The 57671-nt window shown below is 39.6% G+C and carries 54 protein-coding genes, 1 tRNA gene and 2 pseudogenes (1 of these 57 running past the window's edge); 38 read left to right on the plus strand and 19 right to left on the minus strand.

Annotated features, from left to right (window positions below; genetic code table 11):
• Nucleotides 1–14: 14 nt before the first annotated feature.
• The 7 genes from A9957_RS10265 (at nt 15) to A9957_RS10295 (ending at nt 6911) form a co-directional block, all read left to right on the plus strand.
• Nucleotides 15–533, plus strand: coding sequence for a 50S ribosomal protein L16 (locus A9957_RS10265; protein ID WP_292344133.1), 519 nt, complete (start codon nt 15–17; stop codon nt 531–533).
• A 26-nt stretch (nt 534–559) separates the two neighbouring features.
• Nucleotides 560–1171 carry a translation initiation factor IF-2 subunit beta gene (locus A9957_RS10270; protein WP_292344134.1) on the plus strand — a complete coding sequence of 204 codons (612 nt, stop codon included), beginning with the start codon at nt 560–562 and terminating at the stop codon, nt 1169–1171.
• Nucleotides 1172–1184: 13 nt separating this feature from the next.
• On the plus strand, nt 1185–2372 hold the full coding sequence (locus A9957_RS10275) for a radical SAM/SPASM domain-containing protein (protein WP_292344136.1): 1188 nt from the start codon (nt 1185–1187) through the stop codon (nt 2370–2372).
• Nucleotides 2373–2420: 48 nt separating this feature from the next.
• Nucleotides 2421–3719 carry a tryptophan--tRNA ligase gene (locus A9957_RS10280; protein WP_292344138.1) on the plus strand — a complete coding sequence of 433 codons (1299 nt, stop codon included), beginning with the start codon at nt 2421–2423 and terminating at the stop codon, nt 3717–3719.
• An 18-nt stretch (nt 3720–3737) separates the two neighbouring features.
• The gene (locus tag A9957_RS10285; protein WP_292344140.1) at nt 3738–5213 is read left to right on the plus strand and encodes a phenylalanine--tRNA ligase subunit alpha; all 1476 of its coding nucleotides are present in this window, start codon (nt 3738–3740) and stop codon (nt 5211–5213) included.
• 118 nt (nt 5214–5331) lie between these two features.
• A complete protein-coding gene (locus tag A9957_RS10290) occupies nt 5332–5727 on the plus strand; it encodes a hypothetical protein (RefSeq protein ID WP_253247324.1) in 396 nt (131 codons plus the stop codon).
• A 455-nt stretch (nt 5728–6182) separates the two neighbouring features.
• Nucleotides 6183–6911 carry a hypothetical protein gene (locus A9957_RS10295; protein WP_292344142.1) on the plus strand — a complete coding sequence of 243 codons (729 nt, stop codon included), beginning with the start codon at nt 6183–6185 and terminating at the stop codon, nt 6909–6911.
• Nucleotides 6912–7009: 98 nt separating this feature from the next.
• Here A9957_RS10295 and A9957_RS10300 read toward each other — a convergent pair whose 3' ends face one another.
• The 3 genes from A9957_RS10300 to A9957_RS10310 are packed head-to-tail and all read right to left on the minus strand — an operon-like array spanning nt 7010 to nt 8854.
• On the minus strand, nt 7010–7843 hold the full coding sequence (locus A9957_RS10300) for a DUF362 domain-containing protein (RefSeq protein WP_292344144.1): 834 nt from the start codon (nt 7841–7843) through the stop codon (nt 7010–7012).
• An 11-nt stretch (nt 7844–7854) separates the two neighbouring features.
• Nucleotides 7855–8424 carry a DUF531 domain-containing protein gene (locus tag A9957_RS10305; protein ID WP_292344146.1) on the minus strand — a complete coding sequence of 190 codons (570 nt, stop codon included), beginning with the start codon at nt 8422–8424 and terminating at the stop codon, nt 7855–7857.
• A 1-nt stretch (nt 8425) separates the two neighbouring features.
• Complete coding sequence (locus tag A9957_RS10310) at nt 8426–8854, minus strand: GNAT family N-acetyltransferase (protein ID WP_292344147.1); 429 nt, start codon at nt 8852–8854, stop codon at nt 8426–8428.
• Between the two features lie 149 nt (nt 8855–9003).
• Between A9957_RS10310 and hpt the strand changes: the two genes are divergently transcribed.
• Nucleotides 9004–9576: a hypoxanthine/guanine phosphoribosyltransferase gene (gene hpt, locus A9957_RS10315; RefSeq protein WP_292344148.1), complete on the plus strand. Its 573-nt coding sequence runs from the start codon at nt 9004–9006 to the stop codon at nt 9574–9576.
• Nucleotides 9563–10546 (plus strand): diphthamide biosynthesis enzyme Dph2, encoded by a 984-nt coding sequence (gene dph2, locus A9957_RS10320; RefSeq protein ID WP_172425451.1) that lies wholly within the window; start codon nt 9563–9565, stop codon nt 10544–10546. The genes hpt and dph2 overlap by 14 nt, the downstream gene beginning before the upstream one ends.
• A gap of 43 nt (nt 10547–10589) precedes the next feature.
• Here dph2 and A9957_RS10325 read toward each other — a convergent pair whose 3' ends face one another.
• Nucleotides 10590–11711 carry an RNA-guided endonuclease TnpB family protein gene (locus A9957_RS10325; RefSeq protein ID WP_096711982.1) on the minus strand — a complete coding sequence of 374 codons (1122 nt, stop codon included), beginning with the start codon at nt 11709–11711 and terminating at the stop codon, nt 10590–10592.
• Nucleotides 11712–11816: 105 nt separating this feature from the next.
• Here A9957_RS10325 and A9957_RS10330 point away from each other — a divergent pair, with 105 nt between their 5' ends.
• From A9957_RS10330 to A9957_RS10360, 7 genes are all read left to right on the plus strand, one after another.
• Entirely contained in the window at nt 11817–12422 is a 606-nt protein-coding gene (locus A9957_RS10330; protein WP_292344170.1) for an METTL5 family protein, read from the plus strand.
• Nucleotides 12419–13195, plus strand: a complete 777-nt coding sequence (locus A9957_RS10335; RefSeq protein ID WP_096711984.1) for an exosome complex RNA-binding protein Csl4 — start codon at nt 12419–12421, stop codon at nt 13193–13195. Before A9957_RS10330 ends, A9957_RS10335 begins: the two co-directional genes overlap by 4 nt.
• Before the next feature lie 24 nt (nt 13196–13219).
• The gene (locus A9957_RS10340) at nt 13220–13495 is read left to right on the plus strand and encodes a DNA-directed RNA polymerase subunit L (protein ID WP_096711985.1); all 276 of its coding nucleotides are present in this window, start codon (nt 13220–13222) and stop codon (nt 13493–13495) included.
• Between the two features lie 23 nt (nt 13496–13518).
• Nucleotides 13519–14676, plus strand: coding sequence for an O-phospho-L-seryl-tRNA:Cys-tRNA synthase (gene pscS / locus A9957_RS10345; protein WP_292344149.1), 1158 nt, complete (start codon nt 13519–13521; stop codon nt 14674–14676).
• Between the two features lie 68 nt (nt 14677–14744).
• Nucleotides 14745–14816: transfer RNA gene (locus tag A9957_RS10350), tRNA-Gly, on the plus strand.
• 284 nt (nt 14817–15100) lie between these two features.
• Nucleotides 15101–16087, plus strand: coding sequence for a TrkA family potassium uptake protein (locus A9957_RS10355; protein WP_128754138.1), 987 nt, complete (start codon nt 15101–15103; stop codon nt 16085–16087).
• 96 nt (nt 16088–16183) lie between these two features.
• On the plus strand, nt 16184–16828 hold the full coding sequence (locus A9957_RS10360; RefSeq protein WP_105460311.1) for a diacylglycerol/polyprenol kinase family protein: 645 nt from the start codon (nt 16184–16186) through the stop codon (nt 16826–16828).
• Between the two features lie 2 nt (nt 16829–16830).
• On the opposite strand, the gene A9957_RS10365 is transcribed toward A9957_RS10360, so the two are convergent.
• Nucleotides 16831–17787, minus strand: a complete 957-nt coding sequence (locus tag A9957_RS10365) for a calcium/sodium antiporter (protein WP_096711989.1) — start codon at nt 17785–17787, stop codon at nt 16831–16833.
• Between the two features lie 323 nt (nt 17788–18110).
• Here A9957_RS10365 and A9957_RS10370 point away from each other — a divergent pair, with 323 nt between their 5' ends.
• A complete protein-coding gene (locus tag A9957_RS10370) occupies nt 18111–18725 on the plus strand; it encodes a peptidylprolyl isomerase (RefSeq protein WP_096711990.1) in 615 nt (204 codons plus the stop codon).
• A gap of 125 nt (nt 18726–18850) precedes the next feature.
• Here the strand turns inward: A9957_RS10370 and A9957_RS10375 are convergent, their stop codons facing one another.
• The gene (locus A9957_RS10375; RefSeq protein ID WP_096711991.1) at nt 18851–20014 is read right to left on the minus strand and encodes a S1C family serine protease; all 1164 of its coding nucleotides are present in this window, start codon (nt 20012–20014) and stop codon (nt 18851–18853) included.
• 156 nt (nt 20015–20170) lie between these two features.
• Nucleotides 20171–20269, minus strand: a pseudogene (locus A9957_RS10615) (heavy metal-binding domain-containing protein); the annotation flags it as partial.
• Nucleotides 20270–21068: 799 nt separating this feature from the next.
• On the opposite strand from A9957_RS10615, the gene A9957_RS10380 reads away from it, so the two are divergent.
• The 10 genes from A9957_RS10380 (at nt 21069) to comE (ending at nt 28314) form a co-directional block, all read left to right on the plus strand.
• Nucleotides 21069–22331, plus strand: coding sequence for a rhodanese-like domain-containing protein (locus A9957_RS10380; RefSeq protein WP_292344150.1), 1263 nt, complete (start codon nt 21069–21071; stop codon nt 22329–22331).
• The gene (gene egtD / locus A9957_RS10385) at nt 22328–23290 is read left to right on the plus strand and encodes an L-histidine N(alpha)-methyltransferase (protein WP_292344152.1); all 963 of its coding nucleotides are present in this window, start codon (nt 22328–22330) and stop codon (nt 23288–23290) included. The genes A9957_RS10380 and egtD overlap by 4 nt, the downstream gene beginning before the upstream one ends.
• On the plus strand, nt 23287–24468 hold the full coding sequence (locus tag A9957_RS10390) for a cysteine desulfurase (RefSeq protein ID WP_105460308.1): 1182 nt from the start codon (nt 23287–23289) through the stop codon (nt 24466–24468). The genes egtD and A9957_RS10390 overlap by 4 nt, the downstream gene beginning before the upstream one ends.
• Nucleotides 24465–24887: a SufE family protein gene (locus A9957_RS10395; protein WP_292344154.1), complete on the plus strand. Its 423-nt coding sequence runs from the start codon at nt 24465–24467 to the stop codon at nt 24885–24887. The genes A9957_RS10390 and A9957_RS10395 overlap by 4 nt, the downstream gene beginning before the upstream one ends.
• Nucleotides 24888–25003: 116 nt before the next feature.
• Nucleotides 25004–25330: a winged helix-turn-helix domain-containing protein gene (locus tag A9957_RS10400; RefSeq protein WP_105460306.1), complete on the plus strand. Its 327-nt coding sequence runs from the start codon at nt 25004–25006 to the stop codon at nt 25328–25330.
• 81 nt (nt 25331–25411) lie between these two features.
• A complete protein-coding gene (locus A9957_RS10405) occupies nt 25412–25618 on the plus strand; it encodes a hypothetical protein (RefSeq protein ID WP_072360651.1) in 207 nt (68 codons plus the stop codon).
• Between the two features lie 27 nt (nt 25619–25645).
• Nucleotides 25646–25885 (plus strand): cytochrome b5 domain-containing protein, encoded by a 240-nt coding sequence (locus A9957_RS10410; protein WP_292344155.1) that lies wholly within the window; start codon nt 25646–25648, stop codon nt 25883–25885.
• 109 nt (nt 25886–25994) lie between these two features.
• Nucleotides 25995–27236 (plus strand): cysteate synthase, encoded by a 1242-nt coding sequence (locus A9957_RS10415; protein ID WP_105460304.1) that lies wholly within the window; start codon nt 25995–25997, stop codon nt 27234–27236.
• 14 nt (nt 27237–27250) lie between these two features.
• The gene (comD, locus tag A9957_RS10420; protein ID WP_096711999.1) at nt 27251–27748 is read left to right on the plus strand and encodes a sulfopyruvate decarboxylase subunit alpha; all 498 of its coding nucleotides are present in this window, start codon (nt 27251–27253) and stop codon (nt 27746–27748) included.
• Nucleotides 27745–28314 (plus strand): sulfopyruvate decarboxylase subunit beta, encoded by a 570-nt coding sequence (gene comE, locus A9957_RS10425; protein ID WP_096712000.1) that lies wholly within the window; start codon nt 27745–27747, stop codon nt 28312–28314. Before comD ends, comE begins: the two co-directional genes overlap by 4 nt.
• Here comE and A9957_RS10430 read toward each other — a convergent pair.
• The 3 genes from A9957_RS10430 to A9957_RS10440 all read right to left on the minus strand — a co-directional run bounded on the left by A9957_RS10430 (nt 28277) and on the right by A9957_RS10440 (nt 34565).
• Nucleotides 28277–29557 carry a methanogenesis marker 16 metalloprotein gene (locus tag A9957_RS10430; protein ID WP_292344157.1) on the minus strand — a complete coding sequence of 427 codons (1281 nt, stop codon included), beginning with the start codon at nt 29555–29557 and terminating at the stop codon, nt 28277–28279. The genes comE and A9957_RS10430 overlap by 38 nt on opposite strands.
• A 1-nt stretch (nt 29558) precedes the next feature.
• Complete coding sequence (locus A9957_RS10435) at nt 29559–31583, minus strand: cation:proton antiporter (RefSeq protein ID WP_105460301.1); 2025 nt, start codon at nt 31581–31583, stop codon at nt 29559–29561.
• Between the two features lie 621 nt (nt 31584–32204).
• Complete coding sequence (locus tag A9957_RS10440; RefSeq protein WP_096712003.1) at nt 32205–34565, minus strand: oligosaccharyl transferase, archaeosortase A system-associated; 2361 nt, start codon at nt 34563–34565, stop codon at nt 32205–32207.
• A 469-nt stretch (nt 34566–35034) separates the two neighbouring features.
• On the opposite strand from A9957_RS10440, the pseudogene A9957_RS10445 reads away from it, so the two are divergent.
• The 8 genes and pseudogenes from A9957_RS10445 to A9957_RS10480 form a co-directional block, all read left to right on the plus strand.
• Nucleotides 35035–36159: pseudogene (locus A9957_RS10445) on the plus strand (GDP-mannose 4,6-dehydratase); the annotation flags it as partial.
• Complete coding sequence (locus A9957_RS10450) at nt 36156–37238, plus strand: glycosyltransferase (protein WP_292344159.1); 1083 nt, start codon at nt 36156–36158, stop codon at nt 37236–37238. The pseudogene A9957_RS10445 and the gene A9957_RS10450, both read left to right, overlap by 4 nt.
• Nucleotides 37216–37995, plus strand: coding sequence for an ABC transporter permease (locus tag A9957_RS10455; protein WP_181079208.1), 780 nt, complete (start codon nt 37216–37218; stop codon nt 37993–37995). Before A9957_RS10450 ends, A9957_RS10455 begins: the two co-directional genes overlap by 23 nt.
• Nucleotides 37995–39209, plus strand: a complete 1215-nt coding sequence (locus tag A9957_RS10460; protein WP_096712006.1) for an ABC transporter ATP-binding protein — start codon at nt 37995–37997, stop codon at nt 39207–39209. Before A9957_RS10455 ends, A9957_RS10460 begins: the two co-directional genes overlap by 1 nt.
• Before the next feature lie 13 nt (nt 39210–39222).
• Entirely contained in the window at nt 39223–40647 is a 1425-nt protein-coding gene (locus tag A9957_RS10465) for a bifunctional 2-polyprenyl-6-hydroxyphenol methylase/3-demethylubiquinol 3-O-methyltransferase UbiG (protein ID WP_292344160.1), read from the plus strand.
• Between the two features lie 126 nt (nt 40648–40773).
• The gene (locus tag A9957_RS10470) at nt 40774–41634 is read left to right on the plus strand and encodes a class I SAM-dependent methyltransferase (protein ID WP_292344161.1); all 861 of its coding nucleotides are present in this window, start codon (nt 40774–40776) and stop codon (nt 41632–41634) included.
• A complete protein-coding gene (locus A9957_RS10475) occupies nt 41631–44000 on the plus strand; it encodes a glycosyltransferase family 4 protein (protein WP_292344162.1) in 2370 nt (789 codons plus the stop codon). The genes A9957_RS10470 and A9957_RS10475 overlap by 4 nt, the downstream gene beginning before the upstream one ends.
• A 3-nt stretch (nt 44001–44003) precedes the next feature.
• Nucleotides 44004–45170 (plus strand): glycosyltransferase family 4 protein, encoded by a 1167-nt coding sequence (locus A9957_RS10480; RefSeq protein WP_292344163.1) that lies wholly within the window; start codon nt 44004–44006, stop codon nt 45168–45170.
• Between the two features lie 50 nt (nt 45171–45220).
• Here the strand turns inward: A9957_RS10480 and A9957_RS10485 are convergent, their stop codons facing one another.
• From A9957_RS10485 to A9957_RS10520, 8 genes are all read right to left on the minus strand, one after another.
• On the minus strand, nt 45221–47437 hold the full coding sequence (locus tag A9957_RS10485) for a hypothetical protein (protein WP_292344165.1): 2217 nt from the start codon (nt 47435–47437) through the stop codon (nt 45221–45223).
• Nucleotides 47434–48042, minus strand: a complete 609-nt coding sequence (locus A9957_RS10490) for a bifunctional 2-polyprenyl-6-hydroxyphenol methylase/3-demethylubiquinol 3-O-methyltransferase UbiG (protein WP_105460294.1) — start codon at nt 48040–48042, stop codon at nt 47434–47436. The genes A9957_RS10485 and A9957_RS10490 overlap by 4 nt, the downstream gene beginning before the upstream one ends.
• 3 nt (nt 48043–48045) lie before the next feature.
• The gene (locus tag A9957_RS10495; protein ID WP_105460293.1) at nt 48046–48963 is read right to left on the minus strand and encodes a lysylphosphatidylglycerol synthase transmembrane domain-containing protein; all 918 of its coding nucleotides are present in this window, start codon (nt 48961–48963) and stop codon (nt 48046–48048) included.
• Complete coding sequence (locus A9957_RS10500) at nt 48960–49892, minus strand: glycosyltransferase family 2 protein (RefSeq protein ID WP_292344166.1); 933 nt, start codon at nt 49890–49892, stop codon at nt 48960–48962. Before A9957_RS10500 ends, A9957_RS10495 begins: the two co-directional genes overlap by 4 nt.
• 183 nt (nt 49893–50075) lie before the next feature.
• Complete coding sequence (locus tag A9957_RS10505; protein ID WP_105460292.1) at nt 50076–51212, minus strand: glycosyltransferase family 4 protein; 1137 nt, start codon at nt 51210–51212, stop codon at nt 50076–50078.
• Nucleotides 51213–51216: 4 nt separating this feature from the next.
• Nucleotides 51217–52347 (minus strand): glycosyltransferase family 2 protein, encoded by a 1131-nt coding sequence (locus A9957_RS10510; RefSeq protein WP_105460291.1) that lies wholly within the window; start codon nt 52345–52347, stop codon nt 51217–51219.
• Nucleotides 52348–52725: 378 nt separating this feature from the next.
• Entirely contained in the window at nt 52726–53067 is a 342-nt protein-coding gene (locus A9957_RS10515; protein WP_128754127.1) for a transposase, read from the minus strand.
• A 39-nt stretch (nt 53068–53106) separates the two neighbouring features.
• Nucleotides 53107–53283: a hypothetical protein gene (locus A9957_RS10520; protein ID WP_164909004.1), complete on the minus strand. Its 177-nt coding sequence runs from the start codon at nt 53281–53283 to the stop codon at nt 53107–53109.
• A 286-nt stretch (nt 53284–53569) separates the two neighbouring features.
• Between A9957_RS10520 and A9957_RS10525 the strand changes: the two genes are divergently transcribed.
• Complete coding sequence (locus A9957_RS10525; RefSeq protein WP_096712014.1) at nt 53570–54517, plus strand: NAD-dependent epimerase/dehydratase family protein; 948 nt, start codon at nt 53570–53572, stop codon at nt 54515–54517.
• 77 nt (nt 54518–54594) lie between these two features.
• Nucleotides 54595–55962: a mannose-1-phosphate guanylyltransferase/mannose-6-phosphate isomerase gene (locus A9957_RS10530; protein ID WP_096712015.1), complete on the plus strand. Its 1368-nt coding sequence runs from the start codon at nt 54595–54597 to the stop codon at nt 55960–55962.
• A 1000-nt stretch (nt 55963–56962) separates the two neighbouring features.
• On the opposite strand, the gene A9957_RS10535 is transcribed toward A9957_RS10530, so the two are convergent.
• Nucleotides 56963–57160, minus strand: coding sequence for a hypothetical protein (locus tag A9957_RS10535; protein ID WP_292344167.1), 198 nt, complete (start codon nt 57158–57160; stop codon nt 56963–56965).
• Between A9957_RS10535 and A9957_RS10540 the strand changes: the two genes are divergently transcribed.
• A protein-coding gene (locus tag A9957_RS10540; RefSeq protein ID WP_292344168.1) for a molybdenum cofactor synthesis domain-containing protein crosses the window boundary here: on the plus strand, nt 57146–57671 show its 5' portion. 296 nt of this gene lie beyond the right edge of the window; 526 of the gene's 822 nt are visible here — the first part of the coding sequence; the start codon lies at nt 57146–57148; its stop codon lies off the right edge, out of view. The genes A9957_RS10535 and A9957_RS10540 overlap by 15 nt on opposite strands.

Raw genomic sequence — 57671 nt, forward strand, 5'->3', positions numbered from 1 at the left:
GAGGCTTTTAGTCCATGACAAGAAAACCAGCAAGTATGTACAGGAACATTAAACAGCGCTCATATACACGCAGAAAGTACATGGGTGGTGTTCCGGGAAGCCAGGTAATACACTACGACATGGGAAATAAGACTGCAGATTTCCAGATCAAGATGTCACTTATATCTGAAGAGAAATGTCAGATGAGACACACAGCTCTCGAAGCAGCAAGGATATCAGCTAACAGGCATATGATCTCCAAAGTAGGCCGTATCAGTTACCATTTCAAATTAAGAGTTTATCCTCACGAGGTCCTGAGAGAAAACAAACAGGCAACCGGTGCAGGTGCAGACCGTGTATCCAGTGGTATGAGAAAAGCATTCGGAAAAGCTGTAGGTACCGCAGCAAGAGTCTCTGCCGGGCAGAAGATATTCACTGTTTCTGTCAATAAGAAGAATTTCAAGCATGCTAAAGCTGCACTTAAAAGAGCAGGACAGAAGCTTCCAACACCAATAAGAATTGTTGTTGACGAAGGCGCAGAGCTGGTACAATAAAACCAGCTTTTGAGGAGGGAACACTTATGGAAGACTATGAATCCTTGCTTGACCGGGCAATGGAAAACCTGCCGGAAACCGAGACAACAGATGAGCGTTTTGTAATTCCGGAACCCAAGATCTATTTTGAGGGAAAAACAACGGTACTGGACAATTTCGCACAGATCAGAAGTGTCCTTAACCGTGATGCAGACCATCTGATGAAGTACCTCACAAGGGAACTGGGTACCGCCGGTAAGGTCGAAGGTGGCAAGGCCATATTTCAGGGGAAGTTCCCTGTCCAGGCTATCAAGTCCAACATAACTGCATATGCTGATGAATATGTCATATGTTCGGAATGCAACAGGCCAGATACGAAACTTGTGAAGGTTGACAGAGTCCTAATGATGAGATGTGCCGCATGTGGTGCGCACAGGCCTGTCAAGAAAAGGAAAGCCACTGCACCTACCCCTGAATCAGCCCTTGAAGAGGGGAAAGAATATGAAGTCAAGATTGATGCTGTTGGTTCCAAGGGAGACGGAATCGCCAAGATGGCAAAATTCACGATTTTCGTTCCTGGTACTGCCAAGGGCGATGTCTTAAAGATCAGGATCAAAAAAATCAGTGGAAACCTGGCTTTTGCAGAGAAGGCTAATTAAGGAGCAATACCCAATGGCAGTCGATGAAAAGGGCCAGGGAATCAATATTTTTTCGATCCCCGGCCTAAACATTGACCTCGAAGATTCAAACGGCTCTTTACAGTTAAATTCCCGGGGCCAGCTTAGATATGCCTGCTCACCTATCCTGAAAAAAATTAATGAAAGGTTAGGAGAAGAAAAACCCGTACGTATGGGCAAGGACAGGGTGATTGCTTCTACCTGGCTGCCCCCAATCCCGAGCGGTCCTTTCAAAAGACTCCTGAACGCTGAAGTACAGCATGCTTTGGGAAAACGGGTTCCTGAAACCGTTTCTTTTGAGATCACACGGCAATGCAAATGTAATTGTGATCATTGCATCATAAGTGGGGGAGAGGAAGATATTGACACAGAAACTGTCAAGAAAACCATAGATGATGCTCTTGACATGGGTGCATTCATAATTATTTTTACAGAAGGAGATCCTCTTCTCAGGGAAGATATTTTTGAATTAATAGATTATGTCGACAAGGAACGTGCAATTGTCAATATGTACACACCTGGAACAGACATGAATCCGCAGACGGCAAGAAAACTAAAACAAGCCGGCCTGCATAATCTTCTGGTCAGCATATATTCAACTGATCCCGAAAAGCATAATGCGGTAAGAAGACTTGAGGGTGCATTTGATATGGCTACAGCTGCCATTAAATATGGACTTGATGCCGATTTATTAGTCACTATGTGCACCCATGCCTCCCCGAAAAATATGGATGAACTCCCACAACTCTATGCTCTTGCAACAGAGATGGGAGTGAGCGAATTTTCAATCTGGGAAAGCGCTCCGAAAAAAAAGGGTGATGCTATTATCTCATCTGAGGACAGGGAAAAAGTCCTTGAAATGCACCATAAGGCCAATTCCACAGAAACGGGCCCCAGAATATTTACCAATAGTTATTTTGAAGGTGAGATGCTGGGTTGCATGGCGGCTCAGCGCTGGATGCATATCTGCGTGGACGGATCGGTCAAGCCCTGCCCATATATCCCATTCAGTTTTGGCAACATACAGGACCAACAGTTAAGAGACATCTGGAAGAACATGAAAAAAGCCCCCCGATTTGAATCCGGGGATGTATTCTGCCAGATGCAGATGCCACAATATCTTGAACTTGTGGAAAAGATTCCAGATGGAACTGTCCCTCCCTATCCATTTGACAAAATCTAATAAATCATACCAATGACAAAATAAACCAGATTAATCTTGAGGATATGCATGAATGTGAAACTAGATCCCTGGGGCTCGTCAAATATCGACGACTATTCAAAATTGTTCGATGAATTTGGAATACAGCGTTTTGATGAACTTCTGTTCGGGATTGAGCAACCCAGCTCTTACATGAGAAGGAAGATTATCTTTGGCCACAGGGATTATGACATGATAACCCGGGCCATGAACGACAATGACCCGTTTGCGGTAATGAGCGGGTTCATGCCTTCCGGAAAAGTCCATCTTGGTGGAAAAATGGTCATGGACCAGATCGTCTGGCACCAGCAGATGGGCGGTGAGGCTTTTGTGGGTATTGCCGACAGGGAAGCATATTCAGTTAGGGGATATTCCTGGGAAAAATGTAAAAAAATTGGAATTGAAGAATATATCCTTAGCCTGATTGCCCTGGGATTTGAACCAGAGGGACATATTTATTTCCAGTCCCAATCCAGAAATGTAAAGGATCTGGCCTTTGAAATGGGTGTCAAGGCAAATTTCTCGGAACTCAGCGCCATATATGGTTTCAATGGACAGACCAATATAGCACATATGGTCAGTGCCCTCTCACAGAGTGCGGATATCCTCCAGCCCGAACTTGAAGAATTCGGCGGACCCAAGCCGACAGTTGTTCCTGCGGGGGCCGATCAGGACCCGCACATGAGACTCACCCGGGGACTTGCCAACAAAATGAACATGTTCCTTATCGAAAAAAGGACGGATAAGAATAACGTGCCCTTTGTCAGTGTCCGAAGCAAGACCGCACCTGTTGATGCACTTGAAGAGGTTTCAGAGGCATTGCCCTGGGATACGAAACTGTTCGAGGGGCATGTAGATATCTTTGGCGTGGACGACCTGACCAAACTTAAGGAAATCACAATGGAAGTCGAAATGAATAACGGAGGATATGGATTCCTTCCACCGGCTTCGACCTATCATCGCTTTATGTCCGGTTTGCAGGGGGGTAAGATGTCAAGCAGTGTACCTGACAGCCTGATTGCCCTTACCGATGATCCGGATGATGCCGCCCGCAAGGTTAAGAAGGCAAAGACGGGCGGGCGTATGACCCTGAAGGAACAAAAGGAACTCGGGGGACAGCCCGACGAATGTTCGGTCTATGAGTTACTCGTATTCCATCTTAGTGACGACGACGGGGAACTGGCACAAATTCATTCCGAATGTTTGGATGGCAGTCGCATGTGCGGAAGTTGCAAGGGACTGGCAGCAGAACGTATGGCAGAATTCCTCAAAGACCATCAGGAAAAAAGGGAACTGGCACGCGAGAGACTTGAAGAATACGGACTCTGATACTTAAAGGGAGATACTATGGAAAACCTCAATCTTACACTGAATGAAAAGGAAGTACTTCTCTTCCTCGAACAAAAAGGTACTGCAAGTCCCGCAGATATAGCCGATGGAACATCCCTGAAAATAGAGAATGCTACACAGGCCTCTTTTTTGCTTGAAGAAAAGGGTCTTGCAGAAGTTAAGGATGAAGTATCGGAAAAATATCGCCTCAGTGCAGAGGGTGTGCAATATGCCGAAAAAGGTCTTCCTGAAAGACAGGTGCTCAATAGGATCGACGGGCCTACTTCTATAAAGAATTTACAGGAAATGCTATCTCCCGGGATTATGGGAATTGCAACCGGATGGCTTAAGAGAAAAGGCTGGGCATCCATTGAAAAAGGAAATATCATACCCGCAGCAGATGTATCCGAAACCGCAGACGAGATTGCCCTGGCAAAACTCGGTGAGACGGCGGCTTCCCTTGAAGAAACCGGAATTGACCAGAAGGTTATGAAGGACCTGCTCAAACGCAAACTGGTAGAAAAAGAAGAAACCAAAAGCCGTACTATCACAATTACAGCTGAGGGGCAAAAAATCGCTGCATCCGGCCTCGAACTTACCGAAGATATCACCCAGCTGACCTCCCGGATGCTCAAAAGCGGAGAATGGAAGAACAAGACGTTCCGTTCATACAATATTGACAAACCGCCAAAGAAAGTGTATGCAGCAAAAATCCACCCCTACCAGCGCCTGATAGACCAGATGCGCCAGATATTCCTGGAAATGGGGTTCACTGAAATCAAGGGAGATATTATACAGAGCTCTTTCTGGAACTTTGATGCCCTTTTCCAGCCACAGGACCACCCTGCCCGGGAAATGCAGGATACATTCCATCTGGAATCCCATTCACAGTTGCCGGGCGAATACGTGGAAACTGTCTGTTCCATGCATGAAAAGGGCGGTGACATTGAATCCAGGGGATGGGGTGGTAAATGGGATCGTGACGTAGCAAAACGCAATGTATTGCGCACACATACCACCTCGGTCAGTATCAAACACCTGGCTGATAATCCAAAACCACCGGTCAAAGCTTTTTGTATAGACAGGGCATATCGCCGGGAAACAATTGATCCCACACATACCCCTGAATTCGAGCAGCTGGAAGGTGTGGTAATGGACAGGAACATGTCCTTTGCCAACCTGCTGGGATGCCTGAAGGAATTCTATCACAGGATGGGATTCGAGAACGTCAGGTTCAGGCCCGGGTACTTCCCCTATACCGAGCCCAGTGTCGAACCCGAGGTTTATATTGAGGAACTGGGATGGGTTGAGCTCGGCGGTGCCGGTATATTCAGAAAAGAAGTAACTGAACCTCTCGGCATCAAAGAACCGGTTTTGGCATGGGGCCTTGGTGTCAGCCGCCTGGCAATGCTGAGATTGGGTTTGAAGGACCTGCGTGAATTATACCAGTCCGACATTGAGTGGTTGCGCAAAAGCCCTGTCTGCAAACTCTGATTCAAAGCAGTCGGGCCAGCAGTGACTTCCTGTGAAGAGAGATAAAGCAAAAGTCAATTATCTCAGATATTTCATTGATCTTATTTAAAAAATAGATTTTAAAAATAAGTTTCTTTGCTTGGACAGAGAGTTCTATTTAGTAGATGTCTTTGAGTTTTTGCAAGATAAAGAAAATCCTCATATTACTCCAGTCGTAAGAAGAGGAAACAATATCAAGCAGATGTTTATCGGGAGAAAAGCAAGGTCTGCTGAATATGTAATGAAGAATGCTCAAAGACAAGAAGTTCAGCTGGATATTGTAATTGATGTGAAGTATCTGAAAGGTAAAAGAGGAAAATATGAATGTGAAAACCTTGGGTTTGTTGTTTATGGAGTTAAGTGGTCTCCAAGGAAGGTTAGTAACGTCTACAAAAGACGGTTTGCTATCGAATCATCTTACAGGATGAGAAATATTGTTAAACCAAGGACATCAACAAAAGATGTAACTTTCAGATATTTCTTTACAATAATATGATTCCTGCTCAGAAATGTATGGCTATATCTCCAGAAAAAGCATTTTACCAGAGTGAAACAAGGTCCTCCTACTATCAATGAGGATATGTTCAGGTTCGATAAATTCTTTCTCTTGATAGAGGATTGGCTTAGGAGAAAGTTGAGGATTCGAGTAGTAGTGGAGTGTTTGAGGTGATATAATCGATTAAATACAAAAAAAGGAAAAATTAGTGAACTACTGAATTTTTATGGCCATTTCATTTGTCTGTCCTTTGCAAGATTCATGGCATTGGCAGAAAGTATTTATTATGTGACATAGTTAGAACATAATGCAACATCATAACGATGTTAGTGGGGTTCAGCCAGTCTTGACGGAATAACTGAACCCCATGCCCGGAGGCATGATTATGTTGGCTTTGAGGATACTTAAAGTTTGGCTTATCTTGCCTCTGGAGAATGAAATTGAGGTAAGAAGAAATGAAGAATGGTAAAGGTATAAGAATAGGCTCACTTTTCATGGCGATGCTTATTTTGAGTATGGCTTTTGTTCCTGGTGTGATGGCACAAGCTGAAATGTCAGAAAAAGATGAATATGTTAATACAATAGACATTACAGATGAAGTATCATTGTCTAAAGAAGAAATTGTACAAAAATCAAAAAATATTAAAGTACTAAAAGAAACTGAATACGAAAAAATTGTATCAATCAATGCAGATGATGGGTCAGTTGCATATGCGATTTCTTGGGCAGATGACAAGAATCCTAAAAGAACTAATTTTGCATTTGTAAACAAGAGCGAGCTGAAATCTGTTAAAAAATTATCCTCGGAGCAATTCAACGATGATTTATTAGTTGCCTCCACAATCTCAGCAGCAAGATCTGAATTTTGGAATGGAAGTTATGTGGAATCATATGGAGATGAATTGACAGGCGGTGTTCATATATATTTCTCCCCTCGTGATGCATCATATGTTGCGAATGTGGGTTCCGTTTGTGCAGGAGCTTTGGCATCTTCACTAGATGGAGTACTTCCATTTGCTGATATAATAGCTGCAGTGCTGGTTATTGCAATACAGACGGTATATTGGTCAGAACAAAATTCAGATGAGAGCCTGGATGTTAAAATACCTTATGCAGACGCACTTAGTTATCCCACATTAGGATTCGGTTATGTTAAAATAGGTTCTAATTGGTATAAGATTTAAATAAAGTAACTTGGCTGATTTTCAAATCAGCCTATTTAATTTTGGTGATACATATGAAGAACACTAAATTATGGGGTATTCTACTTCAATCTTTTGTATTAATTGCAATGATTTTTTTCAGTATTTTTTTGCCACGATATGAAAATGTAACTTTTCTTGCTGTTTGGATCGGTTTTTTTTGTGGAAGTCTCTTTAGATATGCTAGTTACTATCGAAAAACAGGCAAATATTATTAACCTTTTGACTTTAAAATTTTTATAATTGGTAATAAGTTTGCCTCTGGAGGGACCATCCCCCTCCATTCCCACAACCGCATCAATAAGTGATAGTTGTGGAGTTGCCACATTGTAAATATCCAGGAGAATTTCACTAAATATCAGAGGGTCAGCCATCATATGTGCTTCCTTCCTGATGCGCAGCGGAACAGCACCGAACATATTTTTCACTGCACCTGTCATCGTTGTGAGTTCATGGGTCTTGAGTTTGGGCAGGTTAATGATATAATCAGCATCCAATACGCTGTCACTCACATAGATCTCATCCAAACGCAGGGGGTTTTCAGGTTTTACTTTACTAAAACCTGCAGTCTGGAAATTTACAACTTCACCTCCACCATCCAGAGCAGCTTGCTTCATACCGGATTCCTCGAGTGCTTCTGCGGTGGCTCCTGCAGATGTAATACCGGCACAATCCCCTACAACGGGATGAGCACCCGCCTCGCTTACAATTTCACATACTGCACGGACAAGAGAGGGATGGGTCGTAGCTGCATCTTCAGGTTTCCGGGCAGCAAGCACATTGGGCTTAATCAAGATGCGCATACCTGCTTTGATTTCATCAAAACAACCAAGCAAGTCGATTGCCTCCTTTACTGCCTGCTTGGAGGTGGAATAATCCGCACAGTGAACTAATGCTACCCGGTTATGACTCATAATAGGAATAATCAGGAAAAGTGCTTAAAAGATTTATTGGACGTATGGTTATTACTTTTTATTCCCTCGACTATGCCCATGATATAGGCAGGGATTGCCCCCATAGCCGTGCACGTCTCACAGGAAGTACCGCCACTACTTATATCAAGGTGGGCAGGAGCCTGCTTTATAATTGATTTTGGCAATCCTTTCCTGCCAAGTCCAACGAGGAACAGATAAGAATCGTGATGCAATATTCCCTGTGCAGCATCCATAGCTGTCATTCTTTTAGATCCATCTGTTTTGGAAGTGGTTGCAACAGGTTTGCCAAAATGTGCCGGAAAACCTTTTTTTGGAAGATCCTGTACAAAAAAATGATGGTCCTCATTGAGCTGTTGCAGATAAGCTCCTGATTCCCCTATTGTTGTTTTTTCCACAACGTACCTCACAAGTTCATCTTTTTCCATATCAAAAGGAAAATCAAAAAGGGCAAGGCTAAAACCAAATATCTTGCAAATCGGGGCTGCCCGGGCAATGGCCCTATAATGGGCATCAAGGACCTTTATACGATCATAAGTATTGACAATTCCAAGGGTCTGCATATTATTCTCTCCTCCATACCATCACGTGTTGGCTGCAATTTTCCAGGTATTCACAGCATGCACAATCATCCCACAATTTTTTTCTGGAGGGAATGATTACTTCAATAAAGCCTGATTTCCTGAAAAAGGATGAGGCTGTGGTTCTTGCATATACTGCACTTCCCGATGAGAAATTCAGGGCACTGGAGACCAGCAAAGAGCCGATCCCTTTATTCCTGAATGAGGGGTGAACTGCAACACTATGTACCTCCTCAATGTAATCCCTTACAAATGCTACTGTGCCCACTACTTTGCCATCAACTCTTGCCAGCAGAAAATTCCCTGTATCCAGATCTTGCCCATCAAGAAAATAGGTAGAGAGTAACGAGTCTATAGCTGTCCTATCATCCGCAGCTGCCTGACATATTGTAATGTCCTCTGTAAGATGCATGATCTCTGAATCCTGTCCCTGAGGAGAGAGGTTTTATATAAATAGATGTTGCAGATACCAGCCGCCAGTTATAAATATAAATCCATTTATTCCTGCCTTCAATCTTTCTTCGACCAGGAAGACGATTCTTCTCATTATCGGGGTGAAATATGTTAGAAATACTCAAGAAATCCCTGAAAAAAGCCCCTATCGTAAAACGAGGTACATATCCCTATTTCATACATCCGGTTACAGATGGTGTACCTGCAATAGATCCCAAACTGCTTGATGAGATCAGTGACTACATCATAGAGTACTGCGATATAAACGTTGACCGGATCCTGTCTATTGAAGCGATGGGAATCCCCCTTGCAACAGCAATATCCCTGAAAACAGGCATCCCATTTTCTATCGTGCGCAAAAGGCAATACCAATTGCCCGGTGAAATAAGGATATCCCAGAGCACAGGATATTCTAAAGGTGAACTTTATATAAACGGCGTTGAAAAAGGTGAACGTATACTGCTTGTTGATGACGTAATCAGCACAGGAGGTACCCTGCGCTTTCTGGTAAAGGCCCTGGAAGAAAAAGGAGTTACTATAAGCGATATAGTAGTTATTATAGGTAGGGGAGATGGTGTACAGCAACTTGCAGGACAAGGAATAAGGGTCAAAACACTTGTAGATATAGCTGTGAATGAGGACGGGGTTTCAATACTGGAGGACACCGGTGAAACTAATTGAGAATTTTGACATTGACCTGGAATCCATTGTTAATATGATTGTTCAGGAAAAAGCCACAAAGGTCGGCCTCCAGCTGCCTGAAGGCTTCAAACGCCAGGCAATGAAGATCGCGGGATATATAGAGGATAATACCGATGCAGAAACTCTCATTTCAGGCAACCCCTGTTATGGGGCATGTGATCTTGATATACAACTTGTCAAAGATACCGATCTTGTATTCCACTTCGGCCATTCCAGGCTTGAACCTTTTGAAAATGTAGTTTATATTGAAGCACCCTCACACCTCGATATAAGTAATGTGGTTTTTCAGGCTGCAGACAAACTTAAAGGAAAAAGGATAGGCCTCCTTACGACTGTACAGCACGTGCATAAACTGGAAGAAGTCAGGAAAATCCTTGAAAAAAAAGGATTCGAAACCATTATCGGAAAAGGAGATGGAAGGATCGTGCATCCGGGACAGGTACTTGGCTGCAATTTTTCAGCTGCATATGACATAACCTGTGAAGAATACCTGTATATTGGCGGCGGGAAGTTTCATCCGCTGGGTATAGCCCTTTCAACAGGCAAACCCATACTCTGTGCGAATCCGTTTACTTCATCCGTAGAGTACATCGACCTCAAGCAAATCATGAAACAGAGATATGCAGCAATTGCAAAAACCATGGAAGGAAAGAGGTTCTGTATACTGGTGTCCACTAAACCCGGTCAGGAAAGAATGGAACTTGCCAGGAATATAAGGGACATTGCCAGGGAAAAAGGAAAAGAGGCATCAATTGTAACAATGGATCTCATAACACCCGACCAGCTCCTGCAATTCCAGGCGGATGCATATGTCAATACTGCATGTCCCAGGATTGCAATCGACGAGGCAGGGAGATTCCCGGCCCCCATGTTAACTCCCCCTGAATTTGAGATCGTACTGGGGATACGTGAATGGGAAGAACTGGTTTTTGATGAGATAAGGGAATGATAGGTCAACTACCCCTCCCTGCCGGAAGGGGCTTGTAAGTAAATCATTGTGCTGTATCCTGTACAGTACTCATCCCTACATTCGGCTGGTTGACAGACAGCCTACTCAGGCAAGTTATACCTGCATGAGCAATGTTTCGTGCAGCGTTGAGGTCAGCATGTATTTGAAATCCACAATTGCGACAACGGTAAGAACTACCATCCCTGTTTCCCCTATAAGTATGTCCACATTTGGAACACTTCTGACTGGAATACCGGGGGTCAACAGAAATAACCCGTTTTCCAAGGGCTTCTGCCTTATAGCGAATAAACTGTTCCAGTTGATAAAAACTCCAATTGCTGAGTTTCCTGTTAAAATTCTTACCCTTTCGATTCTGGACACGAATACTTGTCAAATCTTCAAGAGCAATCACATCATAAGGCATATTGACAATTTCTTTGGCAATACAATGATTAACATCAGTCACAAACCGTCTTTCCTTTCTGCGAATCTTCTTCAAGAGACGTTTAGCAGATTTGGTGCCTTTGGACTGAAGTTCCTGCCTGAGATGTGCATATTTGGCCCTTGTGTTTTTGACCTCTTTACTGTTAAAAAAGACATTATTAGAACATACAGCAACATTAACAATCCCTCTGTCTACACCCATAACAGTATTACCAGTTGGTTCAGGAGATTCTTTTCGAAGAGTTACATGCAGATAGAACACATCGTTTGCTGTGTCATACCTAAGTGTAGAACTCCTGATTTCCCAATTGATATATTGTTTGTAGTATTCAGGGAGTGTAAAGTGGACCTTCACTCTGCCATCAGCAGATGCAATAGAAGCAAATCCATGTTCAAAAATAATACGGATAACACGTTTATTGTATCTGATTGCAGAGAAAGGTTTACTCACAGGAAGGCGCATTTTCTTAACAGCCTTGAGTGCTTCACAGGCAACATCCCTTGCACCCTGAACAAGTGCAGAAGGAAGTTGTGGATACTGTTCTCTAATGTCTTTGTAAGTAGCGTGATGGATAGAGACTTTGGAATGAGTATGATTGGCAAACCCATACTCAGCAACTATGTTGAACACATTGTTAAAACAAACAACAGTGTTTTTGAGACTTGTTTTGTCTTCCTCAGACATATCAAGTTTCAATTTAATAGTCCTATCCATACTCATATATTAACCACAATAACATAAATAGTTCACGTGATAAGTATGCAAAACAAAAGTAAGAAACATTCCTCTCCTACCTTACGGAAGGAGTCTCCTGTTTCAAAAGAGATGAAACAGCGAAAACTCGAGATGTTATTGCAAAAGGTCAGGGGGTTTGAGGATCCCGATCCTACACTGGAACAATATGCCACACCCGCACCTCTTGCTGCTGAATTATTACATTTCGCATACATGAAGGGAGATATTGAAGGTACGGTTTTTGATATGGGATGTGGCACCGGGATACTTGCAATCGGTGCCGCATTGCTGGGAGCCACAAAGGTTGTCGGATATGATAGTGACCCGCAAGCAATAAATGTTGCAAGAGAAAATGCCGTGTTGATGGATGTTGAAGTCGAATTTGTTAATTGCCCTATAGAAAAGGTAAATGGAAAAGCGAACACTGTTGTAATGAATCCCCCGTTTGGCGCCCAATGTAAGGGAAATGACAGACCTTTCCTCTCAGCTGCCCTAAATGCAGGGAATACTATCTATTCGATTCATAACAGCGGAAGTTTTAACTTTATAAGACAATACATAAAGCCATCAGTTGTTACCGAGTGGTATACTACATCTTTCCCGCTAAAAAGAACATTTAAATTCCATAAAAAAGATGTAGAACGAATTGAGGTAGAAATATACAGAATAAACTCCTTATCACATCATAATTATTGAAACCAAGAGGGATTATTATTAGGATACGCAACAAGAAGAAGGCCACCAGAAGGAAAATTAAAAGTTCTTCAAAGAAGGACGAAAAAGAAGAAAATCAAAATCCCAAAAACAATGGCCAGCAAAAAGAAAAGAGAGAGGCCAAGGGGAAGAATCCTGAGAACCTGAAAAAGGAGAAAACTCAAAAGCACCTCAAAGAAGAAGCTGAAAAACACATTGAAGAGCAGTTTGTGCTGCCCGGTGATGTTGTTGGTACTAACGAAGAGTTTGAAGCCGGTGAAGGGACCTATACATTAAGAGGAAACATATATTCGACCAGAACAGGAAATGTTGAGGTTGACAGGAAAAAGCGTAGTGTTTCCGTGCGGGCTACATCCGAACTTCCACCTGTAATAAAGAAAGATGATATTGTAGTCGGCAATGTGGTGAATGTACGTGATTCTATGGCACTTGTACAGATAGCGGCCATAAAAGGTCATGGAGAAAGGGAAGTCAACAATCCGGGAATTGCCGCCATCCACATATCAAATATCAAGGAAGATTATGTCAAAAACATAGCCAATGAGCTTGCTCTCATGGATGTTGTTAAGGCAAAGGTGATTGATACTGATAGCATGCGCCTGAGTATTGCCGCCAGGGAACTGGGTGTTATGTCCGCAATTTGTGGCAGATGTGGTGAACCCCTGGCTATTGAAGAGGGGAAACTGAAATGTCCCGCCTGTGGCAAGACTGAAAAGCGGAAACTTTCAGCTGATTATGGAACAGGAATTATCTAACACAACAGGGACAGGAGATTTATCATGGAACTGAAGATCATTGAGAAAAAGGATGATGAGATTAAAGTGGAAATAAAGGGAGAAAGCCACACCTTGCTGAACATGCTTAAGCATTTCCTGCTTGAAGATGAACATGTGGATATCGCAAGTTACGATATGCTTCACGTAAGTATCAGTGAACCTATCTTCTATGTCAGGACTGATGGCAAAGACCCTGTGCAGGCAATCAGGGATGCAGCGGTGAAACTCACTGCAGAATGCGATGAGTTCAGTGGTGTTTTCGAAAAAGCCCTTGCATAATCTGGCAGGAGACCTGAGCCAGTATGTCACTTGATGAAGATAAACTGAAAAAATTCGGGTTTATCGAAAGGGGGCCAAAGGATGCCATTAATATCGATCCCTTGCAAACCGGAGGTATCCTGACAGAGGATGCACGCAAAGCCCTGCTTGAATGGGGAGACGGTTATTCGATCTGTGATTTCTGTGGAGGGGTATTGGATCTTATCAAGAAGCCTCCAGTGAATGAGTTTGTTCATGAAGCCCTTCCCGAGTTCATAGGTACTGATGAGGTCAGGCTCACACATGGCGCCCGGGAATCTAAGTTTGCGGTGATGCACTCAATAGGTAAACCCGGAGACACTGTAGTGCTTGACGGGCTGGCTCACTATTCCTCTTATGTTGCAGCCCAGAGGGCGGATCTGGAAATAGAGAAGGTGGAAAGCTCCGGGAATCCTGAATATTCTATTGATCCTGAAGACTACGGACAGGCTATCGAAAAGGTTGCCAGCCAGGGCAAGCCTCCTGCACTGGCTCTGTTGACCTATCCTGACGGCAATTACGGTAATCTGGCAGATGCAAAGAAAGTAGCAGATATATGCCACGAGTATGATGTACCACTGCTTCTCAACTGCGCATATTCCGTGGGCAGGATGCCTATAGATGCAAAGAAACTGGGAGCCGATTTCATAGCCGCCAGTGGGCACAAGTCAATGGCATCATCCGGCCCTATTGGCCTGCTGGGTGTACAGGAAGAATATGCAGATACCGTTTTGAGGAAATCTCCCACCCATAAGAAAAAGGAAATCGAGCTATTGGGCTGTACCTCCAGGGGTGCCGGCCTGATGACAATGATTGCCTCATTCCCCCAGGTTGTGGAGCGTACCAAACACTGGGAGGAAGAAATTGCCAATGCCCGCTGGTTCTCGGAAAAAGTGGAAGAACTCGGGCTTATCCAGGTGGGACAGAAACCCCACAATCATGACCTGATGTTCTTTGAAACCCCGCCGTTCTATGAGATCTCCAAGACCGCCAAGAAAGGCAGGTATTTCCTGTACAAGGAACTCAAGAAGCGGAATATCCACGGTATCAAGGGTGGGCTCACCAAGTATTTCAAACTGAGTACCTATCAGGTTGGCAGGGACAATCTTTCCTATGTGGTTGACTCCTTTGAGGAGATCATCGACAAATACACTGAAGAATAAGGGGCAGAGGGCAATGCCTTCTCCCTCGAAACCTTTATTATCTACAGAATCTATTGAATTTTGATAGAGCGGCTGTGGTTTAGTGGCTATGACCTGAGCTTCCCAAGCTTAGAACCCGGGTTCGAATCCCGGCAGCCGCATTTTATGTTGGGGATTATAGGTAGGAGTGAAAAAATGAATCATAAAATGGTTGCATATAAATAATATAGTGCAGAAAATTATTTTGAAAAGTAATGTCATAGATAGATTTGGTAAATAAATTCCAAAAAAACACAGGAATTAGGATGAAAAAAATAAGTGAAAGTTGTTATCTCATAATCTTGATAAGTATATTTCTATTTCAGTAATTATTCAAATGTGGTTTTCTACAGAGCCGGTTGCAGGATAATTTTTAAATAAATGCATGTGAATTTCAAATGTTAATATGGTACTCTGGCCGCTTAGGAAAATTAAGAAGTCCATCCTTGGATTAGTGAAGGGAAAAGAATACCGTGAACGGGAAGTTGCAGCTGTTTTTCTTGTAAGTGCCATAGCCCAGATTCTTATTCTCTATATGATAGACGGGAAAACCTTAAATGAGGCAATATACGGCACAGTTGCAACCCTGACGACCGTGGGATTTGGAGATGTGGCTCCCTCTTCTTCTCTTGCAAGATATCTTTATATCCCTTTTATGGTTACCGGGGTCCTGATGCTACCTACAGCAGCTGTATTGGTTTATGACATACATCGAAAGAAGGTGAGAGGATTGAGCCGATCAAAACAACAAAATCATGTGGTTGTGCTTGGAGATTCCAACGAGATCATAAAATCAATTGTAATGGAGATGGACAAGAAGTATGAAATCTGCCTTGTTTCAGAATTGTATGAAACAAATCCTTTCAAAGAAAGGGTTCACTTTGTAAAGGGAGACCCTCTGGAAAAAGAGGTGTTAAGGAATTCGAATATCGAAACTGCCAGTCATGCTATTATTGCAACTGAAAATGACAGTACAACCATCCTCGCCACAGCAATGGTTAGGGAATTAAACCCTGATGCAAACATCATTGCAACTATTGTGTCTGAAGAAAAAGTGGAGACTATAAAAACTATAGGTGCAAATCATGTTATCAATACCGATTCTGTAACCGGCCGGTTACTTGCATCAGGTGTCCATGAACCCAATGTCGTGGATCTGATATCAGATATAACCAGCTCCCTTGAAGGTCACGATGTTATAGAAGTTAACTTCCCTGCAGAATTGCACGGCAAAACAATTGAGGATGCAGTAATGCACCTGAGAGTAAATAGAGGAATGACACTTCTTGCTTTGAACAGGAATGGGAAAAACATGGTTAACCCCCCGCTTGAAAACATCATTGAAAAAGGGGATAAAATGGTTGTTCTGGCCAATTCAGGTAAGACTAACTAAGTCTTACCTGTCGGCTATTATGTAAATTGATATTTCGATTAATATTAAATTTCCATCAGCTTCAATATTATCTATTGGATTTAATATATACAATCAATGTTTGGAGAAGAAAACTTGAATCATGATCTAAAGGGTGACCTGGAACGTAAAGCCATACATGTACTCTCAGGTCTTCTGTATATCCCACTTATATACATTTCAGGTGATTTTGCACTTGAAATTTTAATACTGCTTACATTGTTATATGTTTTTGCAATACTAGTAGTTTTAATTCTTCGCAAAATGCATTACCAACCCGTTTGTGAAATGACAGAACGTTGGAGTCGTCGACATGAGAATTACATTCCTTTAAAACCAACACTTTTATTGCACATTGGTATTAGCATATCGCTGTTACTTTTTCCAACCTCTATCCTCTATGCTTCAATCGCGATAACTGCCCTGGGAGATGGGATTGCAACGATTTCTGGAAAAATGATCGGTAAAAATAAACTGCCCTATTCCAAAAGGAAATCATTTGAAGGAACAATTGTAGGAGCATTAGCTGCTTTTTCAGGAGCAGTATTTTTTGTTTCATCTCTGCAGGCACTTGTAGCAAGTACAGGAAGTATGCTGCTGGAAAGCATAATCGGGAGAGACATGAAGACTAATTCTTCTATGAGGCAAGTACTCAACCTTTTGGAAAATGACAATCTTATACTACCTATCTTTTCAGGTTATTTGATGATGTTAGTAGGATGAATTTAACCCCTTTGTATAATAAAAAGGACGTATCCTATATACATCGTCACAAAGATTATTGCTTCCCATCTTTCTAAGCTGTGTTTTTTTCCTGTAAACATGAATAAAAAACACAAAAACGTTGCTATGGCCAGGATACTTAGATCTGTGTTGACACCTGTGGGCACCATCAAAGGAGAAATCGTTGAAGAAATTCCCATTACAAGGAAGATGTTGAAAATATTCGAACCTATTATATTTCCCATGGATATGTCCATTTCCTTTTTAATAGCAGCAGAAACCGAAGTTACCAATTCTGGTAATGACGTCCCTGCTGCTATTATTGTTGAAGATATAAGAAAATCACTAATCCCCATATCTCTTGCAATAGAAACTGCACCATCCACAGTCATTCTTCCACCTATGATCAATGAAGTCAATCCACCTATAAGCATGAGTGAAATATTCATCCCCGAATATTTTTCGACTTTGTTGGAAGGACTGACTTTATTGTTTTTTATGGATTCAAATATGTAATACACGAAAATTAAAAAGAAAAAAAGCAATATGAGTCCATCCACTCTAGTAAGGACATTTATTGAATCATCAGCTAAAGCAATTTTGTTTGATAAGACCACCAAAACAAGGACAGCAAGCATTGAGAGAGGAATTTCTTTCCAAACAGTTGAACTTTGTACAGATAAAGGCGCTATTACCCCCGCAAGACCTAATATTAGAAGAGTATTGATAAGGTTACTCCCTATAATATTTCCAAATGCCATTCCGCTGTTTTCCTGAAAGGAAGCCATAATGTTTACAATAAGTTCTGGTGCAGATGTTCCGAATGCGACAACTGTAAGACCGATTACCAATGAAGATATACCAAGCCGTTTGGCAAGGGCAGACGCCCCTTCAACAAACCAGTTACCTCCCATATATAGAAAGACGATTCCAAGAATAATAAGCAGGTAACTTATCATGGTTCTTCTCCAATGTCAGTTTATACAGCATCATTGAGTTACTATATGTATAACCCCATTTTGATGCCATTCATTCCATTTAAATATGATTAATACACAACTGTTTTTATAGTAAAAAAGTTCCTTGATTTTGTTTGTACTGATCTTTTATCATTGTCATGGGTTTATATGTATATAAGAATCATGGATTATTTTCTAGAAATTAGTATAATGTTTCTATATGTTATATTTCAAAAAAGTTGTAATATTTTAGAAAAATTAACTGCTCTTTTAGATTATGGCAATTACCAAAAAAAATATTAGTTTGGGATTCATTGGCGGCCATGATGATACGAAAAAATCTGCTCATAACCTTGGCATTGCTTGGAAGTATTGTCCTTTTTAGCGGTTGTGCCGAAATAAGCAATCTTTCGACAGAGAAATCTGTTGAAAAAGGCGATATTATTACAATGAATTATACTTTGATGGATGAAAATGGTAATATTATTGAAACATCCATTGAAGAAATTGCTGTAAAAAATAATATAACTCCACCGGCATCTCCACTTGAATTTAAAGTTGGCTCAGAAAAAATGCTTTCTGGTATCAATGAGGGGGTTATAGGTATGGTTGAAGGAGAGGAAAAGATCTTGAACCTTTCAGCAAAGGAAGCTTTTGGACCCTATAAGAATAATCTTGTACAGGCTGTCACGATTGACAAGTACCAAAATGTGACCGGTACAAATACAACCCCTTCAGAAGGTAAAAAACTGAAAACACAGATGGGTATCATTACAATAAAGGACGTAAATAGTACTCATGTTGTATTGGATGCCAATTCTCCACTTGCAGGTGAAAATGTAGTTTTTGATATAACAGTGGAATCCATTGAAAAAGCGAATACTACCTCTACTAGCTTTGAGAATTCTACTGGAGATGGTAATGCTTCTAAGAATTAAAAACCTACGTTATTTTGAAGGAAATTATATCTGCTACAATCAAAGTTAACAATTTCCTCTCAATTATATTTTTTAAATAAAAATATAAAATAAAAAGTAAAAACATTCTGTTTTTAAAATATAAATCAATTTGGTCTAGTTCCCAGTTTCACCTCCGTTGTCATCTTTTCTCCGTTTCTATAGTAATCAACCTCTATAGTCTCTGATGGCCTTTTTTTGTCGATATAGGTAATTATTTGATCACTTTCATACATCTTTTTATCATCGATTGCAACTATGATGTCACCATTGACAAAAGCCATTTGATCATCGATTTCTATACTTTTAGCACCTTTCAACCCGGCATCATAGGCCGGTCCATCCTCAATGACGGCAGCGATCATAACACCTCTTGCAGCTTCATCATTGAGATTCATAAAATCTGCCATTTTAGAACTTACAGGAAGCATCTGCACCCCCAGCCATGAATGTTCATATTCACCTTTTTCAATTATAGCATTCGCAACTCTTTGGACTTTATTGGAAGGGATAGCAAACCCAAGATTATCCCCGCTCTTTGCTCTATTTACACCAACTACCTGACCTGAAAGGTCAACTAAAGGGCCTCCAGAATTTCCTGGATTTAAAGGGGCATCTGTCTGTATCATGTTTGGGATTGAAAATCCATTGGAAGTAGACATTGTTCTTCCTGTGGCACTAATTATACCATGAGTTACACTACCTTCAAGTCCATGTGGTGTGCCTATAGCCATAGCTATTTGTCCGGGCTTTATTTCGGATGAATTAGCCATTGGAAGTGGGTGAGCTGTGAAATTTTTATTAGAAGGATCTTCTTTTACCTTCAAAACTGCAATATCAGAATATTTATCGGTCCCAATAATCTTGGCTTTTCTTACGATATCGTTGCTGAAATATACTTCTACTGAATCAGCATTATCCACAACATGCTGATTTGTAATTATGTGTCCTTTTTCATCGTAAACAAATCCCGATCCTCCACTTTTAAATTGATTTCCGTTTATTTCTCCCTGTACTTTTACAGAAACCACAGAGTCAATAATTTGTTGATATAATATTTTATATGTTTCACTTGAATTTTTATTGGAACTTGTTGCATATGTTACATTGTCTATACTATTTTCTCCGGCAAAATCAACAGTACTGCCTCCCTGATAAAAAAATGTCATCAAACCTACTCCAAGCACAAATCCTATCAGGAGAAATAGTACTGCTGCTAGTGGCAGCATTTTTCCTGCTTTCCCTCTGAATAAAGATATTGGCTTTCTCATAATAGTCCCCACTGAAGGCGATATTAATATTTTTTACGGCCAATTGCAGAATCCTTGTTATAATCTTCTTTTTCAATTACCAGACTTTCTTTTTGTTTTCCTGTAAATCTCTAATAAGCATATCAGTATTATGCTTGATGGTATCCATCAGTAATGTCAATACCTCATCGCCACTATCTGTATGTTCACCATACTTTTGGCAGTTAATGTCATGCCGCATTTGCTGCAGAACCCAGCAGTTGGGCCGGTGGTGGTGTCACAGAGGGGTACATTTTATAAGAATTAGTCTCTGTTTCTCATTCTCTTCATTCTCTTTCATCTCCCTTGCGATTCCAAATTCGGAGATTATGTTTAGTTTTTTGCTCACGTCCACATTTTCTGTGTAAGTTCCAGGATAAACATTGGTCGTATTGCTATAATTTGCTGCGTTTATGGCATCATGTATCGTGATGTAAGTAGTTGATCCTTGAACAGATCCAGTTGGCCATCAAGTAGGTCAAGACCATTGCAGTCAACATTGGAATATCAAAATCCCAGGGGAATGACATACAACCAATTGTGTGATCTTAAGGCCATGGGATATATCGAAGAAAAAGATGAGTATTCGATAACAGAGGCAGGAAAGATTGCTGTAATCTGATTTTTTCAGCTATTAAATCGTGAATTTGTGTAAAGTCCATTTATAGCATAGGGGATGTTTAATTACCTAAAAATTAGAAAATAAAGTTATTTATATAATTTTAGCAAAAACTCAAATTTAATATCTTTATTTTCCAGTTTATCTTAAATAGATTTCAATTAATTTTAACCATGACACCTTTTCAATATGATAAGCTAGATGCATAATTAATATAACTGATTTTTTTAAACTGAATCATATAAAGTTTATTAATTTTTAGAAGTTGTGGTTTTCTAGCCTACCTATAATTCCGCATATTATTTTGTAATTGTTAGATCATAAAATACACCTAGATGATACCAGAAAATCTTGTAAAAGACGATTTTTTCAAATTGAATCCCCATAATATATAAAGATTTAAACCAATTATACAGTATGAGGAAAATTACAACTAAACAGTTAGCAGAAGACCTGGACTACTATAAGGTAATTGATATAAGATCCATTGACGCCTATAATGGATGGAAAGAAGGGGCAGAGGCAAGAGGCGGACACATAAAGGGCGCAAAGTCACTGCCCTATAAATGGCTACACTACATTGACTGGATAGAGATTGTCAGGAATAAAGAAATTTTACCGGAAGATTCTCTGGTAATTTATGGGTATGACAGCCAGAGAGTAGAAGAAGTAGCCAAACAATTTGAAAGAGCCGGGTATTCTGACATAACTACTTTCAACAATTTTCTCGAATGGGCAGAAAAAGATTTGCCCATGGAGCATCTTGAAAGATATAAGCATCTGGTTTCAGCGGATTGGCTTAACCAGTTGATCACAACAAATAATGCTCCGGAATACAATAATAATAAATTCGTGATATGTCATTCTCATTACAGGAACCCTTCGGATTATGATGAAGGCCATATTCCCGGAGCAATCCCAATTGATACAAACTCCCTTGAGTCTCCAGAGACATGGAATCGCCGCTCACCTGAGGAATTAAAGAATGCACTGGAAGAGGCAGGCATAGCACATGACACAACAGTCATACTTTATGGAAAATTCTCTTCACCAAATAATGATGATCCGTTCCCGGGAAGCAGCGCAGGCCATCTCGGTGCAATGAGATGTGCTTTCATCATGCTTTATGCAGGTGTGAAAGATGTGCGCATACTCAATGGCGGTCTTCAGTCATGGCTGGATTCTGATTATGAAATAACTACAGTTCCTTCTAAAAATGAGAAAGTATCGTTTGGAGTTGACATACCGCAAAAGCCGGAAATTGCTGTTGATCTTGAAGAAGCAAAAGAGATTCTCGCATCCCCTGATAAAAACCTGGTGAGTGTCAGAAGCTGGAGAGAATATATAGGGGAAGTAAGTGGTTATAATTATATTGAAAAGAAGGGGAGGATTCCGGGAACGGTATTCGGTGACTGTGGAACAGATGCCTACCACATGGAAAACTACAGGAATCTGGACCATACCATGCGTGAATACCAGGAAGTTGCAGCTAAGTGGAAGAAGATCGGAGTCACCCCCGACAAGCGCAATGCATTCTACTGTGGAACTGGCTGGAGGGGCAGTGAAGCCTTCCTTAATGCCTGGCTCATGGGCTGGAATAAAGCAGCTGTCTATGACGGCGGATGGTTTGAATGGAGCAATAATAACCTTCCTTTTGAAACCGGGGTCCCTGAAAAATGATCATAGACGATTTTATGCCCAAAGTTGGAGAAAGTTCCATCCGCGAAGAGCTCATCAATTGCCTGAGGGGAAATCCAAAAACACTTCCTTCTATGTATTTTTACGACCATCATGGGTCTGAGTTATTTGAAACAATCACCAAACTGGACGAATATTATCCTCCAAAGGTCGAGGTCCCATTGCTCAGGTCAACTGCTCAAAAATTGAAACATGAATTGGAAAACTGCGATCTTGTAGAGCTTGGAAGCGGGGACTGTTCAAAGATTTCTGTATTTCTCGATGAAGTACCAGAAGAGATTCGCCGGACTATAGTATATTACCCGGTTGATGTATGCAAACAAGCTATAGAGAAATCTGCCTGTAATCTTCAGGACAGGTATCCTGAAATGAATATCCATGGGATTACTGCCGACTTCCTTGGGCATATTGAAAAAATCCCTGCAAAAAGGAGACGGTTCTTCTGTTTCTTCGGAAGCACAATCGGTAATCTTACTGAAGAACAAGCAATGAAATTCATGACAGACCTTGGCAAAGTCATGAATAATAACGACAGGCTTCTTCTGGGAGTGGATATGGTAAAAGATATTGACATCATCGAAAAAGCCTATAATGACAGCCAGGGGATTACTGCAAAATTCAATAAGAACATACTGAATGTTGCAAATGATCACCTTATGACTAATTTCGATCCGGAGGAATTTGAGCATGTTGCATTCTTCAATAAAAAATATTCCCGAATCGAGATGCACCTGAAGGCAAAGAAAGACCTGGAAGTAACAAGCCCCTTCTTAAAAAATCAGATAGTATTCAATAAAGGCGAGACCATTCACACAGAGAACTCCCATAAATATACTGTTGACGGTATCAATAAAATGGCAAATGCTGCAGGACTTTCTGTGGAAAGCATCTTTAACGATGATAAGAAATGGTTCTCCCTTGTTGAAATGGTGAAACAATGACAGGTTTTGCAAAAGATTTCCCAATACTTGATAAAGAAGTCTATGGAAAACAATTGGTTTATCTTGATAACGCAGCAACAACCCAGAAACCAAACTCTGTGATTGATACCATATCTGATTTTTATAAGACAGATTACAGTAATATCCATAGGGGAGTGCATTACCTGAGTGAAAGGTCCAGTGAGAAGTATGAAGAAGCAAGGAAAAAGGTAAGTGACTTCATAGGTGCTCGCAACCCCGGTGAAGTGACATTTACTGCCGGGACTACCGATGCTATAAATCAGGTCGCACGTTCGCTTGAACCTTCCTTAAAGGGAAATGAAGTCCTGGTAACAGGTGTGGAACACCACTCAAATATCGTTCCCTGGCAGATGGCAGGAGCAAAACTAAGGGCAATTCAGATGGATGAGGATTGCAATTTGCTGCTGGATTCTATAGATATCACAAAGGAGACAAAATTGATTGCTATAAGTCATGTCTCAAATGTTCTTGGTTCTGTAAACGATATCAAGAAGATAACTGAAATTGCAAAGGATCATGATGTCCCGGTTCTGGTGGATGCAGCCCAGTCAATACAGCATTTACCCCTTGACGTAAAAAATATCGGTTGTGACTTTTTGGCTGCTTCGGGTCACAAGATGTATGCAGATACCGGGGTGGGAATGCTTTATACAAGCGATCGCTTCAGTGATCTCATGCCGGCAAAAGGCGGAGGAGGTATGGTTGATAAAGTAAGTCTTGAAAAAACAACATACCAAGAGCCTCCTTTAAGATATGAAGCAGGCACACCGCACATTGCAGGAGCAATAAGTATGGGTGCAGCAATTGATTACATGCAAAAAAGAGGTCTGGATAAAATAGAAAAGCATGAGAGTGACGTTTATTCTTACGCGAGAGACAGACTGCTGGAGATGGATAATGTGACTGTTTACGGAAATACTGACCGGATGTGCGGGTCAATCTCCTTTAATCTGGATCAGGTTCACCATTATGATGCAGGTCTGATAATGGATAAAATGGGAGTAGCTGTGAGAACAGGGCATCATTGTGCCCAGCCATTGATGAGATCCTTCGCAATAGAAGGCACAGTACGAGCAAGTTTTGCATTGTATAATACAAAAGAAGATGTGGACAGGCTTATTGAAGGGATTGAAAAAGTAGAGATGATGTACACGTGACAGATGCTATCCAGGATGAAATAATAAGGGAATTTGATGGCCTTGAATGGCTTGACAGGTATGACCTCCTTATCACTTCGGCCAAAGAACTTGAACCCATGGATGAAGATTCCAGGACCGACGAAAATACAATCAGCGGATGCCAATCCAGAGTTTGGATTCAAAGTTATAAGAGAGATGGCAAACTGAACTTTAATCTCGATAGTGATGCCATGATAACCAAAGGGATCATGGCCCTTTTACTCAGGGTAGTAAACAATCGGCATCCTCAGGAGATTGCAAACATCGACCTGTACTTTATTGAAAGAATCGGATTGAAATCAAATCTCTCACCCGCAAGATCGAATGGATTGGAGTCAATTATCAGGAGGATAAAAGAAATCGCTAAAAATGAGTTTGACCAGAGCAACGTTCAATAATGACAATATAATTTCATAATCCCGGTCATAGAGAATCTGCATTTACAATAAAAACCAAGAACACAGCCAACAAAAATATAAATTATTAACCATTATAAATACTAGAGGTTGAAACAATGGAAGATGACTACGATGAACTCGACGATGTGATTATGCAGAAACAATCAAAAGGTGAATCTGTCAAAAAAGAGCATGACATGTTAAATAAAGCTGCATCCCATCCATTAAGAAGGGAAATAGTCAAAACTATAGGTGCTTTTGGAATCAACACAGATGAATTATCCGCAAACATCGATGAAGAGCCTTCTGTACTGAAATACCACATCGATTTCCTGCTCAACGGGGAACTGGTCAGGATTGAAAATGATGAATACAGGCTGACAGACAAGGGCATTGAGTTACTTTCCGACTGCCAGTCCGGTAAATCAAATCCTAAATGTTAAAATTGGTTTGTAAACTTTCCAGATATAAATCTCCACAAACCTCTTTAACTTTAAAACCAATTGGAATTATGGAGGAGTTTTATGAGTTGTGCTATTTGCGGAGCAGAAGCAGACAGTGAATACTGCAAGAAATGTGAGAAAATCCTGGATGAAATTATTCACCGTGTCGGTGAAAAACGCTGGAGTGCAATGGATGATTGCAGCTACATTTACCCTATGATCAAAAGAGCTGCAAAGGGGGAGCTATCGGTCAACGATATAATTAATGCAATGGAAGTAGAAGACTAACCTCAATAAAGGGGGTAGTGAGATTTCATGAGAGAATTTACACCGGATGGTCTGGCCAAATACAATGGGAAAGACAGGGATGAAATCTATGTTGCCTATAATGGCAAGGTCTATGATGTAACAAACAGTGAGTTATGGATGGCCGGGGATCATCAGGGCATGCATGAAGGTGGCATCGACCTTACAGAAGAAATGGAAGAGGCGCCTCATGAGGAAGACGTATTCAATGAATTCGAAATAATCGGCATATTTGTGAATAATCATTGAAAGTACATCGGGGATGTTTTACCAAAAGAATCCCTTTCTTTTTTCCTTAAAGGAAATTCCTGCTGGCTGAAAGGACAAGATATATAAGACCACCAGCAAACTCCATTATATGGACAAATACAGACTCATCTGCCCAAAATGTGGCAAGACTTATGGCAAATATGACATGGTATGCCCTATTGATGGAACTCTTTTGAGAACTGAATATTCAAAAAAGCAGTTCGAATCCTGTGACCTTCCCGTAATATGGAAATTCTACAATTGGTTGCCTGTGGAAGGCGTAATCAAAAAAGGTAGCAGCAAAACAAGAACCTACAAAAGTGAGAAACTTGCTGATAAACTCGGCCTTGAGAACCTTTTCATAAGCTTTAACGGTTACTGGCCTGAAAAAGAAGCCTATATGAGAACCTGCAGTTTCAAGGACCTGGAAGCATATCCCACTATGCAGAGGGTAAGCGAGCAGAAAAAAGAAAGGATACTGGTAGTTGCCTCCGCTGGCAACACTGCCCGGGCCTTTGCACATGTATCTTCTATTACCGGACTTCCTCTGCTTCTGGTAGTACCTGAAAATGCCTTGGAAAAACTCTGGATTCCTGCAAAATCCACATCTTCCATCTGTGTTGCAGTGGTAAAAGGGGATTATTATGACGCTATCTCCATTGCCGCACAAATCACCGATAGGGAAAAATTCATGCCGGAAGGCGGTGCCAGGAACGTAGCACGCCGTGATGGCATGGGAACAGTAATGCTGGATGCAACACTGACCATGAAACATCTGCCGGACCACTATTTCCAGGCAGTGGGCAGTGGAACCGGCGGGATTGCTGCCTGGGAAGCAGCTATGCGCCTGAAAAAGGACGGCAGATATGGAGATAAATTGCCACAGTTACATCTTGCCCAGAACTTCCCCTGTGCTCCATTGATACAGTTACATGAGGGGGTTGCTGTGGATCCGAAATGTCCAGAAGGAATGTACGACACCGTGTTGTTTAACCGCAAACCTCCGTATGCGGTGGGCGGGGGAGTGAGAGATGCCCTTGAAGCCACAGGAGGGGACCTTTACGGGATTACCAATGAAGAGGCCGAAGAAGCCAGGTTGCTATTTGAAGAACTTGAAGGTATCGACATTATGTACTCAGCAGCTGTGGCCACAGCCGCACTGATAAAAGCTGTCAGGAATACAAAGGTATCAAGATCAGAACTCATAATGCTCAATATCACCGGCGGAGGAGTTAAAAGAGCTTTAAAAGAACTTGCCACAATCAGGCTTGAGCCTGATCTCGTAGTATCCCCTGAAGACAGTGAAGCGCCCGCTAAAATCATACAAAAAGCTGAAGACAAATTCGAATAAAGGAATGAGGCTACATGGACCCGTCCGAGGAAGTATTCAAGGGTATAAAGGAATCAGGTATTGATTTTGTTGTCAGCGTACCGTGTGCCAACCTCCAGAAACTCATTCCCATGGTCGACAGTGATCCGGACATAATCCACGTTCCCGCCACCCGGGAGGAGGAAGGCATAGGAATCTGCGCCGGGGCCTATATGGGAGGGAAAAAACCGGCCATAATGATGCAAAATTCCGGAATGGGAAATTCCATCAATGCCCTGGCATCTCTCAATCGCCTATACAACATCCCTTTACTGATAATTATAAGTCACAGGGGAATTGAAGGAGAGCCCATCTGCGCCCAGGTACCAATGGGTGAAAAAACACCTCACCTACTCGAAGTCCTGGATATACCTGCATACAAACCACATCTTGTACAGGCCAAAAAAACCATCGAAAAAGCCACTAAAAAAGCATTTGAAGAAGGAAAGCAAGCAGCTATCCTGTTGAGTATAGGTTTCTGGAGGGAATCATGATACGCTACGGTGCACTTGAGATTCTTGCTGAAAAAGAGGGAGATAAAGATACTCTGATCATTGCAAATATCGGATTCCCCTCAAAAGAATTATACGAAATATGTGACAGAAAGGCAAATTTCTACATGCTTGGTTCAATGGGCCTTTCTTCTTCCATCGGGCTCGGGCTGGCCCTGGCAAGACCGGACAGGAAAGTTCTCGCAATTGATGGTGATGGGTCGGTCCTGATGAATATGGGAAGCCTGGCAACAATAGCCAACCAGCATCCGGATAATTATCTCCTTGTAATCATCGATAACGGTGCATATGGCTCTACGGGCAATCAAATAACTGCGACAGCAGGATTGACAGACCTCAAAGAAGTTGCTTTGGGAGCCGGCGTACAAAATGTTGCCATGGTGTCCGATAAGTCAGACCTTAAAGAGAAACTGGATACAATGGATAGTGGTGTCCTGGTAGTAAAGACCGAACCCGGCAACAAGAAGGTGCCTGTTATCCACCTCTGTCCTGCAGATATAATTAAGCGGTTTATGGAGATATCCTCTCCACCATCCCATTCAAGATGAATGTACCGTCCTTTATACTGTCCCTTAATTTTTCAGCCATTATGAGTGCACGTTTGCGATCTGACTGGCGCACAACAATAGGGACATCCATATTTTTCCCTTCATAATCGAATTTAAGACTGCCCAGGTCTGCCCTGAAAACATCGCTACATAGAGTGGAGCAGAGACCGCAGTTAAAGCATGTGTGCCTGTTCAGTACTACTTTGTCCCCGTTGAAATAGATTGATTCCATAGGACATTTTTTCATGGGTTCACATACATCACATCCACGACATTTGCCGGGATTGAAAGCTACCTCAATATCTACATCTTTCCATGCATCTGCATAACTTGTTATTGCAACCTTTACCCTGCGATCAGCATCCATCACAGGAAGCGGGATTTCACCATCTGTTTGCCTTATAGCATCGAATACTGAATCATCAACTACAGGCACTGCAACTGCCCAGGAAACAATGCATTCCGGACCTGCAGACGTAGCAAAACCTCCCATATAATCAGCCTCCATGGAATGCATATCCGCAGTTGCTATCAGATTGGGTTTTTCCGGGCTGCTACGCGTTCCTGAACCCAGGATGAAACCTTCGGCACCATTGAGAAGAATGCGACTTCCCACGCCGATACCATGGAGCTGTGGGTCGTTCTTTACAGGGTTTATTTGCCCACACCCCGACAGGGTGGCTTCGGTGGCATCTGGTGCAAAAGTGGTTGCATGGAAAATAGTGGAAACAGTAGACGGAGAAAAATTCACAAAGGCACTGTAATTCTTAAATGCATGACGCGTTGCAAACAGCTGGGCGTATGGCATATCTTCAATGGATACTGTATCTGAATATTTCTTCCCTTCATCGGTAACTACATCGACATCCACAGGATTACCTTCCACAATATCCCGGAAAAGGTGGCCTCCTCCGTAATTTTCCCTATCATGGCTGTGTGCAGTACCAAAAACCATCAAGTCCAGGATACCCAGCCTTTCATTGGGACATGGACCCACATGGGAATCCACTCCATTTATGGTTACAGCTGATGCGCGGGTGAATTTTTCCCCGGTTTTTACCGGAAATGAGAGGACTGCATAAGTTCCACTCATTATCGCTCTGGTGGCAGCAGTCACCACATCAACATCCCCAAAACCAACATCATCCCCTGCATCAATTATATCACAAACTTCCTGAGAGGTGAGAACTGTTGCTTCTTTACGGTTAATTTTCTCAAGAATAGGCCCTACTTCCCGCTCCATATTATTCCTCAGTATCTTTTGTGTTTTTTTCACTTAGATCCGTGAAAAAGTCTCCTATTTCTTTCATATCTTCATGACTTCCCAGTAACACAAGAATATCCCCTTCCAGAATACGTATATCCCCTCCGGGATTTGTGATAATTTCCACCCCTCTCCTAATTGCCAGGACTGTAATTCCGAATCGTTGTCTGAGGGAAAGATCTTCAAGGGTCATCCCTACCACATCAGCCCTCTGAGGCACACGGAGAGAGACTATATTCACATCCGGGATGTCAAACTGCATTTTCTCATAACTTAAGGGGTTATGCGAAATACTGCGAAACATGTCATATCCATCAGCTCTGACATCTTCTATAAATTTCTTTATTTGATCCTCCGGAACAAGGTAACGTCTGAGCAGGCGGACAAATATTTCCACAGAGGTTTCAAATTCTTCCGGAATAACCTCATTAGCCCCCTGTTCATAGAGTGGACCCATCTCCTGTAAATAACGTGTTCGTGCAATGATATGAATATTGGGATTCATTTTTCTTGCAAGCCAGATTACTCTGCGGGTTGCCGTTGCATCGGAGATACCAACAATCATTATTTTTGCCGAATCAATATCAGCCTTTTCGAGTACACCTTCCTGGGTCGCATCCCCATAAAAAATATTTTCTCCTTTTGAAATACCTTCTCTTACACTTTCTGGATTGGTTTCAATAACCAGATAAGGAATACCCGCTGCCTTTGCAGCTTTTGCCACTGTTTTACCATTAAAACCAAAACCTACGATGATAAGATGGGAAGACATTTTTTCCTTTTTATCGTACATCTTTGTGACATCTTTACGGGCAAAACCGTACTTGAGCTGATGTGGTATAGGTAGTTTGAGAATATTGGCAGCCACAGAAGGAGAATAGGAAATGGAAAAGGAAGTAGCTGCCATTGTGAGAATGGAAATATCCAGAAACATTTGGTATAGGTAGTTGTCCAGGAGACCATACTCAACCCCGAAATTTGAAAGGACGAAAGAGAATTCACCCACCTGAGCAAGTGCCATACCGGTTAGAATGGAATTGCGAAGGGGATATCCCAGAACAATAGAAACAAAACCACTGACAATTCCCTTGAATAACATAACCCCAATAGTTACAAGTAATATAAGTAAGGAGTTTTCCAGGAAAAATTGTACATTAAGCAGCATTCCTATTGATACGAAAAAAATACTCAAAAAAACATCCTTAAAGGGCAGAATATTGTTCAGTGCCTGATGACTGTATTCAGATTCAGATATCACAAGGCCTGCAAGGAAAGCCCCCAATGCCAGGGACAGTCCCGCCCTGTAAGTAAGCATGGCAATAGATAGACATATGACAATCACAGACAGCAAGAACATTTCAGGATTACGGGTTTTGATAATGTGATGTAGGATATGGGGAATCAGCCATCTGGCAAAAAACATAATGAATATAATAATTGCCAGAGATTTCAGAAGAATCATAATAATTGAGTTTGCATCATTTCCACCAACCCCTGCCAAAAACGGAGTTGCCACAATCATTGCCACTACAATGACATCCTGGAACAATAATATAGAAAGGATTGTGCGACCGTGCAAGCTATGCAATTCGGCTCTTTTTTGGAGTGTCTTGAGCACAATTGCTGTACTGCTTAGAGATATCAAAAAGCCCAGGAAAAGGGATTCACTGAAACCAAAACCAAGATATGTAGCTGCAAAAAGAGTTCCAAGGGTTGTAAAAAGAACCTGAAGTCCTCCTCCAAGTATCACAGAACGCTTCATATTCCAGAGTTCTTTTAGAGATAATTCCATTCCGATGGTAAACAGCAAAAGAATAATGCCTATCTCAGCAAGGATATTGATATCATCAGGATTATTTATGAATCCCAGTCCATAAGGACCCACCAGAATACCAGTTACCAGAAACCCGACTATAATAGAAATGTGAAGTTTGTTACATATATAAAGCACAAAAATAGATATTCCAAAAACAATGATAATACCATTAAGTATAGCCAATTCCATAAAAATGAATTATGAAAAGATATCTAATAAAGATATTCATTTCAAGCTATTTCTAAAACTGGAAGCAAGCCCATTCTAAATACTAGAAATACAGTGGTTTTGCAGGACAAAATCCTTATGTGGCCGATGCCAAACAATCTATAGAGGATTCTGATCAACGTTCCTCTTCCAGAACTTCTATAAAATTTGTTCTTATTATCACTCTACTAGCCTGTTTCCCGGACAATTATTCTGAAATATCTGCTTATTTTTAGATAGCTTCCGCCCTCAGTCCACCACCTTTTTTCTTTTTAACATCCTCATTTGATGCAAATTGAAACAAAACGCCGTCACCATCATCGCATTAATTCACAGATTTAATGGGAGTTCCAAATTTTCAATCTGAAACAAAACACATTCATGACCTTTGTGTTTTTATGACCAAAATTACATTAGCAAAAAATCAATGTAATAAATAATAATATGTCAACAAGAATAAAGGGAAAGGCCCTTTACAGAGCCTAAATTTAGCTGTTTTATATTCCTTCTCTTCATAAATTATCCTTGAACAGGTAATGGCAGGTTTAGGGGATTTTATGCAATTATCTGGCTACAGGTCTTGGTTCAGGACGCCTGTGGGCATTATAATAAATCATTTCTCAGCCGGTTTCCTGAAATTACATCTTCTTCAGTAACCTCTACTTCTTTAATCATACTTGTGTTTGCATCTGCTGTGATACTATAGTTTTCTACTTTAGCATTATATGGTGTGCCTGTTGTTGAATATGGGAGAGTTAACTCATACCATCCAGATTCATTTGTGGTAGCTGTATTCCAGTATTCAAAAATGCGTCCATTACTCAGGGTTACATTTGTTTTTGCATGGACTTCCCTGTCAGGTCTGGCAAACCCTTCAACTGTGGCGCCGGGCACATATTCAAAAATTTTGATGTTACTGATGTTTTCATAGTTATCGATTCTGGATCCAAGATGCATACTCTGAGAAGTACTGTTGGATTCATATATCAGCCGGAGATTGCTAATTTGTGCGGTGTCTGAAATATGTAATTTTGCCAGGTTCGTATCCATGAATTGCTCACTCATGTAAAATCTTTCGAATTCATTATTAGTAAAAGAATTACCTGTTGCAATATTCATTATATGTGTGAACTTTTCTGCAACCATTGAAGTGTCAGTGATTACATATCTTACATTTCTTTTCTTCAATATTGATACGCATTCCGATTCATTTGAACTTGCAAAAAATCTGGCTGAATCTTTCAGTCCTGTCTGGAAATTATTGGCAACAGGCGGTCTTTCTGCCATATAGAGAATCCAGTTCCCATAGTCCCACCAGCTTAAGACCCCGTATTCAGGTTTTTCTACAGGGTCCAGATAATATGATGTTTTTGGGCTGTTGGATTCCAGCCAGTCAAGGGATTCCTCCCAGTCAGATGGTGGAACCCCGGGGTTTGTCAGGATACTGATAGTAGGTCCAAAGAATAGCAAGCCTACAACTAAAATAAATATTATTGAAATGCATGTGCCATACCCAATTTGCCAGAAAGAAATATTAGATGATGTGTTTTTTGACCGTTTTTTCTTTTTCTTTTTGTCCTTGTCTGAGTCATCCTTAAAAAGATCAAAGACTGCAATTATAAAGTATCCTGTTAATATTGCGATGTTTATGGAGAGCAGATATGTAAACCTTGTCTGGGATAATGCAAGTATTGTTACAATAAAGGACCAGATTATGAAGAATACCATTTCCGGGGGATATTTATCTTTGATTGCATTTCTGAGGATAAGGCTAAAACCAATTACTGCAGTTATGCTGAATATGACGAAGGTATGCCAGAGAGGGGTTAATGTAAAACCATCGTCATAGATGAGCGGCTGTGCTTCGGTGATCATTCCGAGGACTTCTCCCCATCCTAAAAGATAGAGAAGGCCTGAAGTCAGGCTTTGATATAACTCCGGTGAGATGAATGAAAGAGCCGCTGTTCCGGTACCGGCCACCATTATGACAACCACAGGATAGTACCACCATTTCAGACCCTTTGAGCCGATAATCCAGGAGATTGCTCCAAGTACAATTATGGATGCCAATAGGACCGCCACATACAGTACGTGGAACCAGGAAAGGAACATTCCGCTGAATTCGTAACCCGGGCGGATCAGGGTGGAGATGAAAGGTGTGATAACAATAAGGGTCACCAGGTAGGTGGTGAGTGTATTGATCACAAGATATTCGGAGGATACCTTCTGCCGTAGATCTAGCATGAACTGGACCAGCGCATACAGTACAATCAGGCCGATAAATATGGGCGATCCCAGCCATGTGAATACAGAAAGAGCCAGGACGATGCCTGCGGCCCCTGCAAAAACCAGTGGTTTTGCAATTGACCTCTGTGAACCTATTTTTTTGATGCTGGAGAATGAAAGATTTGCATCCTTTCCGTACTTCAGGGAGAGCATGAAAAGGGCATATGCGGTTGTAGAGAGCAGGATTTCGGCCACGTGATGATCGGTAGCCCCAACTCTTGAGACTGCCAGGTGCGCCGGTATAAGGGAAATTACAGCCGCACTTAAGAGGGCTGTCCTTTTATCAAAGAGGCTGGAGGCAATAATATAGATGGGTATGATGGTCAATGCTCCCAGCAGGGCGGGAAAAATAGCACCTGCGACCTCGATAGTATGGATGTCCGGGTTCCCGAAACCAAGTACCATAGCAAACAACGCAGCTGCCTGATCATAAAGGGGAGGCCAGCCTATATCAAAACCATATGGGTAATTAAGATATGAATCAAAGGTTAAAGTAGAGGGAAAGTTCAGAGTAGTGTATATAATTCGTCTCATGTGGTAAAAAGGATCCATCCCGGTAAAGGTTACCTTTCCATCTGCAAAAACTGTCAACGAGGAAATTGCTCTGATTGCAAAGGATGCCAGTACCAGAAATAAAAGTGTTAGTTTGCTGTGTATAATTTGGTTGCGATCGATCATAGGCTCAGCCCAATAGCATTCTGGCTGATTATAGATCTGCACATATAAATATATTTCCAGGTCATCTAAATAATATATAACAATCTTTTAATATCTAAAATTTCATTCTCTATCTTCCCTGATGTAGGTATGTATATCTGAATAGTGGATGCAGATCTAAAAACAATAATATTATGATGGTGCAGGATTTCTCTCGCATAAATGTGGGTGGCTGTGAATGTACTGTTTAAAGAGAGATTATGAAACCAATAGTATATATTTATATAACAAAAAATATTCAATTGTGTGTAATGTGTTCCCAATCAAAAGGTAATAATTGAGTGAATCATCAATGGATTGAGGTCATAAATATTAAAGGAGAAAATTCATGAAATGGAAAAATCGGAATGTGTTGATTACAGGTGTAAGTGGTTTTGTGGGCTCTTACCTGGCCCGGTATCTTATTGATTAGGAGGCAAATGTATACGGGCTTATCAGAAGAAAAGCAGACGGTACAATTCCAAAAAATATAAGCTACAAAAATATCCAGAATGGAATTAATTTTGTTGAAGGAAACCTTGAGGATATCACGGGATTAGCTCATGCTCTGGATGTTTCACAACCGGATGTGATCTTCCATCTGGCAGCTCAATCCTTTGTACCCCGATCATTTTCACACCCCATTGAAACATCTCAGATTAATTCACTTGGTACACATAATTTATTAGAGGCAGTGCGAATTAAAGGAGTAAATCCTACTATTGTCTTTGCAGGATCCTCCGAGGAATACGGCCTTGTGTTTAATTCAGAAGAACATTACAGCCTTATGAAAGAAAAATATGGCAAAATATTCCCGGAACCTGAGATCCCTGAAGTCCCCATAAAAGAAACAAACCCCCTTCGTCCAATGTCTCCCTATGCTGTCAGCAAGGTATATGGTGATTATCTGATGAGGAATTATCATTATACATATGGTCTTAACACTGTCGTATCAAGAGCATTCAATCATGAAGGAGCAGGCAGGGGTATCATGTTTGTTACATCAGTTGTGACAAACCAGGTAGCGGAATTAAAATCCGGAAATCTGGACAAAATAACCATCGGAAATGTCAATGCATTTCGTGATTGGTCTCATGTGATGGATATAATTAATGGTTATTGTGTACTTGCTGATAAGGGCCAGTATGGGGATGTGTACAATCTGGGATCCATGCGCACAACATCTGTGCTGTCCTATATCCTCCTGAGTCTTGAAAATGCAGGTATGCCTGTTGACAGAATTGAAAGTATGAATAACAATAAAGTTATTGATAATCCAATTGATCGGGATTACTCTGAATTTTATGGTGTAGCCTTTGAGAAAACCAACGTTGATAAAATGCTTCTTGAGGGTTCACTGGAATTCTTACTTGAGGATAAAGGGATAATTGCTCACTGCGGTGAGAAGAGGGTCCCTATTGAATTTAATCCGGAAAGATTCAGACCTTCTGAAGTTCCAATTCTCTTTGCTGATACGACAAAGGTGCAGGAACTTGGATTTAAGGCTACATACAGTGTTGAAGATATCATAAGAGACCAACTTAACTATTTTCTGGATGAGAAGAAGAGAGCATGAATATAGCAATATTTCATGATTATTTCGGAGCTATTGGAGGCGGGGAAAAGGTTGTTTCCACTATCTCTGATTTATTTGATGCAGATGTAATTACTACAGACACCGACGCGGTGGATAAACTGGGTTTAAAGGGGAATGTAATCTCCCTGGGAAGTACCAGAAAAATCCCTCCATTAAAGCAGATATCTGCAACCAGGAAATTCTATTTCAGTGATTTTTCTGAAGAATATGATTTTTCGATTTTCACCGGTAACTGGAGCCATTATGCAGCTCATACGCACCATCCGAATATGTGGTATTGCTATACTCCTGTCAGGGCCTTTTACGATCTATATGACAATTTTTTGCAAAGACAGAATTTTGTAAAAAGACAATTATTCAGAGCCTGGGTGTATGGCCACCGGCATCTGGATCAACATTCTGTGAAAGATATTGACAATATAGTTACTATATCAGGGAATGTCCAGAGGCGAATTAAGAAATATCATAAAAGAGATTCCGAGATAATTTATCCTCCAATTGATGTTTCTATGTTCAGGTGTGAGGAATATGGCGATTTCTGGCTTTCTGTGAATAGATTGTATCCTGAAAAAAGAATTGATTTACAAATAGAGGCTTTTAGGAAAATGCCTGATGAAAAACTTGTAATTGTAGGCGGGTATGCAAAAGGGGATCATGCGGAAAGCTATGCCAGGACCCTGTATAATGACCTTCCCGAAAATATTAAAATAATTGGGGAAATTAAGGATGATGAACTTAGAGATCTCTATTCCAGATGCAGAGGTTTCATTTGCACTGCCATTGATGAAGATTTTGGACTAACCCCTGTAGAAGCAATGGCAAGTGGAAAGCCGGTTGTTGCAGTAAATGAGGGAGGCTTTATGGAGACGGTAACGGAGGATACAGGTCTACTGGTTGATGCAAATTATAGAAGTATCAAAGAGGCTGTACAACTCATATCGAAGGAACCTGATATGTACCGGGATGCATGCATTGAGCGTTCAAAAATGTTCGATGTATCAATCTTTGAAAAACAGATTAAAAATGTGATTAATAATGGTCTTCAAGCACCTGAATAATCTTTACGCTTACAGGGAACTTATCTGGCAGCTGGCATGGAGCGAATTCAAGCTCAGATACAAGAATTCAATTTTGGGATATTTCTGGTCCCTTCTGGAACCCATGCTGATGCTTACAGTTCTATACGTAGTATTTTCCAATCTAATGAGGGTGCAGGTGGAGTATTTCCAGCTTTTCCTGCTTCTTGGTATAATTCTCTGGAACTTTTTGAGCAGGGCGACAAGTATTGGGATGAATTCCATCGTCGGGAAAGCGGATATGATTAAGAAGATCTACTTTCCCAGAGACATCTTTGTAATTTCTTCCTGTATAACAGCCCTTCTAATGAGCATATTTGAATCCCTTATATTCATTTCATTTATGGCTATCTTCAGGGTTCCGATATCTACCAATTTAATTTATGTACCATTTATCCTGATTTTCCTCTTTTTTATATCTCTGGGTCTGACCCTGGCACTTGCTGCACTGAATGTTTTCTACAGGGACGTACAGTTCATCTGGCAGGTCATTTTGCAGGCAGGATTTTTTGCGACACCTATCCTTTATACTATAGATATATTCCCGGCATACCTGCAGAAAATAGTATTGTTGAACCCGGTTGCAATAATGATAATATCAGCCCGTCATACCATCATATATTCATCGCCTGCTACAGTCGGGAATCTGACATTCATGCTGATTTCATCAGTAATTTTCCTCATTATGGGTTATGTTATCTTTAATAGACTGGAACCAAGATTTGCAGAGGAGATTTAATGCCGGCAATTGAAGTTGAACATTTATACAAATCATTTCGCATTCCCCATGAAAAAAGAAACACTTTATTCGAAGCATTGACCGGTGTTTTCAAGCCTGCACCCTATGAGACATTTCAGGCGCTGAAGGATATCAATTTCACAGTTGAGGACGGAGAAGCAATCGGTATTATTGGTGAAAATGGAAGTGGTAAAAGCACTCTGTTAAAACTAATAGCCCAAATCCTGGATTCTACCAGAGGGAAGGTGAATGTCAATAGAAAGGTCACACCTTTCCTGGAGTTGGGGGTGGGTTTCCAGCCTGAACTTACAGCGGCAGAGAACGTGAAGATCTATGCCACAATTATGGGGATGCCAAAAAAAGAGATCGAGAGCAAACTGGATGATGTTCTGGATTTTGCAGGACTTGAAAGATTCAGGGATACGAAATTGAAGAATTTTTCCTCGGGTATGCAGGTAAGACTGGCTTTCTCAACCGCTATACAGAACGACCCGGAGATCCTCCTGCTCGATGAGGTCCTGGCTGTAGGGGATATGGAATTCCAGCAGAAATGCCTGGAGGTGCTTAAACAGTACAGGGAAAAAGGAGTTACAATTGTATTTGTCTCCCATGACCTGGGTTCTGTGCGCAGGTTCTGTGACCGGACATTGCTTCTCAACCACGGAGAACAGGTGGCTCTTGATGATACTGAGAAAGTGATAGACCAGTATGTATATGGGGAAGACGCTTCTAACATGTCTAGCAGTGATACAGAAGCAGATACATCCCCTGCAGAAGAGAATTCCGAAGAAAGTACACACCAGAGTAATAAGAAGGTGGAGATTACCGATGTTAAGTTTTACGACAAATTCGGGAATGCATCTAACAGGTTTAATTCGTCTGATCCGATGGTGATCAGAATATTTTATAATGCCCATAAGAAGGTACTGGATCCGGTATTTGGTATTTCACTTTATTCAGAGAATGGGGAACATTTGTTCGGTACAAACACAGAGTTAAGAAAAGTATCAATCGATCATGTAGATGGCGAGGGGTATATCGATCTTGAGGTTGAGAAGATCCCGATGCTTACGGGTCAGTTCCTCCTGACAGTTGCAATACATACCCATGATCAAAAAACGTATGATTGGCATGACAGGCAATATGCATTTGATGTGATCCCGACAAGTATGGATGCAGGACTTATTGAGATTCCCTGTCAATGGAAGATATGATGGAAGTGAGATAATGGACACATTTGAAATTCACGATGATGAGATTGATGTTGAAGAGATCATGAAAAAGATCAAAGACAATATCCGCATGAGAAAGGAAGCTGGTGTTTATCCACAAGACGGGATAGAAATGGATCCTGCCGGGAATAGCCCTGAATGTAGCACAAATGTTCAGCGAGACCTTGAATACATCAATGCAAACTGGGATATCCAGAACAACAGTTATTTCATCAGTTCACATCGGCCTGTTGTAGGGAAGCCTCTGGTTAAAGGGCGAGAGCTTGTTCATGGTGAGGTGAGAAGATATGTGGATCCCATTATCTGGAAGCAGACCGAATTCAACGGAAGCACTGCCCGTTATCTCAACAATGTCAATGAGAAAATCAATTCTTTTGAAAACGTTATAGATGGTAAGATCGAGCAATTGAGACCCGAGATTGATGGTAAGATCGAGCAGTTGAGACCTGAGATTGATGATAAGATCGAGCAGTTGAGACCTGAGATTGATGGTAAGATCGAGCAGTTGAGACCTGAGATTGATGGTAAGATCGAGCAGTTGAGACCTGAAATAGATGATAAGATCGAACAGTTGAGACCTGAGATCAATGATATGATTGAAAGTCAGGTTAGTTCTGTAATTTCTTCGATGAACTCAGATATTGAGAATAAAGCGTGGCTTGCCAATATCCTTGAAGGAAAAATAAAGGGAGAATTTGAAAATCTGAATGCCGAATCTCCTGATATTAAAGATGCAGATGTCAACTATTTTGTCTTCGAGGACCGGTTCCGGGGTTCAAGAGAGGACATTAAACAGCGACAGGCAGCATTTTTGCATTACTTTGAACAATGCTCAAATGTCCTTGATATCGGCTGTGGAAGAGGTGAATTTCTGGAGTTATTGAGGGATAATGGTATCACTGCACATGGCGTTGACATCAATGAGGATATGGCCGGATACTGCCACTCAAAAGGACTTGATGTGAAAATACAGGATGCCATAGAGTATCTGGAAACCCTTGAAGACAAAAGTCTGGACGGTATATTTATTGATCAGGTAGTTGAACATCTGGAACCCGATTATCTGATAAAGTTACTGGGACTCTGCCAGCAAAAGTTAAGATACGGCTGCCACCTTGTTGCAGAAACAGTAAATCCTTTATCCCTGTCCTCCTTTGCCAATTTCTACGCTGACCTGACCCATAAGAAGCCGGTCCATCCTGAAACCCTTAAGTTCCTTTTCGAATCAGCGGGATTCAGAGACATTGATTCACAATTTTTCTCACCTGTATCCGATGAAGCAAGGCTGAAAAAGATGCCTGTTGATGAGGACATGAATCTAAAGGATAAGAAGTGTTTTGATGTTTATAACCACAATGTTGATATGTTGAACAATATCCTTTATGGACCACAGGATTATTCGGTAATTGGGAGAAAATAATTTAATTAGTTTTATAGATAGATACAGAATTATCTAATTAATTATTTGTCAGAAACAAATATCTGTGTAATAATAAAATAATTTTAGTAATGCATGTAGCGTCTTTGATTTAAGTAGGTGAACAATATGGAATATATATACCAATCTAAAAATGATGCTTTCACATTTGAAGAAGGAGTTGAAATATTAGAACGAAAGTTCAAAAATAAAATTATTATTGGAGCAATAAATAATAATGATCCCAACTGCATCTCAGATATTTTGAATGACTTAAAGGTACTGGGGATTCCAATTTCTAAATATGAGATAAATCCAGCAGAATATTTACAGTACCTAAATAAAGCGGAATACAAAATTAGATATCCAGAATATTACATAGATAATTTTTACGAAAAAACATTGAAACATTTTTTATGTTATTCGCTAATTGATCTTCAAGCACATGATAATTTTATCGATATCGCAAGTGAGCATTCACCTGTTGCTGAAATATTCAATAAATTGTTTGATTGCAATAGTTATTCTCAAGATATAATGTATAAATCTGGCATTCATGCAAATAGAATAGGTAGTGACGCTTCGAATATTCCTGTCCCTGATAATTTTTTTAATGGAGCAATTGCAACATGTAGCATTGAGCATTTTGAAAATGACTCTGATATTCAATTTATGAAGGAAATGGAAAGAGTATTGTCTCCTGGAAGTCAGATTGTGATCGTTCCATTATACCTATATTCCAAAGAGAGTTGTCAAACAGACCCTACATATTCCGTTCCAGAAAATGTAAAATTTGATGAAGATGTTGAGATATATTGTGCTGAAAACTGGGGAAACAGACACGGTAGATTTTATTCTCCAAAATCGTTGTTTCAAAGATTAATCGAACCAAATAAAAATATGAATTTTAAAGTATATTTATTAGATAATCCTGAACAAATTGATAAATCAATTTATTGCAGATTTATTTTAGTGGGAGTGAAGTTGTGAAAATCGCAATTGTTGCACCAAGTCCAGTGCCATTTAATATTGGAGGAGCAGAAAAACTTTGGTGGGGGTTACAGAATTACATAAATGAACATACAACTCATCAGTGTGAATTGTTTAAAATCCCTACCCGTGAACACAATTTTTGGGATTTGATAGATTCATATTATTTATTTTATAAATTGGATTTATCTTACTTTGACGTGGTCATATCTACCAAATACCCAGCTTGGATGGTAAAACATAAAAATCACACTGTATATCTGCAGCATCACTTAAGGGGGTTATTTGATACATATCATTTTTGCAATGAATCAATGGTTGTTCCTCAGAATTTACGTGTTGGCTTAGTGAAAAACATTCTTGAAATTATAGATGCGGATGATTTATCTGAAGATAACACCAATAATATTTTCAAAATATTAAATCAACTAAAAATTGAGCAACAGAACTATGATAATGAGACCTTTAAATTCCCTGGTCCATTTATTCGAAAAATTATTCATTATTTTGATGCATATGCTCTTGCGTCAGATCGGATTTATAAGTATTTTGCAATTTCAGAGAATGTAAAATTAAGGAAAGATTATTTTCCTCAAAGTGCTGAAGTTAGTGTGGTATATCATCCTTCAAAAATTGAAAAATTTGAGTGCAATGATTATGATTATCTCTTTACTGCAAGCCGTCTTGATTCTTCAAAACGTATTAATCTCCTTGTAGAAGCAATGAAATACGTGCAGTATGATATCAAATTCAAAATTGCAGGAACCGGACCAGAAGAGAAAAGATTAAAAGAGCTAGCAAAGGGAGACGCAAGAATTGAATTTATCGGATATACGAGTGAAGAGGATCTGGTAAACTTGTATTCAAATGCTCTTATGATATTATACATTCCTTTTGATGAAGACTATGGGTTAATTACAATTGAAGGAATGATGAGTCATAAACCAATCCTAACAGCAATAGATAGTGGTGGCTCCTTAGAATTTGTAAATAATTATGACACAGGTTTTGCAGTCGAACCAAATCCTCTAAAGATTGCAGAAAAAATCAATTATATTATCGAAAATAGAGAAGAAGCTATAAAAATGGGAAACCTTGCATATAGAAAAGTAGAAGATATTAATTGGAATAATGTTGCTTCCCAGTTGTTAAATGATAAACAGCTGATACCTAAGGTTAAAAAGAAAGTTTTGGTATTATCTACGTATTCATGTTATCCTCCAAGAGGTGGAGGTCAACACAGGCTCTATAATATCTATTCTTTGTTGGCAAAGGATTTTGATGTAACAATCTGCTCAATAATTGAAGCGAATAAACCTTATCAGGACTTGATTTTGAAAAACGGATTAAAACAAATTTGTGTTCCACAAAGCAGAGAACATGCTGAAGCTCAGTGGGAAGTAGAACACAAGTTGAAACGAAATTTATATGATGTCTGCATGATCGATTTTGTAAAGAAATCTGAAAAATATGTTCATAAAGTTAAAAACTTAAGCAAAGACGCAGATATTATTATTTTTTCACATCCATATCTATATAACTTAGAAAAATATATCAAAAACAATAAATTGATGATTTATGATGCTATTGATATTGAATATCAACAAAAGATAAATTATATCGATGATCAAAACTATGTTAAGAAAATAAAAAATATTGAAAAAAAGGCCTGTTCAAAATCGAATCTCATCTTTGCTACATCACAAGAAGAGAAAAAGAATTTGATAGAAGTATACAGTGTTAATCCAAAAAAGGTATTTGTTACTCCAAATGGTGTTGATACTTCAGAGATTCATACTATTAAGGATGAGGAAAAAGAAGAACAAAAACAACTTGTTGATATGTCTGACAGGGTTACAATTTTGTTTGTAGGGAGTTGGCATCCACCTAACCTAGAAGCCCTAAAATTTATTGTTGACAAGTTATCAAAAAAATTTGAAAAATACAAATTTTTAGTTATAGGAAGCGTTAAAGATTATTATCTTGCTGAGTATGGAAATTTACCAAATAATATTTTAGCATTTGGGGTTGTCGATGAAGAAGAAAAATATGAGATATATAAATTAGCGGATATTGCAATTAATCCAATGTTTTCGGGGTCTGGAACCAATCTCAAGATGCTTGATTATATGAGTGCGGGTATTCCTGTTATTAGCACCCCAATTGGAGCAAGAGGATTAAATATCGAAAATGAAAAACATGCGATAATTTGTTCTGCTGATGAAATCCCGGAAAAAATGGTTGAATTGATCAATGATAAAGATCTTCACACCAAATTACGAATAAATGCAAGAGTTTTGGCTGAAGACAATTATTCATGGGAAACTATTGCAAAATCGATTAAAGAAAAATTAAATGAGATGTAATTCATGAAACTCGCATTTATTGTACAAAGGTATGGAGAAGATATTGTTGGTGGTGCAGAATATCTTACAAGGTTAGTTGCAGAACATGTGAATAAGTACCATGAAGTTGAAGTCCTCACAACCTGTGCAAAAGATTACCATACATGGGAAAATGTATACAAAGTCGGGACTGAGGGCATAAATGGAATTCTGGTGAGACGATTTAAAAATTCCAGATATCGTGATTCTAATAAACAATCCCGGATTCAAGAAAAGGTCTTTTATTCCACACACAATAGGGATGATGAACTATTATGGATTGATGAACAGGGACCATATTGCCCAGACCTGTTGGAGTATATATCAAAAAATAAAGATAACTACGATGTTTTTATATTCTTTACATTTAGATATTATCAAAGCTATTATGGCATAAAAGAGGTTGGAGACAAGTCGTTAGTTGCATCTTTTGCTGAAAATGATCCTGCATTGGATCTAACAACAACGAATGAAATATTTAAAAATGTAAAGGGTATCATTTATAGCACACCTGAAGAACAAGATTTGATTTGTTCTAAAGTAAACTTCAACGAAAAAGAAAAGCATTGGGATATTGTTGGATGTGGTATTGAAGTACCTGACAATATTCAAAATTTCGAATCAATGGAAGACACTGATTATATTTTCTATCTGGGTAGGATTGAAGGGTCTAAAGGATGCTATCAATTATTTGAATATTATAAAAGAGCTGTTGAAGAGCTAAAGGATATTCCTCGTTTGGTTTTGGCAGGATATGATGCTATAGGTGTACCAAAAAATCCTAATATTGAATACATTGGTTTTGTTTCTGAGGAAGAAAAATTTTCATTGCTTAAAAATGCAAAGCTGTTAATTATGCCTTCTCCTTACGAGAGTTTGTCATTAGTAACTTTGGAAGCAATGAGATGCGGTACCCCTGTACTTGTAAATGGGGAATGTGAGGTCTTAAAAGGACAATGTATCAGGAGCAACGCCGGTTTATGGTATCAAAATTATGACGAATTTAGAGAATGCATGAAGCTTTTGCTGAAAAACGATGATTTAAGGATTAAGATGGGTGAGAATGGCAAAACGTTTGTTGAAGAAAATTACAGCTGGGAAACTGTGGAAAAGAAGTATTTGAATCTGCTGGAAAAATTAGAGAGAAAATAAGTTAACTACATTTTTTGGCTTCATCTCCTTGTACATTTTTACAGGTATACTTATTCATTCACTTTGTGTGCATCTACAGTCACATTCTGTATTTCTATACTGAGATTTCTTGAGTCACCATTATTCAACTCTGGAATATCGCATGGGCGATCAGACCCTTCAACTACGTGCAATAGAATAATATTTTCTCCTTTGTTGATATTTATCGGTGTGGATACGTTTACAAAACCAGTAGAAGGTATTATCTGCTGGCCATAAAAGTCATTATTCACATAGATTTTCAAGGTACGTGGTTTGTAGAAACTATGTGCTCTGAATTTTAAATTAGCCTCATTGTTTTCATTTGAATTTACTATAATACTGGCGTTATTTGACATCCAACGAGTGGGAATTGAGCCCTCTCGATATTCTAGGCCGTGCCAACCATTATCTAAAGACATTACATAGTTATTCACTGAGAAACTTTGACCTGATGCACTACTGGTATTGTAAATTATCAATGGATCAGTAGCCACAGAATTATCCATTATATAATCATCACCTAAATATGAAAGTAAAAAATTAAGGTCTTCTTGATCCAGATATTTTTTATGTAAAATTACATGTGATACTCCATGATTTAATTTGAGATAAGCAAGAGGTGCAAATGATAGACTATCCTTTGCAATATCGATATTTCTCTTTCCCTGGAATACAGTTTTCAATACAGAATCATTATTCATAAATTCTGCATACACAGGATTTACACGATTAAAATAACCTCCCATCATGGGTTTTTGATGTACCTTTTGGTATTCGTAATAATTTATGTATACAGAAGCTGAATCCAAAGGAGATCGAATTATGGGTATTTCAATTATTGGATTGGTGTTATCGTCTTGCTGGAAGGAATAATAAAAATCAGGTGTATCTTTGACATCCTGTGTAGGTAATACTGCCATGAATTCAAACAGTATGACCAAAGAGATTATACAGCAAATTATGAGTTTATTCGATTTGCTTCTAGGTATCTTTTCAAATATGTATTTCAATCCATAACCTGCAAATATTGAAAAAAAGAACATTACCATTATATCGTATCTTGATGGTACCCTTATCATATTAAAAAATGGAAGATATTTAGTGAGAATGCCCGGTAACATGACTGTAAGATTATGATCTGTAAAGTAATATGTTCCAAATACATGTAACACCGGGCCCAGGGACAAAACAAAAAATATGATTAGACAGAATAAAATAGATTTGTCTAATTTTTTCTTTATATATGAATAGATACCAAATGCTGACAATAATATAACCGAATAGCCAATAAATACTATGTTTTCAGAATAATTTCCTGTAAATTGACTGTAAACTTCATTTGAAAAATCTTCAAAAAGCGGGTGTAATGGAGATGGTGTAACAAAGCCTAAGAGATCAGCAGAATAATGTATGAAATTGTTCAGACCTAAGAACATATTCTCGTTTACAAGCATATTTTTCATTATCAAATAGAGGCCAGGAGACATAAAACACAGGGACAAAATGGCAAAGATAACAATCTTTGGGAAGAATTTTTTAGAAAAAGTGAACTTCCAATTACTCAGCATATATATTGCACAAAATAGAGCCAGCATGACAGCAACTGTCCATGAAGTCAAAGCATTTATGGAGAAAAACAAACTCGATAATATTATGTTTGACTTCGTGGGGTTTTTATAAGTTTTAAAAAAGAATAAAACAAAAAATGGTATCCACATTATACTGAAGGTATGTACATGACTTAAACTGGCTCCAAAATGGAAGGGAAAAAATGCGAATATGATACCTGTTACAAAAGCAATATACGAATCTTCAAACAAATATTTTGATAATAGAAACATGCCATAGCCGGCAAGGACAAATGTTGATAATACGTACAGATTATAACTTATAACGGATCCAAAAATATGTGTTATTGGCGTAAAAAGGAAGGCTGGGAATATTGAATCCACCAAATCCATACCTATGGGATAAAAAACCATACTATTATTTAAAGGATTTATAAAATTAGTTATTGCATAATCAAACCACCAGAAGTAATGTGACCAGTATACAACTTCAGCATGTCCTAAATATGTTTGGTTTAAATTAATAGATACAGGAAGATATACCATCAAATACGTAAGGATGGTGTACAGCCCTAAAGCAAGCAGATTTATTTTTTTTGATTTTATATATTCAGTCACTTTGTATTTCAGCATTTTTCTGTTACATGAGAATATATTATATTTCATTTCCGAAATCATTCTTCAACCTCACATAGTGCCATTAACCAGAGAGTTGATATCTTAGAACTTACAATTTTCAAAGAATTATTTTCTATGAATTTTTTAAAACTTTTATAACTCCAGTGGTTTATGTGACCTGGTGTATTTCCAAGATCATTAAGATACTTTAATCTCAAAACATTTGCCATTCTAAAGAAAGGTTCATTTGGTACACTTAGAAAAATATACTTCGTAGTTGCTTCTTTTAATTCATCTATAGCATGTTCCGGTTTTTCCAAGTGTTCTAATACTTCACTTGCTAAAATAAGGTCGTGTTTTTTGTTATAATTGCTGACTTCGTATATTGATTTCACTGTAAAATTAATTGAAGGATGTATCTCTCTTGCGTGTTCAACAACTCTTTCGGAAACATCTGCACCTTCGATAGGGATACCCATATCTCTTATGTGTTTAGTTAGATATCCTTCTCCACATCCAATTTCAAAAGTACTTTCAATTTCATTTTTTATTGGATATATCAGTGAATCAAAATCATTAAGATACATTTTCATTAGAAATTTAACGAGCGGGTTTTTGCTTTCGTATTTATTGTATAAATTTCCACCATCAATATCCTCTTTCATTTTTTAAACACCTTTATTTTCCAATTTAATACCCTCAATAGATAATATACTTAGTAAATAACCAAAAATTGCTGGTATTACGGTAATAATAATAAAAATTAGTAAAGAAAAGAAAAATCCATGGATTTCTGATTCTCCCATTGATACAAAACAAATTGTACCAATTGATTCTCTTAAACCAATTCCAGATATAGTAATGGGGACGTTTCCAATCAATATAATCAGAGGAATTGTAATTACCAATATAGTATTTAATCCTAGAGATAATAAAAGAAAATTTCCTATTATATAGACAATTCCATAATAAAAAAAAGATATTAAAAACAAATTTAATATCAACTTTTTATGTATCAGCAATTTTTTCAGAGATTCAATGTACATAATTACTTTACTTTGGTCCATTTTAAATATATCCGTTATAAGCAACACAAGTCTTTTGTTTATAGATAAGTAGAGTACTATTACTAATGAAAACAACATTAATAATATTAAATATTTTATACTGTTATCATCACCAAAATAAAGTAATACTGTACAAAAACTCAGTAGAGATAATATGAATATATCAACTGCTTTCTCTAAGACCAATGTAGGAATTATGAGTGATTTATTTTCACTAAAATGATATACTCTACCAAGTTCTCCAACCTTACCAGGTGTAATTAATCCATAAAATGTTCCTATAATCACTATTTTAAATAATTTAAAAAATGACTTTCTAATACCTACTTCCTTGAGCATGAGTTGCCATCTATATGTTCGAATTAAATAAAGTGCAGGTGTGATAGATATACAAATTAAAAAATAATAAGGGTTTAAAGTAGACAATATATCTTCTATTTTAAATACATCTATTTTCTTTAATAATACTATTAAGAAAAATACTGTTAACCCTAATTTTACAATGAAAGATTTGTTCATTCTTTTAACCTATACAGAATTTCTTCAGACAATATTTTTTGAGTTTTAATCATATCTGCAAGTAAGCCAAAAATAAAAGCCAGCAATCCAACAATAACCAAAACCGTAGTTAGAACTGCAGATGGAAGATATGGTGTAACCATACCTGTCTGCCAGTAATGAACCAATACCCTTGATCCAAAAATTACTCCGATAAAAATAGTTGCAATTCCAATACCTGAAAAAACCTTCAAAGGGTTGTAATCTCGATAACTTCTTGAAATTGTCACTCCGGCAGAGGCCGCATAACCTAATAAATTGGCTATAAGACGTGATTTACCTTCCCTTCTCCTGAATTCGATAGGAATCTGGACAAGAGTCAAATCTTTTTGTGCAGCATAAATAAGTGTTTCCTGCACATATGTATATTCACCTGTTAAATTCATTTTTCTGGCAGCTTCACGGGAAAAAGCCCTGAATCCGGTTTGTGCATCCTTGACCGGCCATCCGGTAGCCCTTCTTGTGACCCATGTTGCAATCTTATTTCCAAAATATTTGCCCTTGGGCATGTGGTCAAGTTTTTCGATTTGGCGGTCTCCAATTACAATATCTGCTTGTTCCTGTAGAATCGGTTCTATCAATTTAGGAATTTCTGTCTGGTTATATTGGAAATCAGCATCTGTGTTGACAATGATATCTGCACCGATTGAGAGTGCTTCATTAAGACCATCTCTGAAAGACTTCGCCAAACCCAAATTTGTCTTGTGAGACATTATACGATGTGCACCAGCATTCAAAGCTTCTTCTACGGTTCTGTCTTCGGATCCGTCATTGATTACAAGAATTTCAATTTGGTCAATCCCATTTATTTTTGCAGGGATTTCCCTCACAACTTTTCCAATTGTATTTTCCTCATTATAAGCTGGAATCATTACTACAAGTTTGATCATTTAAGCACCTAGTATGTTAAATTAAAATAATCAAATGAAGTTCCATCTATATTATCTAAGTTTTTTGAGATGTCTATAACTAACAATACTACTTAATACTTTTTATTTATTAAAGTAATAAGGATATATTATTAGAGTGGTAGTCTTAAGATTTTAAATATTGAATCCAATTAAACTTCTTCATCAACTCACATACTTGAAAGGAATTTTTTCAACTACTTCCCCCCAATCATATTTCATTGAACTACAGTAGATATCGTATGACCTTTCTTTATTGGCAAAATCGCCATCCAACACCATTTTTGCAAACTTGGCTATTTCTTCTGGTTGATGGGGTTCTACAACAAATCCATTAACACCTTCATCAATCAAATCCTGTGCTGCATTTCTCTTTTCACTAACAGTAATCACAGGAACCCCACATGCGAATGCTTCTATTACAATAATTCCAAACCCTTCACGGCTTGAAGGCAGGACAAATACTCTGGAAGATTTGATCCGGGCAATGAGGGCATCATATTCCAGGAATCCGGCAAACTCAACATTACCGGCGATTTCAAGTTCCCGGGAAAGTTTTAACAGCCTGTCCTTTTCAGGCCCATCTCCGATGATGCAGCATTTAAGTTGCGGGAGGTTGGCTTTTAATCTGGCCACTGCATTTAATAGAACATCGATATTTTTCTCTTTTATGAGCCTGCCTGCAAAAATTATGTCGCAAGTTTTGTTTGCAGGTTTTATACCTGTTATTTTCTGGAGATTGATTCCGTTCGGAACAACCTGTATCTTTTCCGGGTCCGTTCCAATAGAGATGAGTTGTTTTTTTGTCCACTCTGAAACAGCAATATTTTCTGATGATATTTTCGCAACAATCCTCTCTATAATTTTCCCAAAAAATCCCCTCCTCCCCATATACTCATACCAGTAGTCATCCCAGACCTCATGCCATGTGAAAAAGGCCGGGGTTTTTCTGAGAACAGATACTGTCCTTACGGTGAAGCAGGAAAAATACGGGAAGACACTTACATCAATAACATCAAATTTCTCTTTTAATAAAGGCTTGAAGAGTTTCACTGAAAAAATCAGGGCCTCAGAGATCGACCGCTTTCCATTGATATACAGTTCCCTGGCCGCACATACGCCATGGAGGGTCATACCCTCGTATTCAATAATATTCTTATTCTCGCCTTCCCACCATTTGACCCCAAAAAGATGGACTTCGTCTCCACGTTCAGCAAGGCGTTTTCCGATCTCATAAATGCGCTTTTCAGCACCCCCTTTGACCCAGGGGTATATCGCATCATAGACAAAAGCGATCTTCAAGAAATCACCTATCAATATCGGTACCAAGAAGCATTACACTCAGGAAAATGGAACCAAAGATCATCTGCAGTCCCAGTGCGGCAAGTACCATTGCCACAATAGCGATTTCGACCTCTGACAGGGACCCATAGCCAGTGCTTGCCCAGGTATACACAATCCAAAGGCCCAATATAAAGCTCAGTATCAGCAAACCGGAGCCTATGAACAGCTCCTTTTCCAGAGAGTGGTAACTTAACATCTTCCTGAATACGTCATTCTTTTTATGGTATATGCCATGAATAAGACCATAGGCCTTCATATAGGAGCCAGTGGCGAGTATCTGTCCGCCCACAATAAGCAACATACCTCCCAGAATAAAAGAATGCAGTCGTGTTTCCACTACATTACCCTGCAGGAGAGAAAGAGCAGTAAGTAAAAAGCCTACCAGAAATACAAGAAAGCCCGGCACAAACATAAATTTCAGAGGTTGATACAGCATCATGAATCTTACATGCCGCCAGCCGTCCTGCAGCGACCGGAGTTTGGACGGGGCATAACGTACATGATAGCTGATAGGTACCTCTTTGATCCTCAGGTCATTATAGGACGCCTCTATGACCATCTCCGAGGCAAACTCCATGCCATGGGTCTTGAGTTTCATCTTATCAAGGGCTTCCCTTGTAAATGCCCGCATTCCGCAATGTGCATCCGATATATCTGTTTTAAACAATAAATTCAACATCCGGGTCAGCAAAGGATTCCCAATATACTGGTGGAGCCACGGCATGGCCCCCTTTTGAATATTACCTCTCAACCTGCTTCCAATAACAAAATCCGCCTCTCCATTGATCAAATACTTCATAAATCCGGTTAATTCTTCCAGATCGTAGGTATTATCGGAATCCGCAATCGCAATATAATCACCTGTTGTGCTTGAGAGGCCCGCCATATAGGCATTTCCATAGCCTTCCTTGCCTGAAATGACCCGGGCACCCATGGATGCAGCAATCTCAGGAGTCATATCAGAAGAGTTGTCAACCACGATAATCTCCCCCTCAAGGTTGCATTTTTCAAAAACCTTCTTCGCTTTTGTGATGCAGATCCCAATGGTCTTTTCCTCATTCATGGAAGGCATCACAACGGACAATTTGGGCATGTGGATTGTTAATGAATATGTTGGTTTAAATATTTTTTTATGAACGCAAAAAGATGAATTCAGTTACCCAGAGATAATACACGTAAACTTAGTAACAATATATCTAAAGACATCTGGTAATTTCAGAATTATTGTTAGTTTCAATATTTCCTGGAATTTCGAGGATTTCTACAGAGCCATATTTGATATGCTTAACTAATTGTATCTTTCCTATCTGTTTTGCCTGTTGGATATATCCATTTCAAGTCAACTACCCCTCCCTTACGGCAAGGGGCTTGAATGTCAATTAAGCATTCGTCCGGGTGGCTGACAAGCACCCCTGAGATTCCAGGATATACCTGTAATCCCGTGTTCTGTGTTCAATATTCATTGCATCTATCAGATCGGCATTGTTCTCATACCAACATCTATACCCATGAAAGTAGAAGCATCTGTTATTTGTTTATCAGGAACTTCTTTCTCCACACATAAATGGAAATAATAATCTCCGTCTTTATGTTTTACAACTTTGGATGCCTGATATTTCCATGAACCATCAAAATACTGTTTAGCGTAATCATAATTCAAAATGGAATAAGATTTTCTTCCATTAATAGTGGTTATTTTGACCGTATCTTCACTAACAGTAAAATCTCTTTTGTAAGAAAAAGTCATTGATGACGGCGAAAACTCTACTTTTTGCCCTTTTCTGTTTATGTAATGTTTTGTAACATCCTGCAACTTGTCGTGGGATATTACAACTCATCTGGGATTTTAATTTTAATATTTCACGAAGATAGAAGTAAACTTCTGTAATTTCATTGCTGGAATCGGTTTACCTTTGTCAAAAACAAATTTGGAAGCATAATTCATTCCATCCGAATATTTCTGCATAGTTTCCACCAAATCATTATCAGGATTTGCCATTTTCAGGATAACTGTTTTAGTAAGAAACATACACTACTATATTCACTTACTTATTATAAAAAATTACTTTTCTGAATATCAGGCGCATTCCTCTCCTACCTTACGGAAAGGAACTCCTGCTCGATGAGTTGAAGTTACTTTTGACAATTCGTATTTTTGACTAACTTCGAAATTATTCAGTTTTTGAATATATCATTGAATTACTGCAATTATTCTACCAGGCAATTCCACTCCGATCATCTCTTATAGTAAAAATAATATCAATGATCAAATCATTTTGCAGCAAAAACATTAGCATTATCCGCAGGGTCGGTCCATGTCAGAAAAAGCAATACAAAAGATACTGGTAACAGGTGGTGCAGGTTTTATCGGCAGCCATCTGGTAGATCGCCTGTTGTCTGAAGGTTATGAAGTCACAGTTTTTGATAACCTGAGTTCAGGGAACAAGAAATATATCGAACCCCATCTAGACAAACCAAATTTCACATTTCTGGAAGCCGACCTGCTAGATGAACCCGCTATCAACAAAGCCTGCTGTGGCATTGATATGGTCTATCATGCTGCTGCAAACCCCGATGTCCGGCTGGGTGTGGAAAATACAAAGGTACATTTCGACCAGAACATCAGGGCTACCTACAACTTGCTGGAGGCCATGCGCAAAAACGAAGTGCCAAATCTTGCCTTCACATCAACCTCCACAGTCTATGGTGAAGCAACAGTAATACCAACCCCGGAAGATTACGGCCCACTTGTCCCGATTTCCCTCTACGGTGCCTCCAAACTGGCCTGTGAGGCTCTGATTACTTCATATTCCCATACTTTTGACATGAACTGCTGGATATTCCGTTTTGCCAATATCATAGGAAGCCGAAGTAATCACGGCATAATCTTTGATTTTATCAACAAACTTCGCGCCAATCCAAAATCCCTTGAAATTCTGGGAGACGGTAAACAATCCAAATCCTACCTCCACGTTCCAGAATGTGTCAAGGCCATTCTCTTTGCAGTTGAGCATTCCAGAAACACAGTGAATATCTTCAACATCGGTTCAGAGGACACCCTCAGTGCTACAGAGATAGGTGAAGTTGTGGCTGAAGAGATGGGTCTGCAGGACGTTGAATTCACTTATACAGGTGGTTCACGTGGCTGGAAAGGTGATGTGCCGAAAATGAGACTGGATGTGGCGAAGTTGAGGGAGATTGGTTGGAATGCCCGATGTACTTCTCAAGAGAGTGTGAGGAATGCTGTGCGGGAGTTGCTGTGAATTAACATAATATATAAATACACAATGCAAAATACCATAAATCAATCAAAGTAAGTAGAATCTCCAGTGATTATAATATGAAATCGATAATCCTTGCCGGTGGAACTGGCACACGTCTCTGGCCCCTGAGCCGCTCGCAGTATCCCAAACAGTTCTTGAAGTTTGGAAAACATTCCCTGTTCCAGGACACTGTATTGCGCTGTCTTGAGATATCGGATATTTCTGAAATTTTCGTGGTCACCAATTCAACTCAGCAGTTTTACATCAAGGGTCATATCCAGGAATTGGGATACGATCTGCCGGAGGAAAATCTTCTGATCGAGCCTGAAGGCAAAAATACCCTGCCAGCCATCTGTTTTGGGATGAAGGTGATCGAGAAAAAATATGGCAAATCCACTGTAGGGGTCTTTTCATCGGACCATGTAATGGCTTCCTCTGCAATGCAGATTATTGCAGAGGCAGAAATACTCGCAGAAAACCATCTGGTAACCTTCGGTGTAACTCCCACATCGCCTAACACCGGTTATGGTTATATCAAACCTGCAGAACAGATCAATATGGGCTTCAGGGTCTCTGAGTTCAGGGAAAAGCCGGATGTTGAGACTGCAGAACATTACATTGCAGAAGGTTGTCTCTGGAATAGCGGGATGTTCCTTCTTAATACTGAAACTTTTTTCACAGAGATCAAGAAACATGCTCCAGAGTTTTATAACGCTTTTAATTCCTCGGCAAACATGCAGGAAACATACAACAATCTTCCTTCGAAGTCGGTGGATTACGGCATAATGGAAAAATCCGACAACGTGGTCGTGGTCCAGCTTGATGCAAAGTGGAGTGATCTGGGTAATTTCTCTGCCATCTATGAAGAAATGCTAAAGGACCAGGAGGGTAACGTGATTAATGACTGTGACCAGATGAACCTGAATTCCAGTAATAACCTTATCCACTCAAAACCTGGCAAAATGGTAAGCCTCATAGACACAAATGACATGGCAGTGGTGGACACTCCTGATGCCCTTCTCATCTGTCCCAGAAACAGCAGCCATAAGGTCAAGCAGGTAGTTAACCAGCTGAAATCCAGAAACGATCCCAGAGCCAGCATCGGCCAGACTGTCTACCGGCCATGGGGGTCTTATACTGTGCTTGAATGGTCTGATGCTCATGTAATCAAAAAGATACGGGTTTTGCCTGAGCAAAAACTCAGTCTCCAGTTACATTATCACAGGAGTGAGCACTGGGTGGTTGTGACAGGTATGGCAGAGGTCCATGTAAACGGCGAAGAATTCTTTGTCAGGCCAGGCGAGAGTACCTTTATCCGTGCAGGAGAGAAGCACAGGCTGGGCAATCCTAGTACTATCCCACTTGAAATCATTGAGGTACAGCTGGGAGAATATGTGGCAGAGGATGATATTGTCAGGTTTGACGATGAATATGGAAGGAATTGATTCAATCTTTCTTTAGGCTCTACATCAGGCCAAATCCTAAAACATTTGCAACAAAAATATCAGATACACTAAAATATATCGTCTGCCATTGCATCTTCATACTTAATATTCAGTTATTTCTTCTGCTAAAGTATTGATAGATGTTTTTACTTCTGTACCTGCATTAAGTACTGATTATAGCTTTCTTTTTTGGATTACCAGGTCAATCAGTTCCAAAATATCATATATTGATATGAAATCACTTGTCTGTTTTCTATCCCAAAAATGGTGGGGGATTGTTTGGCCTTTATACTTTCTATGAATTTTGAGATTAGCCCCAAAGAAGGGTTAGAGGAAATCATGTTGGAGATTGTAGATGTTGAAAGGACGAATACAAACTATAATAGGTATTCCAAAAGAATGGTGATACACCTAGCGTATTTTCATCAGCCAGTTTACTTACTCAGTAAGGGGATTTGAGTTTAAATATGATATCAATAAAATAATCAAGGTAACCAGTTTTTTCTTTTGTGTTTTTCGCTGGAATTACGGATAGATTAAAACTCTCTTTTTTGTTTATGATAGAAAAGGATACGTATGAATAGAAAGATTTCGATCTCTGTAGAAACTCTTTCTTCTAACTTTCACTAATGTATTATTTATATAAGAAAAGTCCCAATGTAATTTTGGCTAAAATAAACACAAAGGGAGTGAATATATTTTGTTCCAGATTTAAGATCTGGAACTCCCATTATATCTATAATTGAATGGCATGTCAAAAGATTAATTAAAATTTATCGATTCAGTTATGTCTGTAGCTGGAGGATCACATCTTTCGATTTAACTTCAAGAATGACACAACCTGAATGCATGGCATATGTCATGCCCTGAAAAAAAACGGATCTCATACCAGTGGTACATTTTATTCTCAAGTATGCATCAAAAATTACTGGAATATTTCTGGGTGATTTATGCATCCGGCAGTATTCGACTCCTCAAAACCGGACAATCACAATTTACCTCACTCACATCCGTTTTTCGTACAGGCCTTAACTGTTGCAGTGCGATCATCCCTTTTCTTCCCGGTCCCCCCGATCTCCAGCACCTGCTCTGCCTTGCTTCCATAACGGTAAGCAGCAATTCCCTTGCACTTCAACCGGTAGGCCAGCATATAGATCTCCCGGAAATCCTCTACCGTAGCCTCATGGGGCAGGTTCACGGTCTTGGCAACAGCATTATCCTTGTCGCAGGCACTGATATTTCCCTAGGTGAGACTGTTCTTGAAGCAGGGCAAATGTTGTCTCCTGCAAAGATCGGTATCCTTGCGGCGCTGGGTATCAATAATACAATTGTCAAAAACCTGAAAGTGGGCATTATATCTACCGGGAATGAATTGACCGAGCCTGGAAATCCTCTCAGTCCGGGCATGGTATATGATGCCAATTCCTATACTCTGTCAGCTGCCATCAGACGTTTGTCAGCAACTCCTGTAGCCTATGGCATAGTTGGGGATGAGCCTGAAAAAGCCCGTTCTCTCCTTTTAAAGGCAGTTTCTGAATGTGATATCGTATTGACAACCGGCAGCACATCGGCAGGTTCGGATGATTTCATGCACCGGTTAATGGAAGAAGAAGGCCAAATCCGGATGCATGGCTTAAGATTCAAACCCGGCAAACCGGTGATAATTGCATCAGTCAGGAATATTCCCGTAATTGGATTGCCAGGTAATC

The organism is Methanohalophilus sp. DAL1, from assembly GCF_001683555.1.
Lineage (GTDB): Archaea > Halobacteriota > Methanosarcinia > Methanosarcinales > Methanosarcinaceae > Methanohalophilus > Methanohalophilus euhalobius.

Excerpts from the sequence above, each read along its gene's own strand:
- A9957_RS10295 (WP_292344142.1), top strand. The coding sequence starts at position 6,183 with ATGAAGAATGGTAAAGGTATAAGAATAGGCTCACTTTTCATGGCGATG.
- hpt (WP_292344148.1), top strand. The coding sequence starts at position 9,004 with ATGTTAGAAATACTCAAGAAATCCCTGAAAAAAGCCCCTATCGTAAAA.
- A9957_RS10390 (WP_105460308.1), top strand. The coding sequence starts at position 23,287 with ATGACAGGTTTTGCAAAAGATTTCCCAATACTTGATAAAGAAGTCTAT.
- A9957_RS10270 (WP_292344134.1), top strand. The coding sequence starts at position 560 with ATGGAAGACTATGAATCCTTGCTTGACCGGGCAATGGAAAACCTGCCG.
- A9957_RS10265 (WP_292344133.1), top strand. The coding sequence starts at position 15 with ATGACAAGAAAACCAGCAAGTATGTACAGGAACATTAAACAGCGCTCA.
- A9957_RS10430 (WP_292344157.1), bottom strand. The coding sequence starts at position 29,557 with ATGGAGCGGGAAGTAGGGCCTATTCTTGAGAAAATTAACCGTAAAGAA.
- A9957_RS10380 (WP_292344150.1), top strand. The coding sequence starts at position 21,069 with ATGAGGAAAATTACAACTAAACAGTTAGCAGAAGACCTGGACTACTAT.
- A9957_RS10360 (WP_105460311.1), top strand. The coding sequence starts at position 16,184 with ATGTTTGGAGAAGAAAACTTGAATCATGATCTAAAGGGTGACCTGGAA.
- A9957_RS10440 (WP_096712003.1), bottom strand. The coding sequence starts at position 34,565 with ATGATCGATCGCAACCAAATTATACACAGCAAACTAACACTTTTATTT.
- A9957_RS10520 (WP_164909004.1), bottom strand. The coding sequence starts at position 53,283 with ATGTTTCTTACTAAAACAGTTATCCTGAAAATGGCAAATCCTGATAAT.
- comD (WP_096711999.1), top strand. The coding sequence starts at position 27,251 with ATGGACCCGTCCGAGGAAGTATTCAAGGGTATAAAGGAATCAGGTATT.
- A9957_RS10490 (WP_105460294.1), bottom strand. The coding sequence starts at position 48,042 with ATGAAAGAGGATATTGATGGTGGAAATTTATACAATAAATACGAAAGC.
- egtD (WP_292344152.1), top strand. The coding sequence starts at position 22,328 with ATGATCATAGACGATTTTATGCCCAAAGTTGGAGAAAGTTCCATCCGC.
- pscS (WP_292344149.1), top strand. The coding sequence starts at position 13,519 with ATGTCACTTGATGAAGATAAACTGAAAAAATTCGGGTTTATCGAAAGG.
- A9957_RS10325 (WP_096711982.1), bottom strand. The coding sequence starts at position 11,711 with ATGAGTATGGATAGGACTATTAAATTGAAACTTGATATGTCTGAGGAA.
- A9957_RS10485 (WP_292344165.1), bottom strand. The coding sequence starts at position 47,437 with ATGATTTCGGAAATGAAATATAATATATTCTCATGTAACAGAAAAATG.
- A9957_RS10355 (WP_128754138.1), top strand. The coding sequence starts at position 15,101 with ATGGTACTCTGGCCGCTTAGGAAAATTAAGAAGTCCATCCTTGGATTA.
- A9957_RS10480 (WP_292344163.1), top strand. The coding sequence starts at position 44,004 with ATGAAACTCGCATTTATTGTACAAAGGTATGGAGAAGATATTGTTGGT.
- A9957_RS10330 (WP_292344170.1), top strand. The coding sequence starts at position 11,817 with ATGAAACAGCGAAAACTCGAGATGTTATTGCAAAAGGTCAGGGGGTTT.
- A9957_RS10310 (WP_292344147.1), bottom strand. The coding sequence starts at position 8,854 with ATGCATCTTACAGAGGACATTACAATATGTCAGGCAGCTGCGGATGAT.
- A9957_RS10370 (WP_096711990.1), top strand. The coding sequence starts at position 18,111 with ATGATGATACGAAAAAATCTGCTCATAACCTTGGCATTGCTTGGAAGT.
- A9957_RS10375 (WP_096711991.1), bottom strand. The coding sequence starts at position 20,014 with ATGAGAAAGCCAATATCTTTATTCAGAGGGAAAGCAGGAAAAATGCTG.
- A9957_RS10470 (WP_292344161.1), top strand. The coding sequence starts at position 40,774 with ATGGAATATATATACCAATCTAAAAATGATGCTTTCACATTTGAAGAA.
- A9957_RS10510 (WP_105460291.1), bottom strand. The coding sequence starts at position 52,347 with ATGCCCAAATTGTCCGTTGTGATGCCTTCCATGAATGAGGAAAAGACC.
- A9957_RS10500 (WP_292344166.1), bottom strand. The coding sequence starts at position 49,892 with ATGATCAAACTTGTAGTAATGATTCCAGCTTATAATGAGGAAAATACA.
- A9957_RS10450 (WP_292344159.1), top strand. The coding sequence starts at position 36,156 with ATGAATATAGCAATATTTCATGATTATTTCGGAGCTATTGGAGGCGGG.
- A9957_RS10300 (WP_292344144.1), bottom strand. The coding sequence starts at position 7,843 with ATGAGTCATAACCGGGTAGCATTAGTTCACTGTGCGGATTATTCCACC.
- A9957_RS10275 (WP_292344136.1), top strand. The coding sequence starts at position 1,185 with ATGGCAGTCGATGAAAAGGGCCAGGGAATCAATATTTTTTCGATCCCC.
- A9957_RS10525 (WP_096712014.1), top strand. The coding sequence starts at position 53,570 with ATGTCAGAAAAAGCAATACAAAAGATACTGGTAACAGGTGGTGCAGGT.
- A9957_RS10465 (WP_292344160.1), top strand. The coding sequence starts at position 39,223 with ATGGACACATTTGAAATTCACGATGATGAGATTGATGTTGAAGAGATC.
- A9957_RS10415 (WP_105460304.1), top strand. The coding sequence starts at position 25,995 with ATGGACAAATACAGACTCATCTGCCCAAAATGTGGCAAGACTTATGGC.
- A9957_RS10460 (WP_096712006.1), top strand. The coding sequence starts at position 37,995 with ATGCCGGCAATTGAAGTTGAACATTTATACAAATCATTTCGCATTCCC.
- comE (WP_096712000.1), top strand. The coding sequence starts at position 27,745 with ATGATACGCTACGGTGCACTTGAGATTCTTGCTGAAAAAGAGGGAGAT.
- A9957_RS10365 (WP_096711989.1), bottom strand. The coding sequence starts at position 17,787 with ATGATAAGTTACCTGCTTATTATTCTTGGAATCGTCTTTCTATATATG.
- A9957_RS10400 (WP_105460306.1), top strand. The coding sequence starts at position 25,004 with ATGGAAGATGACTACGATGAACTCGACGATGTGATTATGCAGAAACAA.
- A9957_RS10530 (WP_096712015.1), top strand. The coding sequence starts at position 54,595 with ATGAAATCGATAATCCTTGCCGGTGGAACTGGCACACGTCTCTGGCCC.
- A9957_RS10305 (WP_292344146.1), bottom strand. The coding sequence starts at position 8,424 with ATGCAGACCCTTGGAATTGTCAATACTTATGATCGTATAAAGGTCCTT.
- A9957_RS10340 (WP_096711985.1), top strand. The coding sequence starts at position 13,220 with ATGGAACTGAAGATCATTGAGAAAAAGGATGATGAGATTAAAGTGGAA.
- A9957_RS10280 (WP_292344138.1), top strand. The coding sequence starts at position 2,421 with ATGAATGTGAAACTAGATCCCTGGGGCTCGTCAAATATCGACGACTAT.
- A9957_RS10410 (WP_292344155.1), top strand. The coding sequence starts at position 25,646 with ATGAGAGAATTTACACCGGATGGTCTGGCCAAATACAATGGGAAAGAC.
- A9957_RS10435 (WP_105460301.1), bottom strand. The coding sequence starts at position 31,583 with ATGGAATTGGCTATACTTAATGGTATTATCATTGTTTTTGGAATATCT.
- A9957_RS10405 (WP_072360651.1), top strand. The coding sequence starts at position 25,412 with ATGAGTTGTGCTATTTGCGGAGCAGAAGCAGACAGTGAATACTGCAAG.
- A9957_RS10495 (WP_105460293.1), bottom strand. The coding sequence starts at position 48,963 with ATGAACAAATCTTTCATTGTAAAATTAGGGTTAACAGTATTTTTCTTA.
- A9957_RS10285 (WP_292344140.1), top strand. The coding sequence starts at position 3,738 with ATGGAAAACCTCAATCTTACACTGAATGAAAAGGAAGTACTTCTCTTC.
- A9957_RS10455 (WP_181079208.1), top strand. The coding sequence starts at position 37,216 with ATGGTCTTCAAGCACCTGAATAATCTTTACGCTTACAGGGAACTTATC.